At 70.5% G+C, this 57,671-nt stretch carries 44 protein-coding genes, 2 tRNA genes and 1 pseudogene (1 of these 47 running past the window's edge); 32 read left to right on the top strand and 15 right to left on the bottom strand.

Annotated elements, in window-relative coordinates; all coding sequences use genetic code 11:
- From MB828_RS12920 to MB828_RS12900, 5 genes are all read right to left on the bottom strand, one after another.
- A protein-coding gene (locus tag MB828_RS12920) for an LLM class flavin-dependent oxidoreductase (protein WP_301648255.1) crosses the window boundary here: on the bottom strand, positions 1-948 show its 5' portion. Its footprint begins 390 nt before the window's first position; the window shows 948 of its 1,338 coding nt (coding positions 1-948); it begins with the start codon at positions 946-948; its stop codon lies off the left edge, out of view.
- The gene (locus MB828_RS12915) at positions 945-1,658 is read right to left on the bottom strand and encodes an ABC transporter ATP-binding protein (protein ID WP_301648254.1); all 714 of its coding nucleotides are present in this window, start codon (positions 1,656-1,658) and stop codon (positions 945-947) included. Before MB828_RS12915 ends, MB828_RS12920 begins: the two co-directional genes overlap by 4 nt.
- The gene (locus MB828_RS12910; RefSeq protein WP_301648253.1) at positions 1,634-2,539 is read right to left on the bottom strand and encodes an ABC transporter permease; all 906 of its coding nucleotides are present in this window, start codon (positions 2,537-2,539) and stop codon (positions 1,634-1,636) included. The genes MB828_RS12915 and MB828_RS12910 overlap by 25 nt, the downstream gene beginning before the upstream one ends.
- Positions 2,536-3,603 carry an ABC transporter substrate-binding protein gene (locus MB828_RS12905; RefSeq protein ID WP_301648252.1) on the bottom strand — a complete coding sequence of 356 codons (1,068 nt, stop codon included), beginning with the start codon at positions 3,601-3,603 and terminating at the stop codon, positions 2,536-2,538. Before MB828_RS12905 ends, MB828_RS12910 begins: the two co-directional genes overlap by 4 nt.
- A gap of 216 nt (positions 3,604-3,819) precedes the next feature.
- Positions 3,820-5,004, bottom strand: coding sequence for an ROK family transcriptional regulator (locus MB828_RS12900; RefSeq protein WP_301648251.1), 1,185 nt, complete (start codon positions 5,002-5,004; stop codon positions 3,820-3,822).
- A 444-nt stretch (positions 5,005-5,448) separates the two neighbouring features.
- Between MB828_RS12900 and MB828_RS12895 the strand changes: the two genes are divergently transcribed.
- Positions 5,449-6,027, top strand: a complete 579-nt coding sequence (locus MB828_RS12895) for a biotin transporter BioY (protein WP_133021908.1) — start codon at positions 5,449-5,451, stop codon at positions 6,025-6,027.
- A gap of 71 nt (positions 6,028-6,098) precedes the next feature.
- Here the strand turns inward: MB828_RS12895 and MB828_RS12890 are convergent, their stop codons facing one another.
- Positions 6,099-6,818 (bottom strand): LPXTG cell wall anchor domain-containing protein, encoded by a 720-nt coding sequence (locus tag MB828_RS12890; protein ID WP_301648250.1) that lies wholly within the window; start codon positions 6,816-6,818, stop codon positions 6,099-6,101.
- A 296-nt stretch (positions 6,819-7,114) separates the two neighbouring features.
- Here MB828_RS12890 and MB828_RS12885 point away from each other — a divergent pair, with 296 nt between their 5' ends.
- From MB828_RS12885 to MB828_RS12875, 3 genes are all read left to right on the top strand, one after another.
- Positions 7,115-8,743, top strand: a complete 1,629-nt coding sequence (locus tag MB828_RS12885; RefSeq protein ID WP_430381368.1) for a protein kinase domain-containing protein — start codon at positions 7,115-7,117, stop codon at positions 8,741-8,743.
- A gap of 73 nt (positions 8,744-8,816) precedes the next feature.
- Entirely contained in the window at positions 8,817-9,302 is a 486-nt protein-coding gene (locus MB828_RS12880; RefSeq protein ID WP_133021910.1) for a ribose-5-phosphate isomerase, read from the top strand.
- A 91-nt stretch (positions 9,303-9,393) separates the two neighbouring features.
- Positions 9,394-10,197, top strand: a complete 804-nt coding sequence (locus tag MB828_RS12875; RefSeq protein WP_301648249.1) for an Fpg/Nei family DNA glycosylase — start codon at positions 9,394-9,396, stop codon at positions 10,195-10,197.
- Between the two features lie 51 nt (positions 10,198-10,248).
- On the opposite strand, the gene MB828_RS12870 is transcribed toward MB828_RS12875, so the two are convergent.
- On the bottom strand, positions 10,249-11,490 hold the full coding sequence (locus MB828_RS12870) for a GNAT family N-acetyltransferase (RefSeq protein ID WP_301648248.1): 1,242 nt from the start codon (positions 11,488-11,490) through the stop codon (positions 10,249-10,251).
- A gap of 174 nt (positions 11,491-11,664) precedes the next feature.
- Between MB828_RS12870 and MB828_RS12865 the strand changes: the two genes are divergently transcribed.
- Positions 11,665-12,828: a PP2C family protein-serine/threonine phosphatase gene (locus MB828_RS12865; RefSeq protein ID WP_133021913.1), complete on the top strand. Its 1,164-nt coding sequence runs from the start codon at positions 11,665-11,667 to the stop codon at positions 12,826-12,828.
- Positions 12,825-13,277: an HD domain-containing protein gene (locus tag MB828_RS12860; RefSeq protein WP_301648247.1), complete on the top strand. Its 453-nt coding sequence runs from the start codon at positions 12,825-12,827 to the stop codon at positions 13,275-13,277. Before MB828_RS12865 ends, MB828_RS12860 begins: the two co-directional genes overlap by 4 nt.
- A gap of 105 nt (positions 13,278-13,382) precedes the next feature.
- Here MB828_RS12860 and MB828_RS12855 read toward each other — a convergent pair whose 3' ends face one another.
- Complete coding sequence (locus tag MB828_RS12855; RefSeq protein ID WP_301648246.1) at positions 13,383-14,522, bottom strand: acyltransferase family protein; 1,140 nt, start codon at positions 14,520-14,522, stop codon at positions 13,383-13,385.
- Between the two features lie 462 nt (positions 14,523-14,984).
- Here MB828_RS12855 and MB828_RS12850 point away from each other — a divergent pair, with 462 nt between their 5' ends.
- A complete protein-coding gene (locus tag MB828_RS12850; RefSeq protein WP_046734331.1) occupies positions 14,985-15,179 on the top strand; it encodes a hypothetical protein in 195 nt (64 codons plus the stop codon).
- 84 nt (positions 15,180-15,263) lie between these two features.
- Here the strand turns inward: MB828_RS12850 and MB828_RS12845 are convergent.
- Positions 15,264-15,334: transfer RNA gene (locus tag MB828_RS12845), tRNA-Gly, on the bottom strand.
- Positions 15,335-15,496: 162 nt separating this feature from the next.
- Between MB828_RS12845 and MB828_RS12840 the strand changes: the two genes are divergently transcribed.
- The 5 genes from MB828_RS12840 (at position 15,497) to clpX (ending at position 20,325) form a co-directional block, all read left to right on the top strand.
- Positions 15,497-15,573, top strand: a tRNA-Pro gene (locus tag MB828_RS12840).
- 187 nt (positions 15,574-15,760) lie between these two features.
- The gene (tig, locus tag MB828_RS12835) at positions 15,761-17,149 is read left to right on the top strand and encodes a trigger factor (protein WP_301648245.1); all 1,389 of its coding nucleotides are present in this window, start codon (positions 15,761-15,763) and stop codon (positions 17,147-17,149) included.
- A 345-nt stretch (positions 17,150-17,494) separates the two neighbouring features.
- Positions 17,495-18,103, top strand: coding sequence for an ATP-dependent Clp protease proteolytic subunit (locus MB828_RS12830; protein ID WP_133022347.1), 609 nt, complete (start codon positions 17,495-17,497; stop codon positions 18,101-18,103).
- Positions 18,104-18,170: 67 nt separating this feature from the next.
- A complete protein-coding gene (locus MB828_RS12825) occupies positions 18,171-18,836 on the top strand; it encodes an ATP-dependent Clp protease proteolytic subunit (protein WP_133021915.1) in 666 nt (221 codons plus the stop codon).
- 202 nt (positions 18,837-19,038) lie between these two features.
- Positions 19,039-20,325, top strand: coding sequence for an ATP-dependent Clp protease ATP-binding subunit ClpX (clpX, locus tag MB828_RS12820; RefSeq protein ID WP_301648244.1), 1,287 nt, complete (start codon positions 19,039-19,041; stop codon positions 20,323-20,325).
- Between the two features lie 98 nt (positions 20,326-20,423).
- On the opposite strand, the gene MB828_RS12815 is transcribed toward clpX, so the two are convergent.
- Positions 20,424-20,690 (bottom strand): hypothetical protein, encoded by a 267-nt coding sequence (locus tag MB828_RS12815; protein ID WP_301648243.1) that lies wholly within the window; start codon positions 20,688-20,690, stop codon positions 20,424-20,426.
- Positions 20,691-21,248: 558 nt separating this feature from the next.
- Here MB828_RS12815 and MB828_RS12810 point away from each other — a divergent pair.
- The 13 genes from MB828_RS12810 to MB828_RS12750 all read left to right on the top strand — a co-directional run bounded on the left by MB828_RS12810 (position 21,249) and on the right by MB828_RS12750 (position 44,486).
- Positions 21,249-23,873, top strand: a complete 2,625-nt coding sequence (locus MB828_RS12810; RefSeq protein WP_301648242.1) for a valine--tRNA ligase — start codon at positions 21,249-21,251, stop codon at positions 23,871-23,873.
- Positions 23,874-24,047: 174 nt separating this feature from the next.
- Positions 24,048-26,522 (top strand): SpoIIE family protein phosphatase, encoded by a 2,475-nt coding sequence (locus tag MB828_RS12805; RefSeq protein WP_301648241.1) that lies wholly within the window; start codon positions 24,048-24,050, stop codon positions 26,520-26,522.
- Positions 26,515-28,026: a bifunctional tetrahydrofolate synthase/dihydrofolate synthase gene (gene folC / locus MB828_RS12800; protein ID WP_301648240.1), complete on the top strand. Its 1,512-nt coding sequence runs from the start codon at positions 26,515-26,517 to the stop codon at positions 28,024-28,026. The genes MB828_RS12805 and folC overlap by 8 nt, the downstream gene beginning before the upstream one ends.
- 2 nt (positions 28,027-28,028) lie before the next feature.
- Entirely contained in the window at positions 28,029-28,388 is a 360-nt protein-coding gene (locus MB828_RS12795; RefSeq protein ID WP_301648239.1) for a DUF4233 domain-containing protein, read from the top strand.
- 63 nt (positions 28,389-28,451) lie between these two features.
- Positions 28,452-28,865, top strand: coding sequence for a nucleoside-diphosphate kinase (gene ndk, locus MB828_RS12790; protein ID WP_132886821.1), 414 nt, complete (start codon positions 28,452-28,454; stop codon positions 28,863-28,865).
- Between the two features lie 350 nt (positions 28,866-29,215).
- Entirely contained in the window at positions 29,216-30,235 is a 1,020-nt protein-coding gene (locus tag MB828_RS12785) for a rod shape-determining protein (RefSeq protein WP_046734341.1), read from the top strand.
- Between the two features lie 157 nt (positions 30,236-30,392).
- Positions 30,393-31,346 carry a rod shape-determining protein MreC gene (gene mreC / locus MB828_RS12780; protein ID WP_046734342.1) on the top strand — a complete coding sequence of 318 codons (954 nt, stop codon included), beginning with the start codon at positions 30,393-30,395 and terminating at the stop codon, positions 31,344-31,346.
- 14 nt (positions 31,347-31,360) lie between these two features.
- Positions 31,361-32,038 (top strand): rod shape-determining protein MreD, encoded by a 678-nt coding sequence (gene mreD / locus MB828_RS12775; RefSeq protein WP_133021920.1) that lies wholly within the window; start codon positions 31,361-31,363, stop codon positions 32,036-32,038.
- An 85-nt stretch (positions 32,039-32,123) separates the two neighbouring features.
- Positions 32,124-34,373 (top strand): penicillin-binding protein 2, encoded by a 2,250-nt coding sequence (gene mrdA, locus MB828_RS12770; protein WP_301648238.1) that lies wholly within the window; start codon positions 32,124-32,126, stop codon positions 34,371-34,373.
- Positions 34,370-35,566 carry a rod shape-determining protein RodA gene (gene rodA / locus MB828_RS12765; RefSeq protein WP_301648237.1) on the top strand — a complete coding sequence of 399 codons (1,197 nt, stop codon included), beginning with the start codon at positions 34,370-34,372 and terminating at the stop codon, positions 35,564-35,566. Before mrdA ends, rodA begins: the two co-directional genes overlap by 4 nt.
- A 191-nt stretch (positions 35,567-35,757) precedes the next feature.
- Positions 35,758-37,260 (top strand): CYTH and CHAD domain-containing protein, encoded by a 1,503-nt coding sequence (locus MB828_RS12760; protein ID WP_301648236.1) that lies wholly within the window; start codon positions 35,758-35,760, stop codon positions 37,258-37,260.
- Between the two features lie 104 nt (positions 37,261-37,364).
- Positions 37,365-39,347, top strand: a complete 1,983-nt coding sequence (locus tag MB828_RS12755; protein WP_301648235.1) for a TIGR03960 family B12-binding radical SAM protein — start codon at positions 37,365-37,367, stop codon at positions 39,345-39,347.
- A gap of 885 nt (positions 39,348-40,232) precedes the next feature.
- Positions 40,233-44,486, top strand: coding sequence for a type IV secretion system DNA-binding domain-containing protein (locus tag MB828_RS12750; protein ID WP_301648234.1), 4,254 nt, complete (start codon positions 40,233-40,235; stop codon positions 44,484-44,486).
- A gap of 55 nt (positions 44,487-44,541) precedes the next feature.
- Here the strand turns inward: MB828_RS12750 and MB828_RS12745 are convergent, their stop codons facing one another.
- Entirely contained in the window at positions 44,542-44,982 is a 441-nt protein-coding gene (locus MB828_RS12745; protein ID WP_301648233.1) for a DUF4760 domain-containing protein, read from the bottom strand.
- Between the two features lie 308 nt (positions 44,983-45,290).
- On the bottom strand, positions 45,291-45,890 hold the full coding sequence (locus tag MB828_RS12740) for a TetR/AcrR family transcriptional regulator (RefSeq protein WP_301648232.1): 600 nt from the start codon (positions 45,888-45,890) through the stop codon (positions 45,291-45,293).
- A 146-nt stretch (positions 45,891-46,036) separates the two neighbouring features.
- On the opposite strand from MB828_RS12740, the gene MB828_RS12735 reads away from it, so the two are divergent.
- A complete protein-coding gene (locus MB828_RS12735) occupies positions 46,037-46,603 on the top strand; it encodes an ATP-binding protein (protein WP_301648231.1) in 567 nt (188 codons plus the stop codon).
- A gap of 35 nt (positions 46,604-46,638) precedes the next feature.
- On the opposite strand, the gene MB828_RS12730 is transcribed toward MB828_RS12735, so the two are convergent.
- The gene (locus tag MB828_RS12730; RefSeq protein WP_133021926.1) at positions 46,639-47,844 is read right to left on the bottom strand and encodes a cytochrome P450; all 1,206 of its coding nucleotides are present in this window, start codon (positions 47,842-47,844) and stop codon (positions 46,639-46,641) included.
- A gap of 316 nt (positions 47,845-48,160) precedes the next feature.
- On the opposite strand from MB828_RS12730, the gene MB828_RS12725 reads away from it, so the two are divergent.
- The 3 genes from MB828_RS12725 to MB828_RS12715 all read left to right on the top strand — a co-directional run bounded on the left by MB828_RS12725 (position 48,161) and on the right by MB828_RS12715 (position 52,385).
- Entirely contained in the window at positions 48,161-48,400 is a 240-nt protein-coding gene (locus tag MB828_RS12725; RefSeq protein ID WP_133021927.1) for a DUF6400 family protein, read from the top strand.
- A 200-nt stretch (positions 48,401-48,600) separates the two neighbouring features.
- The gene (locus tag MB828_RS12720; RefSeq protein ID WP_301648230.1) at positions 48,601-49,614 is read left to right on the top strand and encodes a polyphosphate kinase 2 family protein; all 1,014 of its coding nucleotides are present in this window, start codon (positions 48,601-48,603) and stop codon (positions 49,612-49,614) included.
- Positions 49,615-49,655: 41 nt separating this feature from the next.
- Positions 49,656-52,385: a cation-translocating P-type ATPase gene (locus tag MB828_RS12715; RefSeq protein ID WP_301648229.1), complete on the top strand. Its 2,730-nt coding sequence runs from the start codon at positions 49,656-49,658 to the stop codon at positions 52,383-52,385.
- 15 nt (positions 52,386-52,400) lie between these two features.
- Here MB828_RS12715 and MB828_RS12710 read toward each other — a convergent pair whose 3' ends face one another.
- Positions 52,401-53,822 (bottom strand): diacylglycerol/lipid kinase family protein, encoded by a 1,422-nt coding sequence (locus MB828_RS12710; RefSeq protein ID WP_301648228.1) that lies wholly within the window; start codon positions 53,820-53,822, stop codon positions 52,401-52,403.
- A 584-nt stretch (positions 53,823-54,406) separates the two neighbouring features.
- Here MB828_RS12710 and MB828_RS12705 point away from each other — a divergent pair.
- Entirely contained in the window at positions 54,407-54,871 is a 465-nt protein-coding gene (locus MB828_RS12705; protein ID WP_301648227.1) for a hypothetical protein, read from the top strand.
- An 81-nt stretch (positions 54,872-54,952) separates the two neighbouring features.
- On the opposite strand, the gene MB828_RS12700 is transcribed toward MB828_RS12705, so the two are convergent.
- Complete coding sequence (locus MB828_RS12700; protein ID WP_046734358.1) at positions 54,953-55,306, bottom strand: DUF805 domain-containing protein; 354 nt, start codon at positions 55,304-55,306, stop codon at positions 54,953-54,955.
- A gap of 393 nt (positions 55,307-55,699) precedes the next feature.
- Here MB828_RS12700 and MB828_RS12695 point away from each other — a divergent pair, with 393 nt between their 5' ends.
- Together MB828_RS12695 and MB828_RS12690 are read left to right on the top strand one after the other, a co-directional pair.
- Positions 55,700-56,464 (top strand): TIGR03936 family radical SAM-associated protein, encoded by a 765-nt coding sequence (locus MB828_RS12695; protein ID WP_301648226.1) that lies wholly within the window; start codon positions 55,700-55,702, stop codon positions 56,462-56,464.
- Between the two features lie 276 nt (positions 56,465-56,740).
- A pseudogene (locus tag MB828_RS12690) lies at positions 56,741-57,671 on the top strand (Rne/Rng family ribonuclease); the annotation flags it as partial.

Here is a 57,671-nt window from a genome sequence, read left to right as displayed (position 1 = left end):
CTGCCGGTCCAGCTCCAGGGTCCCGGCGGGCAGATGCAGCAGCCGCTCCAGGTTGGCCACCCCGTGCCGGTGCACGATGTGGTCCTCCAGGAGCTGTTCGAGGGCGCGCGCCTCGGCCTCCGTCGAGCCGATCACGGGGACGATGCCGGGCAGCACCTTGATGTGGTCGGGGTCGCGGCCGGCCGCGGCCGTACGCGCCTTGAGGTCGGCGTAGAAGGCACGGGCGTCCTCGATGGTCTGCTGCGCGGTGAACACCGCCTCCGCGTACCGGGCCGCGAACGCCCTGCCGTCCTCGCTTGAGCCGGCCTGCACGAGCAGCGGGTAACCCTGCGGGGAACGCGGCACGTTGAGAGCGCCCTCGACACTGAAGTACGGACCCTGGTGCCGGGGCGGATGGATCTTCGTGTCGTCACCCCAGACCCCGGACGCCTTGTCGGCGACGATCGCGTCGTCCTCCCAGCTGTCCCAGAGCTTCAGCGCCACGTCGAGGAACTCGGCGGCCCGCGCGTACCGTTCGGCGTGCGCAGGCTCCTCGGTGATGCCGAAGTTGCGGGCCGCCTCCGCGCCCGCCGTGGTCACGATGTTCCAGCCCGCCCGGCCGCCGCTGATGATGTCGAGGGAGGCGAACTTCCGGGCCAGGTTGTAGGGGGAGTTGTAGGACGTGGAGGCGGTGGCGATCAGCCCGATGTGCTCGGTGGCGGTCGCCAGCGCGGTGAGCAGGGTGAGTGGTTCCAGGGCCCCGGCGGGCCGCTGGGCGACGCTGCCCCACAGGTGCGGGCCGTCGGCGAGGAAGAGCGAGTCGAAGGTGCCGCGCTCGGCGGCCCGGGCCAGCCGCACGTAGTGCGCGAGGTCGACGTGCGCGTGGGGGTCGCTCTCCGGCAGCCGCCAGGAGGCCTCGTGGTGCCCGGTGTTCATGAGGAAGGCGTTGAGATGGAGCGTGCGGGTCATGCGGGGTCCTCCGTGACACCGAGGGCGGCGAGCAGTTGGGTGCGGTACTCGTCCCGGGAGTGGGTGTGGTCGATGGTCAGGTCCACGCCGACCCGGCCCTGTTCCAGGACCAGGACGCGGTCGGCCAGGACGATCGCCTCGTCGACGTCGTGGGTGACGAGCAGCACCGACGGGCGGTGCCGTTTCCACAGCTCCCGCAGCAGGTGGTGCATCTTGATCCGGGTGAGCGCGTCCAGCGCGCCGAACGGCTCGTCGGCGAGCAGCAGTTCGGGCTCCCGGACCAGGGAGCGGGCGAGTGCCGCGCGCTGCGCCTCACCGCCGGACAGCTCGCCCGGCCAGGCCCGTTCCCGTCCGCCGAGGCCGACCTCTTCGAGGGCGGCCCGTCCCCGGTCGTAGGCGTCCTTGCCGTCCAGCCCGAGGACCACGTTCTCCAGGACCCGGCGCCAGGGCAGCAGCCGGGAGTCCTGGAAGACCACCGACACCCGCTCCGGGGCGCTCAGTTCCCCGCTGCCGGCGACCCCCTGGTCGAGGCCGGCGACCGCCCGCAGCAGGGTGCTCTTGCCGGAGCCGCTGTGCCCCAGCAGGGCGGTGAACTGCCCGGCCGGCAGGTCCAGGTCGATCCCGTCGAGGACGGTCCGGCCGCCGAACGACCGGGTCAGACCCCGGAGCCGGACGGTGGGACGGGTCAGCTGCTCAGTGTGCGGCGCCATGACAGCACCCTCCGTTCGATGACGCGGACCACGGTGTCGGTGACGAGGCCGAAGACGCCGTAGATCAGCAGGCCGACGAGGATGATGTCGCTGCGCCCGTAGTTCTGGGCCTGGAACATCATGTAGCCGAGGCCGCTGGTGGCGTTGATCTGCTCCAGCACGACCAGGCCCAGCCAGGAGCCGGTGACGCCGAGCCGGAGTCCCACGAAGAATCCGGGCAGCGCGCCGGGGATCACGATCTGCCGGATGAACTGGAGCTTCGAGAGGTCCAGTACCTCGGCGAGTTCGACGTACCGGCTGTCGATGGCGGACAGCGCGGCGTGGGTGTTCAGGTAGACCGGGATGTAGACGACGATCGCGATGATGGCGACCTTGAAGGTCTCGCCGATGCCCAGCCAGAGGATGAACAGCGGGATCAGGCCGAGGGTGGGGATCGCCCGGTTGATCTGCACGGTCCCGTCGATCAGCGCCTCGCCGGTCCGGGTGAGCCCGGAGACCAGGGCCAGCAGCACCCCGGCGGTCAGTCCGATCGCGAAGCCGTACGCGGCCCGCTCCACCGAGGTCAGGATGTCGGTGCGCAGCGTCCCGCCGGTCCACAGGTGGACGGCGGTGTCCAGGACGGTCCACGGCGCCGGGATCGCGTTCGGGTCGAGCTGTCCGGCGGCGGAGGCGATCGCCCACGCGGCGAGGAACACCAGGGGTCCGGCGAGCCGGGCTGCGGGCAGGCGTTTGCCGGGGGAGAGCCGGCGGCGCGGGCGGACCCGGCGGGTCTTCTCGGCGACGGCGTCCGGCGCGGTGCCGGTGTCCGAGGCGGCCGAGGCGGCCGGGGTGGCCTGGGTGGCCGGGGTGGCCGAGGTGGTCGTGCTGGTCGCGGCGGTCATTTGCGGTACTCCTCCGGTACGGCCTTCGCGGCGATGCCCTCGAAGCGGTGGTCGAAGAGCGAGGTGACGTCGGTCTTCTTGACGAAGCCGCCCTCCGCCAGCAGGTCGGCGGTCTCCTGCTCCCACTTGACCGCCTCGTCCCAGCTCGGTGGGAACAGCGGCTTGTTGGCGAGCTTGGTGATGCCCTGGGCCTGGGCGAGGGTCAGGTTCTGGGTCTTGACGTAGAACTCCTCGTTCCAGACGTCCGGGTTCTCCCACTGCCAGACCAGACCCTTGGCCCACTCGGGGATGTACGCGGCGATCGCGGCCGCCTTCGCCCGGTCGTTGAGCACCGACTGCGGCGCCCACAGCAGGTTGAGCAGGTCGACGACGTCGGTCTTGATCGTGTGGGCACCCTTGGCGCCGTACTGCTGGAGGTACGCCGGCACCTGGGTGTTGGCCAGCGGGGCCACGTCCACCTGCCCGGACTGCAGGGCGGTGAGGAACTGGTTGCTGGTCAGCTGCACCAGCTTCACGTCGTCGTAGGAGAGCCCCGCCTTCTTCAGCGCCCGCAGGAGTACGACGCCCTGGGCCTGCCCCTGGGAGAACGCGAGCTTCTTGCCCTTGAATTCGGCGACCGAGTGGATGTCGCTGCCGGGCTTCGTGGCGAACAGGTAGTTCGGCTTACGCGTGATGTTGATCGCCACGATCTTCGCCGCGAAACCCTGGAACTGCGCCTGGATCGGCGGAATACCCGCGTTGTTCGCGAGGTCCAGGGACTTGGCGCGGAACGCGTTGATGACATCCGGGCCGGCCCCGATGTTCAGCCAGCTCGACACGGTGAAAGGCAGCTTGGGCAGCTTCGCCAGTTTGAACTGCAACTGCTGCTGGCCCAGATAGGAGGCGATCTTCAGACTGGTGCCGGACGGCACCTTGGCGGCCAGCGGTGCGGTGGACGCGCCCGCGGTGTCGGCTGCGGCACTGCCGCCCGCGCAGCCGCTCAGCCCGGCCACGGCCGCCGAGGCGCCGAGCAGTGAGGTGAGGAAGACCCGGCGGTCGATGCCGGAAGGGGAGGCAGAAGACATGGGAGTACTCCGGGAGGGGAAAGCGGCGGAAAATCAGCGGAGATGCGGCGGAGAGGCAGCATGAATTACCGGCGACGGTGGGCCGGAAACAGGGATCTCACGCGGGGAAACGCGCGCCTTGGGCGCGCCAAGACGTCAGCAACAAAGAGTGCGACAGGTCATGGGAAAGATGGTCCTTGTCGTACGCGACGACTGTCAATATTCCGAGTTTCTGAATTAAATAAGCTCTGGTGACGCGCTCAACGGGTCCCGGTACAGCACGTCGAGGACCACCGAACCGCCCGCGACCGCCAGCACGCCGTCCCCGAAGCTGGTCGGCGCCACGGGCGCCCGCTGCGGCCCGACCGCCTCCCGCAGCGCGGCCAGGCAGTCCTCCCGGTACAGCGCGCCCACCTCCGTGACGACCACGCTCTCCGGGTTCAGGACGTCGAGCAGCAGCGCCGCCGCCCGCCCGGTCAGCCGCGCCCGCTCCACCAGCAGCCGCACCGCCACCGGGTCGCCGCGGCGCGCCGCCGCGAGGACGTCCATCGGGTTGGCGCCGTCGATGACCCCGGCGGCCCGCGCCCGCCGCACCAGCGTCCGTTCGCTGAGCTCCACCTGGAGACAGCCGGTGCGCCCGCAGCCGCACGGCTCGGTGCCGCCCGGCACCGGGAGATGGGCGATCGTGCCCGCCTGGGAACGCGGGCCGTGGTGCACCTCGTCACCGGTGGCGAACGCCGCGTCGACCACGTTCCCGACGAACAGGTGCAGCACGCTGCGGCTGCCCCGGGCCCGCCCGAACAGCCGCTCACCGTTGACCAACGCCCGTGCGTGCCCGTCCACATGGACCGGCAGCCCGGTGCCCGCGCCGAGCAGCTCGCGCACCGGCACCTCGCGCCAGCCCAGCAACGGGTGCTCGACCACGGTCCCGGTGTCCCGGTCCACCCAGCCGCCGACGGCGACCCCGACGCCCAGCGGCCGGCTGCCGGGCACCTCGTCCAGGAGCGCGGCCAGCCCGGCGGCGGCCCGCGCCAGCAGGGCCCGCGGCTCGGTGCGGCCCGCGTGCTTCAGCTCCCGCCGTACGACGACCCGGCCGCGCAGGTCGAGCAGCGCGACCGTGGTGTACGGCACGGCCACGTGCACCCCGCCGACCACGAACCGGGAGTCGTCCAGGTCGACCGGGACGTGCGGCCGCCCCACCCCCTTGGCCTTCTGCGGCGCCTGCGTCTCCCGGATCAGGCCGAGTTCGGTGAACCGGGCGCAGTAGTCGGTGACGGAGGCCGGGGACAGCCCGGTCAGCCGGGCGATGGTGGAGCGGGCGACCGGCCCGTGCTCCAGCACCGACCGGAGCACCACACTGGCGCTGGTGCGCCGGCGGTCGCGGGGCGGGGAGGCAGGCGGAGGTAGCGCGGTACGGGGCATGGGAAACCGTCCTCGGGAACGGGGCCGACACGTCTCGGATGGTGAGGCGCGCCGGACCGGTCTCCCGCCCGCGGCCTCAGGCCGGACGGCGACAGGTGGCAGCCCCTTGCCGTCGCAGGTCGACGTAGCGACGCGACGTGAGGTTCCGGGACTGGGCTGCCATGTCCAGAAGCGTAGGGCAGGAGACCGGAATCCCACCAGACCACTAGGGTTCGATTGGTGGAACTCCACAGCCCTGTTCAACGCCGTTGACGTGACTGAAACATCGCTGCCTCAGTGATCGGCGTCACCCTGTACCGCGTGTAACCCGCATCCTTTGTGGGGAGCCCACCAAGCGTCGCTTCCGGCCTTTGTGGACGGCTGACGTGTTCGGCTCAGACGGGGCCGGGATAGCGTCACGGTGTCCCGTCCTGACCTTCGTCGTCCTCACCCCGCGGAGTCCCCATGAGCACCGCCGCCGCGTCCGCCCCTACCGGCACCGTCCTCGCCGACCTCCTGCCCGCGTCCCGGGTGCGCGACGCCGCCCTCGTGGTCGGCGGCGCCGCGCTGACCGGCCTCGCCGCCCAGATCGCCGTGCCGGTTCCCGGCTCCCCGGTCCCGGTGACCGGCCAGACCTTCGCGGCCCTGCTCGTCGGCACCGGCCTGGGCGCCCGCCGCGGTGTGGCCGCGCTCGCCCTGTACGCGGCCGCCGGTCTGGCGGGTGTGCCGTGGTTCGCGAGCGGCACCTCCGGTCTCTCCGTCTCCTTCGGCTACATCCTCGGCATGATCCTCGCCTCCGCCGTCGTGGGTGCCCTGGCCCGGCGCGGCGCCGACCGCGGTGTGCTGCGCATGGCGGGCACGATGGTGCTCGGCGAGGCGGTCATCTACGCGATCGGCGTGCCGTACCTGGCGTACGCCGCCGGTATCTCCGCGTCCGCGGCGATCGCGGCCGGTCTCACCCCGTTCCTGATCGGCGACGCCGTCAAGGCGGCCCTGGCGATGGGCGCGCTGCCCGCCGCGTGGAAGCTGGCCGACAAGCGCTGACCCGGTACGACCGCGGCGGGGCCCGGGGCGCACAGTCGCCCCCGGGCCCCGCCGCGCTGTCACGGCAGGTGTCACACCCCCTGCCGCGGCCGGCGCCGGGACCACCACATCCCCGCCGCCCCGGCCGCGAGCAGCGCGGCCCCGGCCGCGCCGAGCGGCAGCACCCCGCTCCCCGCACCGGTTTTTGGCAGCTGGTCGCCGGCCGGCCCCACCGGCTTGTTGTCGGTGCCGAGCAGCAGCGGGGTGGCCGGGGCGTTCGGTGACGGGTTCGTCGTACCGAACGGCACCGGTCCCTGCTGCCAGTACGTCTTCGTCCCGTCCGCGGTCCCCACGGGCAGACAGATCTTCCCGGTCTTCCCGAGGTCGAACGTGGCGTCGACCGCGTACGACTTCGTCCCGCCCGCGCCCAGTGCGCCCACCGGACAGCTGAACGCGCTGTTCGAACCGGCCGGCAGATCCTTCGCGGCGACGGCGTCACAGCCCCGCACGCCGTTGACCCTCAGACCGCCGAAACCGACCACCAGAAGCCTCACGGCACCGCTTTCGCTGGTCCCCTCGTTCTTCACGGTCGCGGTCAGCGCCGTTTTCTGCGAACTGTTGTCCACCGAGATCTTCTCGGGGAGCGTGGTCGTCAGTTTCACACCCGCCGGCGCCTGGTCGACCGCCTTTCCCCCCTTGCTGCTCGCCGGTCCCTGGTCGTCGGCGACGGCCGTGCACGACAGGATCACCACGGCCGAGAAAGATGCCGTGACCAGTGATCCCGTGACGACGGCCATACGACGAGAACTCATGTTCGTCCCCCTTGCGCCCCCTGGACCGCGCCTGAATTCGCGGTCACTTGAAGAGGTACCACAAGATTTCTCCGGACTATGCTGGTACGGCCGTAAGTGTGACCATTGTGTGCCGGCGGAGGCGGTCGTTGAGGGGGTGCGGCGAATTGCCGGAGAATTCAGGGGACTCAGGGAACACGGAGAATTCAGGGAACGCGGAGAATTCAGGGAATTCGGTGGGCGCGGGGCGCGGTGGTGTCCCGGGGCTGCTGGTGACCGGCCGCTACCGGCTGGCCGAGAGCATCGGGCAGGGGGGCATGGGGCGGGTGTGGCGGGCCGCCGACGAGGTGCTGGACCGGCAGGTCGCCGTCAAGGAGATGCGGATCGACGGCCTCGACGCGGAGGACGCCCGTACCCGCCGCGAACGCACCCTGCGCGAGGCCCGCGCCACCGCCCGGATCGACCACCCCAACGTCGTACGCGTCTACGACGTCGTCGACGAGGGCGAACGCCTGTGGATCGTCATGGAGTTGGTGGTCGGCCGGGCCCTGGAACGCATCATGGCCGAGGACGGCGCGCTCGGCCCCCGCGAGGCGGCCAGGATCGGCCTCGGCCTGGTCGCGGCCCTGCGCCAGGTGCACGCCGGGGGAGTGCTGCACCGCGACATCAAACCCGGGAACGTCCTGGTGGAGAACGCCGGCGCCCGGGTCGTCCTCACCGACTTCGGCATCGCCGCGATCCAGGACGCCAAGGCGCTCACCATGGTCGGCATGCTGGTGGGGTCCCCCGACTACATGGCACCCGAGCGGATCGCCGGCCGGCCGCAGGGCCCGCCGTCCGACGTCTGGTCCCTCGGCGCGACCCTCTGCGCGGCCCTCGCCGGCCGCTCCCCCTTCGCCCGCGACACCACTCTGGCCACCCTGCACGCCGTCCTCTACGAGGAGCCAGAACTCCCGTCCGGCGCAGGGCCGTTGCGCGACCTGCTGGCGGCGCTCCTGGAGAAGGAACCGACGGTCAGGCCGTCCCTGACGGAGGTGGAACAGGCCCTGCGCCCGGTGGCCCACCCACCCTGGACACCGACGGAGACCCACCCGGCTCCGACCACACTCCGAGAACACCCGACCCCGACCTACGTGGACCTGACGGGACTACGACGGCCCCCCGAGGACGAACGCCCGCAGCCGACGCGGACATCACCGTCGGTCAGCACGTCGACGGAGGCGGCCTCGGAGTGCTCCGAGCCCCCCTCGGAAACCCCGCGACTGCAGCGCCCCGAAAGGGGCGCGGGGAACTGCGCGACCAGCCACAACGCACCCGCGGCGACCCACCACCGCAGAGCCCCCCGCCCCACAACCCTCCTCGCCGCACTGGGAGTCGCAGCCGCAGCGACCACCATCGCAGTCCTCCTCACCACCACGCACCGCGACAACACCCCCCAGGCGACCGCCACCACCCCGGCCCCCTCCGCCGCCACCACCCCGGCCCCCTCCGCCACCGTGGCGGGCACCGCCCGCCCCCGCACCCTCCCGCCCGGCGCCCACGAGGAAGCCGGCGGCTTCGCCTGGGCACCCCCGGCCGGCTGGCGCCGGGACGTGAAGACCGGCGCCGAGGTGCACTACACCTCCCCGGACGGCGGCCAGGAACTCGTCGCCAAGTCCTCGCTCGCCCGCGGCGACCTCATGGACAGCTGGAGCGCCTCCGAACGCGGCGCCCACCAGGGCCGCGACTACGCGAAGATCCGGCTGGCGCGGACCACCTTCCGCGGCCACCCGGCGGTGGTCTGGGAGTACACCTTCACCCTCAGGGGCACCCCCTGGCACGCCCGGCTGCTGGGCTTCGACGCCGGCGGGAAGTCGTACCAGGTCAACACCTGGTACCAGCCCGCCGTCGAGGCCCAGGCGGTGCGCACGTACGAGCGGGTGAAGGAGAGCTTCACGCCGCTGTGACCGCCCGGCGCGGGCCGTCCGGGGCGGCGGCCCCCGCACTGCCGCGGGTTCACCGCCATGTCACACTCGTCCCATGCGCGTGTATCTCGGCTCCGACCATGCGGGCTTCGAACTCAAGAACCACCTCGTCGAGTGGCTGAAGGCGGCGGGCCACGACCCGGTCGACTGCGGCCCCCACATCTACGACGCCCAGGACGACTACCCGCCCTTCTGCCTCCGCGCGGCCGAGCGGACGGCGGCGGACCCGGCGTCCCTCGGCATCGTCATCGGCGGCTCCGGCAACGGCGAGCAGATCGCCGCGAACAAGGTCAAGGGCGTCCGCGCGGCCCTCGCCTGGAGCGAGGAGACCGCCTCGCTCGGCCGGCAGCACAACAACGCGAACGTCGTCGCGGTGGGCGCGCGCATGCACTCGGAGGACGAGGCGACGAAGTTCGTCGAGACGTTCCTGAACACGCCGTTCTCCGAGGACGGCCGGCACATCCGCCGCATCGACATGCTGACGGAGTACGAGACGACGGGCGACCTTCCGCCGATCCCGCCGCACCACCCCCAGCCGTAACGTCCCACCGGTCCGCCACCACCCACCGGACCCTCGACCTCGCCTCTCAGCTGACCGAGTCGGGTGGGTGGGCGGAAAGGAATGTCGGCCAGTGCCAGAAGGGCACACGATCCACCGACTGGCGCTGGACTACGGCCGCCTCACCGGCCCCGTCCGCGCCAGCAGCCCGCAGGGCAAGTTCTCCGACTCCGCGAGCCTCATCGACGGCGCCCACCTCACCCGTACCGAGGCCCACGGCAAGCACCTCTTCCTCGGCTTCCGCGACAGCGACTGGGTCCACATCCACCTCGGCCTCTTCGGCAAGGTCGGCTTCGGCGCCGTCCCCGCGCCGCCGGCCACCGACACCGTCCGGCTGCGGCTCGCCGACGCCACCTCGTACGTGGACCTGCGCGGCCCCACCACCTGCGCGCTGATCGGCGACGCGGAGAAGGCGGCCGTGCACGCCCGGCTCGGCCCGGACCCGCTGCGTGCCGACGCCGACCCGGCCGTCGCGTACCGCAAGATCTCCCGCAGCCGGAGCACGGTCGCCGCGCTGCTCATGGACCAGAAGGTCATCGCGGGCGTCGGCAACGTCTACCGCGCCGAGGTGCTGTTCCGGCACGGCATCGACCCCTACCGGGCCGGCAAGGACATCACCCCGGCGGAATGGGACGCCGTCTGGGGCGACCTCGTCGCCCTCATGCACGAAGGTGTCCGCCACAACCGCATCGACACCGTGCGCCCCGAGCACATGCCGGAGGCGATGGGACGGCCGCCGCGCGTCGACGACCACGGCGGCGAGGTGTACGTGTACCGCAGGGCCACCCTGCCCTGTCACGTCTGCGGCACCGAGGTCCGCACCGCCGACCTCGCCGCCCGCAACCTCTTCTGGTGCCCCCGCTGCCAGAAACGCTGACGACCCCGCGTCAGACCCGCCGGCCGGAGCCGGCCCGGTCGGCGGGAACGGTCAGAACCCGTGCGGCAGCCAGGGTACCGACGGTGACCCGAACGCCATCGACGCCTCCGCCAGCGACCCCGGCCGCAGCTCCCGCACCCGGCCGGCCCGCGCCAGCGACCGCAGCGAGACGCCACCCAGGTAGGCCGCCCCCAGCTCCCTCACGGAGAGCGCGAGTTCGGCCGTGTCGGTGGTGCGTTCGCAGGACGCCCCCTTGCTGTCCCCGGTCAGCCGCCAACGCCCGCTGTTCCAGGGACAGAAGGCGTCGTCCACCTCCAGCACCACGTCCACCGGCGCCTGGTACGTGCGCGCCGCGAGCGCCGCACCGACGTCGACGAGCCGCACGTACGCCGCGTCCCGTACCCGGGTCCGGCAGCGCCGGATGTCGGAGACCAGGTACTGCCAGGCGTCGTCCACCGGCCGCCGCCGTACCACCAGCGTCGTCATCAGGTCGATGCCGAACAGGAACCGCCACAGCGCGGCGTCCGTCGCCGGGTCGAGCGCGGCCAGGTCCTCCAGCGTCACCGTGCCGTCGTGCCCGCCGGTTCCCCAGCCCATCTTCGTACGGAACCGGGCGAACCCGGTGACCTCGCCGTCCCGCTCGGCGACCACGCACTGCAACGCCGACGCGCCGTCCCGCTCGCTCTCCGGGTCCAGCAGCTCCACCCGCTCCCAGCCGGGCTGCCGGGCCAGCATCCCGGGCCGCAGCGGCACCGTCCGCGCGTACACGGCCTCGCACGCGTCGAGCACCTCGGCCGGCCCGGCGTACCGCAGCCGTACCGCGTCGGTACCGGCCGGCACGTCCAGCGTGACCCGGCCCGTGTCGATCTCGGCGAGCAGCTGGTGGGTCGCGGCGCCGTACCCGAAGCGGCCGTAGATCGCCGGCTCGGAGGCGGTGAGGGCGGCCAGCGGCTCGCCCCACTCCCGTACGTCGTCCAGCTGGCGGCGCATCATCGAGGTCAGCACCCCGCGCCGCCGGTGCGTCGCGGACACGCTCACCATGGTGACGCCCGCGGTGGGCAGCACGGCACCGCCCGGCACGGTCATCCGGAACCGGAACGCCCCGCTCGTACCGACGAGTTGGGGGCCGTCCCAGACGGCGAGCGCCCGCTCGGGCTCGATGAGGGACCGGTCCAGCTCGCGTTCCTCGGCCGACGCCGGACCGGCGCCGAAGGCCCGCACCAGGTGGTCCCACCACCCGTCGAACTCCTCGGCGCGCAGCACCTTCACCTCGGTCGGGCGTTCGGTCGTCATGCTCCATGCCTACCAGGGCGTTACCTGGCGAGCCAGCGAATTTCTCCCGGACGGCGACGGGAGGCCTTCCGGTGAAGTTCACTGTGAAGTCGCACCTGAAGTTGAGTCTCGGACGGGGGACAAGTGGGACCTCCCGTGCCAAGCAGCTGGTCCGATGGATAGGGTCCCGAACTGATGGCAGCAGACGGAGAGCGGCGCGGGAAGGCCGAGACGCTGACGGCCCGGTGGAAGATGCAGTGGCACCGGGCCCGCGTCGGCCTGCGCAGAAGCGCCGTGGACTACTTCCGCGGCGACGGCTCCGACTGGATCGCGCTGGCCGGACTGCTCCTGACCATCCCGGTCCTCGCGGCCATGACCCTCGCCAACTCGGTGTGGTTCTCCCCGGCCGCGCTGGTCCTGCCGATCATCGCGGGCGGCCTGCTGCTGCGCCCGGCGAGCCTGCTCGGCCTGTACGCGGCGGCGGCGACGGCCCTGATCGTGGAGTCGGTACGGCTGGGCCCGTACACGGAGGGCCCGTCCCGGGTCACCCCGGGCGTCGTGCTCGTCGTGGCCGCCTGCGGTTTCTTCGGACTGCTCACCGCCCAGTTCCGCAGCCGGGTCGGCGTGCCCTGGCGGCGCGGCGGCACCATGCTCTTCGACCTGCGCGAGCGCATCCGGGTGCAGAGCAAGCTGCCGAAGCTGCCGCCGGGCTGGCACCGCGAGATGGCGCTGCGGCCGGCCGGCGGACAGTCCTTCTCCGGGGACTTCGTGGTCGCGGCCCGTACCAACAACGGCCGCACCATGGAGGTCGTCCTCACGGACGTCTCCGGCAAGGGCATGGACGCCGCGTCCCGGGCGCTCCTGCTCTCCGGGGCGTTCGGCGGCCTGCTGGGCTCGCTGCCCCCGCACGCCTTCCTCACCGCCGCCAACGGCTACCTGCTGCGCCAGGACTGGGACGAGGGCTTCGCGACCTCCATCCACCTGGTCCTCGACCTCGACTCCGGCGACTACGAGCTGTACTCCGCGGGCCACCCGCCGGGCCTCCAGCTCAGCGCGGGCAGCGGCCGCTGGGAGGAGAAGGCCGCGGAGGGCCCGCTCCTCGGCGTGTACGACGGCGCGCAGTTCGACTCCGTCAAGGGCTCCCTGCGCCCCGGGGACGTCCTGATGCTCTTCACGGACGGCCTGGTGGAGACGTCGGACCGGGACATCGTCGAGGGCATAGACCGGCTGACGGGCGAGGCGGACCGCTATGTGGCCGGCGGCTTCCACGGCGCGGCCTGGCACCTGATCGAGGCGGTCGCCAAGGACGTGAACGACGACCGGGCCCTGCTGCTGATCTGCCGGGAGGCGGCGAGGTGACCGCGCCGCGCCTCTCCCTCCCCGAGGTCGAGAGGATCGCCCGGGCCGCCCACGCCGGCCAGACCGACAAGGCGGGGCGGCCCTACGCCGAGCACCTCGCCGCCGTCGCCGAAGGGGTGCGGGCCCGTGGTGGGGACGACGACCAGCTCGCCGCCGCCTGGCTGCACGACTCCGTCGAGGACCACGCCCTGACCGGCGAGTGGCTGGCGGCCGCGCCGCTGAGCGACCGTACGAAAGCCATCGTGCTGGCCCTCACCAGACACCCGGGCGAACCGCCGGAGTCGTACGCCCGCCGGATCCTCGGCACCCCGGGCGCGCGGCTCGTCAAGGAGGCCGACCTCGCCCACAACGCCGACCCGGGGCGGCTCGCCGTCCTGGACGAGGACACCCGGAAACGGCTGACCGAGAAGTACGCCCGGATGCGCGCCCTCCTCGGTCCACCGTCGTAGCCGGAGTCAGCCGAGGCCAGGTCAGCCGGGGCCAGGGTCCCGCCGTGGCTTGGGTCGGTCGTGACCAGGGTCGGTCGCGGCTTGGGTCGGTCGTGGCGTCCGCGGTCAGGCGTTGGCCGGCTCCCGGCGCTCCTGGGCCTGCCGCTCCCGCTCCCGCCCTCGCTCCCGTGCCTGTTCCACCGCGTCGCGCCGGAACGCCCAGTCCATCCTCGGTTCCATGGCGAACCGGAACACCCGCCGGACGGGCCCGGTGCACAGCAGCGTCACCACGGCCCCCGCGAGCGCCGTGACGAGGATCTCGCCGAGCGGCCGGTGCAGCCACCCGGGATCGAACCAGCCCTCGTAGACGGCGAGCTTCACGACGAACCCGTGCAGCAGATAGCCGTACAGCGTGCCCGCGCCCAGGGCCGTGAACCACATCCGCCGGCCCGGCACCCAGGACAGGAAGCAGGCCGTCAGCAGCAGCGAGCAGCCGAACAGGGCGAGCACCATCACCGGCCCGCACCACCACGGCGCCCCCAGCTCCTGCGCCGAGTCACGGTGGTAGAACCACCCGGTGTTCATGCGCGGCACAGACCACCAGGAGAACACCAGCGCCCCGGCGAACACCGGCAGCGCGGCGATCCGCACCGGCCACCGCCGTACCAGCCGGAAGTGCTCGGGCCGCAGGCACAGGCCGAGCACGAAGTAGGGAAGGAACTGCAGGACCCGCTGGAGGTCCAGGTCGTCGCCGATGCTCGGGGCCACGGACGCCAGCATCGCGACGGCGAACGCGACCGGCAGCGGATGGCGGACGGCCTTCCAGATCGGCGTGGTCAGCCGCCAGACGAACAACGCGCACAGGAACCAGGTCAGGTACCAGGGGTCGAGCAGGCTGATGTCCTGGCCGGGGGAGCCGCCGACGGACCGTTCGAAGAGCGAGTAGGCCGTCTCGAACAGGACGTACGGCACGACGACCCCGGTGACCAGCCGCTTCAGCCGGTCCGGGCGCATGTCGAAGGAACGGGAGAAGTAGCCGGAGATGATGATGAACGCCGGCATGTGGAACGCGTAGACGACGGAGTACAGCGCCTCCAGGACGCGGCTGTCGCCCTTCAGCGGCTCCCAGGAGTGACCCATCGCGACCAGGGCGATCGCCAGGTACTTGGCGTTGTCGAAGAACGCGTCGCGTGGTCTGTCGGCCGGCGGTCGGGCCGGGGGACGGGGTGTTCGGTTCTGGCCGGGGGACGTGGCGGCGTCGGACATCTGAGGCACCTTAGCGGCGCCTGTGCGATTACGTAAAACCGCCGAGGCGAATACCGCACAAGGCCCGTGACGACCCCTGAATCACCGGATGATTCACGGAAGTCGACGTCGTCGTTCATCCGGTTCCATCCGGCACTTCCGCCGGTGATGTCCTTGTTCATCCCGACTAAATGGTGCATAACGGCGGGATGTGGAGCCGTTTTGTGGTGCCTGTGACAACAATTCGAATGAGCTGCGCGCACGTTGTGTGGACACCGAAACCAAAGTCGTCAATTGCCTTGGCTCCAGGCCCGGATGGGCCCTCGAATTACTGTGCGGGGGGTTGTCGGTGGGGGGCGGGTTGTCCACGTTGTGTCACGAGCCGCATAGTGCGGCCGGGTTGGTGGCACGATGGATCTGGCGGGGGTGCGGGGGCCGTACCCCTAGGCCGGGAGAGCGGACCGACCGAGGGTGTGATCAGTTGTGGCCATTTCACTGTCTGTGGTGTTGCTGTTGGCGATCGTCCTGGTGGTGCTCATGAGAGGGGGGAGCATCAAGGCGGGCCCCGCCATCGTCGCCGTGCTCTTCGGCTTCTTCCTCGCCTCCACCGGGATGGCCCCGTCCATCCAGCGCTTCCTGGACTCGCTGGCCCAGACCATAAACTCGATCAACTTCTGACCCCGTGGGACGGCGCGCTCCCTGGGTACGACGAAGGCCCAGGAAGAGAGGATCAAACCTCTCACCTGGGCCTCAGCCGTACAGAGCGGGCGACGGGAATCGAACCCGCGTAGCTAGTTTGGAAGACTAGGGCTCTACCATTGAGCTACGCCCGCACGCACGCGCCGCAGGTCGGTGACCGCGGCACATGAGGCATCGTAGCGGGTCGCCCGCCGTCTGGGCCAACGTGTCGGGCTGCGCGGATGCCGGCCCCGCGCGGGTGAACAAAGCGGCCGACGCGGACGGCCCGGGCATGTACCCTACGTGTCGCACGGAAACGGGGTGTGGCGCAGCTTGGTAGCGCGTCCGCTTTGGGAGCGGAAGGCCGTGGGTTCAAATCCCGCCACCCCGACCACCACCTGACGGCGTCCGTCTTGATCGCCTTTTGGGGCGCTGAGCGGCTGCGGTTACTATGCAAGCTGCGCGCCCGTGTGTCCCGGCCCGCCAGACGGCGGCCTACGAACTCCTCCGGGCGGCGAAACTCCGCCGGGCCCCTCTGGCACCGGCAGAACCCAAGAAGTCAGCCACAAGGAGACCGAACCGTGAAGAGCGCCGTGGAGACCCTGAACCCGACCCGGGTTCGGCTCACTGTCGAGGTGCCCTTCGAGGAGCTCAAGGACAGCCTCGACGCGGCGTACCAGAAGATCAACCAGCAGGTCACGGTGAAGGGCTTCCGCAAGGGCAAGATCCCGGCCCGGGTCATCGACCAGCGGTTCGGTCGCGGTGCGGTGCTCGAGGAGGCCGTCAACGACGCGCTCCCGAAGTTCTACACCGAGGCGGTCAACGAGGCCGAGCTCAGCCCGCTCGGCCAGCCCGACGTCGACATCACCGAGCTGAAGGACGGCGAGACGCTGAACTTCACCGCCGAGGTCGACGTCCGTCCCGCCCTGGAGATCCCGGACTACACGGGCATCGAGGTCGAGGTCGACGCCGTCGAGGTCAGCGACGAGGACGTCGAGAAGTCGGTCGAGCAGCTCCGTGAGCGCTTCGCCTCCACCTCCCCGGTCGAGCGCGCCGCCGAGGACGGCGACGTCGTCACCATCGACCTGGAGGCCAAGGTCGACGGCGAGGTGCTGGAGGACGGCATCGCGAACGGCGTCTCGTACACCATCGGCTCCGGCGAGCTGCTGGACGGCATCGACGACGCCGTCAAGGGCAAGTCGGCCGGCGAGGAGGCCACCTTCGCCTCCGAGCTCAAGGGCGGCTCCGCGGCCGGCAAGGAGGCCGAGGTCACCGTCAAGGTCACCCAGGTCGCCGCGCGTGAACTGCCCGAGCTGGACGACGAGTTCGCGCAGCTCGCCTCCGAGTTCGACACCCTGGACGAGCTGAAGGCCGACAGCCGCAAGCGGCTCGCCAACATGAAGACGTACGACCAGGCCACCCAGGCCCAGGAGCGCGTCCTCGAGAAGCTCCTGGAGCTCGTCGAGGTGCCCGTCCCCGAGAAGCTCCTCGAGGACGAGATCAACACCCGCAAGCACAACCTGGAGCACCACCAGCTCGGCCAGATGGGTCTCGACCTCGAGAAGTACCTGGAGATCCAGGGCAAGACCGCCGAGGAGTTCGAGACCGAGACCCGCGAGGCCGCGGTCAAGGGCATCAAGACCCAGTTCGTCCTCGACGAGCTGGTCAAGAAGGAGAACCTCAACGTCAACCAGGAGGAGCTCACCGAGCACCTCATGCGGCGCGCGGCCTCCTCCGGCATGTCCCCCGACCAGTTCGCCCAGGCCGTCGTCGAGGGCGGCCAGGTCCCGCTCCTGGTCGGCGAGGTCGCCCGCGGCAAGGCCCTGGCCGTCGTGGTCGAGGCCGCCACGGTGAAGGACACCAACGGCGAGATCGTCGACCTGGACGACGAGGACGAGGACGAGACGGAGGCCCCTGAGGCCGCCACCGAGGCCACGGACGACGCTGCCGAGGAGAAGACCGAGGGCTGACCCCCACGGCGCCCATAACGGCGTGCAAGGGGGCTCCTGGGCACTGTCCCGGGGGCCCCTTTGTCATACGCGCCAGGGGTAGCGCCCCTTTAGGGGCGCGGGGAACTGCGCGACAAGCCACGGCGCACCCGTACGCGCCCACGCACCGACGCAACCACGGCGCGTAGCCATCGGCCCACCGGCGTTGCCGCTACGCCCCCGGCGAACAGCCCTCTTACCGGGATTCCCCGAAGGGACCATCGCGTTAGGGTCCATGAGTACGAGGGCAGCCAAGCCCCCGGCTACGGAAACGTGAGACGGCCCGGCGCCGTCGTAAGACGAGCAGGTGGATACGTGACGAATCTGATGCCCTCCGCCGCCGGCGAGCCTTCCTTCGGTGGTGGCCTCGGCGACCAGGTCTACAACCGGCTGCTCGGCGAGCGGATCATCTTCCTGGGCCAGCAGGTCGACGACGACATCGCGAACAAGATCACCGCGCAGCTGCTGCTGCTTGCGGCCGAGCCCAACAAGGACATCTACCTCTACATCAACAGCCCCGGCGGCTCGGTGACGGCCGGCATGGCGATCTACGACACCATGCAGTACATCCCGAACGACGTGGTCACCATCGGCATGGGCATGGCGGCCTCGATGGGCCAGTTCCTGCTCACCGGCGGTACCTCCGGCAAGCGCTTCGCCCTGCCGCACACGGACATCATGATGCACCAGGGCTCCGCCGGCCTGGGCGGTACGGTCTCGGACATCAAGATCCAGGCCCAGTACCTGCTGCGCACCAAGAAGACCATGTCCGAGCTGACCGCCCTGCACTCCGGCCAGACCGTCGAGACGATCATCCGCGACGGCGACCGCGACCGCTGGTTCACCCCGGAGGAGGCCAAGGAGTACGGTCTCATCGACGAGATCATCACGCATGCCTCCGGTGTTCCGGGAGGCGGCGGCACCGGCGCCTCCTGAGCCCGGCCACGCCACGCTCCGCCGAGACTCCAGCCCCCCGAACGCCACCAGGACGGTGAACACCCTCATGAGCAACTTCCACGGCGCCGCCGACGCCCGTTACGACGGTCCCCGGCCCGACGCCCGCTATGTCATCCCGCGCTTCGTGGAGCGCACCTCCCAGGGCATCCGCGAGTACGACCCGTACGCGAAGCTCTTCGAGGAGCGCGTGATCTTCCTCGGCGTCCAGATCGACGACGCCTCCGCCAACGACGTCATGGCGCAGCTGCTGTGCCTGGAGTCGATGGACCCCGACCGGGACATCTCGATCTACATCAACAGCCCGGGCGGCGACATGACCGCCCTCACGGCGATCTACGACACGATGCAGTTCGTGAAGCCCGACATCCAGACGGTCTGCATGGGCCAGGCGGCCTCCGCCGCGGCCATCCTGCTGGCCGCCGGCACGCCCGGCAAGCGCATGGCGCTGCCGAACTCGCGTGTGCTGATCCACCAGCCGGCCGGTTCCACCGGCCGTGGCCAGCTCTCCGACCTGGAGATCATCGCCAACGAGTTCACGCGGATGCGTGAGCAGCTGGAGGACATGCTGGCCAAGCACTCCAACCGGCCGATCGAGAAGGTCCGCGAGGACATCGAGCGCGACAAGATCCTCACGGCCGAGGAAGCGCTGGAGTACGGCATCGTGGACCAGATCATCTCCACCCGGAAGATGAACAACTCGTCCGTCCGCTGACGGAGGCCGCTGACAGAGGATGTATTCTCTGCCGCCCTTGGCACGGTTTGACCGCGTGCTCGGCAAGGTGCACGTCAAAGTGAACCGTGCCAAGGGGGGCCCGTACGAGGGGCCCGGCAAGGTACCGTCGACATAAGGCAGCACCAGGAGCCGCTGGACTCGGAAGGGTCCAGGCGTCTCCCAGGCGAAGGGGAAGCACACCGTGGCACGCATCGGTGACGGCGGCGATCTGCTCAAGTGCTCGTTCTGCGGCAAGAGCCAGAAGCAGGTCAAGAAGCTCATCGCAGGGCCCGGTGTGTACATCTGCGACGAGTGCATCGATCTCTGCAACGAGATCATCGAGGAGGAGCTCGCCGAGACGAGCGAGGTGCGCTGGGAGGAACTGCCCAAGCCCCGCGAGATCTACGAGTTCCTCGAGGGCTACGTGGTCGGCCAGGAAGCCGCCAAGAAGGCCCTGTCGGTCGCGGTGTACAACCACTACAAGCGCGTCCAGGCCGGTGAGAACGGCGGCGCCCAAGGCCGCGACGACGCCATCGAGTTGGCGAAGTCCAACATCCTGCTGCTGGGCCCCACGGGCTCCGGCAAGACGCTGCTGGCGCAGACCCTGGCCCGCATGCTGAACGTCCCGTTCGCGATCGCCGACGCGACCGCGCTGACGGAGGCGGGCTACGTGGGCGAGGACGTCGAGAACATCCTCCTCAAGCTGATCCAGGCCGCCGACTACGACGTCAAGAAGGCCGAGACCGGGATCATCTACATCGACGAGATCGACAAGGTCGCGCGGAAGAGTGAAAACCCCTCGATCACCCGGGACGTCTCCGGCGAGGGTGTCCAGCAGGCGCTGCTGAAGATCCTCGAGGGCACCACGGCCTCGGTCCCGCCGCAGGGCGGCCGCAAGCACCCGCACCAGGAGTTCATCCAGATCGACACGACGAACGTGCTGTTCATCGTGGGCGGTGCCTTCGCCGGCCTGGAGAAGATCATCGAGTCCCGGGCGGGCGCCAAGGGCATCGGCTTCGGCGCGACCATCCGCTCCAAGCGCGAGCTGGAGGCCAAGGACCAGTTCGAGGACGTCATGCCCGAGGACCTGGTCAAGTTCGGCATGATCCCCGAGTTCATCGGCCGCCTGCCCGTCATCACGAGCGTCCACAACCTCGACCGGGAAGCCCTGCTCCAGATCCTGGTCGAGCCGCGCAACGCGCTCGTCAAGCAGTACCAGCGCCTGTTCGAACTGGACGGCGTGGAGCTGGACTTCGAGCGTGAGGCCCTGGAGGCCATCGCCGACCAGGCCATCCTCCGCCAGACCGGCGCCCGCGGCCTGCGCGCCATCATGGAGGAGGTCCTGATGTCGGTGATGTACGAGGTGCCCTCCCGCAAGGACGTGGCCCGTGTCGTCATCACCGCCGACGTCGTCCACTCCAACGTCAACCCGACCCTGATCCCGCGCGACGCGCGAGGCCGCGGCTCGGGCGAGCAGAAGTCGGCGTAGCCGTGAGCCAGAGGACCCCGGCCGACCGGCCGGGGTCCTCTGGCTCACTAAGTCGCGTCGGCGACGCTTGCGCAGCGCGTCAATTGGTCAAGTGTGGGTTACGCGAAAGGGTTAGTGCTCATGCCGGTGGTACAGGAAGCGAGGAGGTCGCTTCCCTCGAACACGCCGACTTCCACGCCAGCCTTTGCTATGCCGTTGTCGTCAAGCGCGGACGAGAGGAACCCTCTGGTGGTGCCATTCCCGTCGTAGTTCCTGTGCCAAGTCCAGTTGTGCACGGTGCCATCGAACCTTTGGGTACGTAGGCGCACTCCCACGGAGTGTCCGTCGGCGTTGGTGTCAGAGACTACAAGGTCGACGTTGCTCATTGAGTACCCGTCCCGCCAGTCAAAGCTCATGTAACCGGTGGCTCTGACTGTGAAGTTGATGAACGCCTGGCAGGGTACCTGAGTTGTGGCTGAGGCGGAAGCCGAAGACAGCGGTATCGCGAACGCGGCTGCTGCAGTGGCAATGGCAACGGTTGTTCGGCGGCGCAATGGTCCTCCAGTGCAATTTGCGTGAGCCTGACAATTGCATACTGTACTTGTCGGGAGGCTTCTCGGATGTCCGGCGTACCGACTGAGCCCGCTCGGCTGGTGTGTGTTGATGGATGCCACGTGGTGCGGATCCGATCCAATGTTTTCGCGGATGCCGTGCGATAGTCGTATCGCTCGAGTGCGGTGAACAGCACGCACCGGCCATGCCCGGCTGCCACGCCCCGTACCTGCATCGGGCGCACGCGTGAACCCCTGAACCCTTCGTCCACGGCGACCCAGCCTTCGTCGGATGCCAAGAGCTACAAGGAATCCCGGCAGGTCACTGCTGGGAGGACGCCAAAGAACAAACGCGTTTCGGGACTGCCCCGGGACACCTCTAAACTGAGCCCCGTGACCGAGAACGCTCATCAGCAGCCCACAGCGCCCAGCACCGAACTGCCGACCCAGTACGCGCCGGCCGACGTAGAGGGGCCGCTGTACGAGCGCTGGGTAGAGCGCGGTTACTTCGCGGCCGACGCCAAGAGCGACAAGCCCGCGTACACCATCGTCATCCCCCCGCCGAACGTCACCGGCTCGCTGCACCTGGGCCACGCCTTCCAGCACACGCTGATGGACGCGCTGACCCGCCGCAAGCGCATGCAGGGCTTCGAGGCGCTGTGGCTGCCCGGCATGGACCACGCCGGCATCGCCACCCAGAACAAGGTCGAGCAGCAGCTCGCCGAGGAGGGCAAGTCCCGCCAGGACCTGGGCCGCGAGGAGTTCGTCGAGCGGGTCTGGCAGTGGAAGGAGGAGTACGGCGGCAGGATCCTCGGCCAGATGCGCCGGCTCGGCGACGGCGTCGACTGGGACCGCGAGCGCTTCACCATGGACGAGGGCCTGTCCAAGGCCGTCCAGACCATCTTCAAGAAGCTCTACGACGACGAGCTGATCTACCGCGCCGAGCGCATCATCAACTGGTGCCCGCGCTGCCTGACGGCCATCTCGGACATCGAGGTGGAGTACCAGGAGGACGACGGCGAGCTGGTCTCCATCAAGTACGGCGAGGGGGAGGAGACGCTGGTCGTCGCCACCACCCGTGCGGAGACGATGCTCGGTGACACGGCGGTCGCCGTCCACCCCGACGACGAGCGGTACCGGCACCTGGTCGGCAAGCGCATCAAGCTGCCGCTGACCGACCGCACCATCCCCGTCGTCGCGGACACCCACGTCGACCCGGAGTTCGGCACGGGCGCCGTCAAGGTCACCCCGGCCCACGACCCGAACGACTTCGCGATCGGCCAGCGCCACGACCTGGAGTCCATCACCGTGATGGACGAGCGGGCGGTCATCACCGTCCACGGCCCCTTCCAGGGCCTGGACCGGTTCGAGGCGCGCTCCGCGATCGTCGCGGCGCTGCGCTCGCAGGGCCGGATCGTCGCCGAGAAGCGGCCCTACGTCCACAGCGTCGGCCACTGCTCGCGCTGCAGGACCACCATCGAGCCGCGGCTGTCCATGCAGTGGTGGGTCAAGGTCGGCCCGCTCGCCAAGGCCGCCGGTGACGCGGTCCGCGACGGCCGGGTGAGGATCCACCCCGAGGACATGTCGAAGCGGTACTTCGACTGGGTCGACAACATGCACGACTGGTGCATCTCGCGCCAGCTGTGGTGGGGCCACCGCATCCCGGTCTGGTACGGCCCGGCGGGCGAGGTCGTCTGCGTCGGCCCCGACGAGCAGCCGCCCACCGGTGAGGGCTGGCGCCAGGACACCGACGTCCTCGACACCTGGTTCTCCTCCGGCCTGTGGCCCTTCTCCACCCTCGGCTGGCCCGAACAGACCGCGGACCTGCGGAAGTTCTACCCGACCGACGTCCTGCTGACCGGTCACGACATCATCTTCTTCTGGGTCGCCCGGATGATGATGTTCGGCCTCTACGCCATGGACGGCGAGGTCCCCTTCAAAACCATCGCGCTGACCGGCCTGGTCCGTGACGAACGCGGCAAGAAGATGTCGAAGTCCTTCGGCAACGTCGTCGACCCGCTGGACTGGATGGACAAGTACGGCTCCGACGCCGTCCGCTTCACCCTGGCCCGCGGCGCCAACCCCGGCACCGACGTGCCGATCGGCGAGGACTGGGTCCAGGCGTCCCGGAACTTCGCCAACAAGATCTGGAACGCGACCCGGTTCGCCCTGATGAACGGCGCGACCGTCGAGGGCCCGCTCCCGGACCCGGCCGAGATGTCGGCGACGGACCGCTGGATCCTCTCCCGTCTCAACAAGACGGTCGCCGAAGTCGACGCGTTCTACGACGACTTCCAGTTCGCCAAGCTGTCGGACTCCCTCTACCACTTCGCGTGGGACGAGGTCTTCGACTGGTACGTCGAGCTGTCCAAGACCACCTTCCAGGCGGGCGGCCGGGGCGCCGAGGTCTCCCGGCGCGTCCTCGGCGAGGTCCTCGACGTCACCCTGAAGCTGCTCCACCCGGTCGTCCCGTTCGTCACGGACACTCTGTGGACCACGCTGACCGGCGGCGAGTCGGTCGTGATCGCCGACTGGCCGGCCGACAGCGGCTTCCGCGACGACACGGCGGAGAAGGAGATCGAGACCCTCCAGTCCGTCATCACCGAGGTCCGCCGTTTCCGCGCCGACCAGGGCCTGCAGCCCGGCCAGCGGGTCCCGGCCCGTCTCACCCTGGACGGCACGGCCCTCGCCCCGCACGAGGCCGCCATCCGCCAGTTGCTGCGCCTCCAGCCGGAGGGCGACGCCTTCGCTGCCACCGCCACCCTCCCGGTCGCCGGCGCCACCGTCGCCCTCGACCTCTCGGGCACGATCGACGTCGCCGCCGAGCGCAAGCGCCTGGCCAAGGACCTCGCCGCCGCCGAGAAGGAGAAGGCACAGGCGACGGCCAAACTGGGCAACGAGGCGTTCCTCGCGAAGGCCCCGGACAACGTCGTGGACAAGATCCGAGGCCGGCTGGCCAAGGCGGACGAGGACATCGCCCGTATCCAGGCCCAGCTGGACCGCCTGCCGCAGGCGTAGCACCGAGCGTCCCCACGGGCGCCCGGCAGCCCCTCTGGTCAGGGGCCGCCGGGCGCCCGCTGCCGTCCCCAGGCACCGACAGCTCCCCGTTCCTACAATCCAAAGGTAGGAACACGACCGGAATGCGACCCCGACATCCGAGGTTGGGTGCTTTGCGGCGGAGGGAACGCCCGGATGCAGCGCCGAACGAAGACACCGCCGCACGGGGGACTCGTCCCCCTGACGGCCGTCGCGGGCGCCCTGCTCGCCGTCCTCATGGTCCTGGTCTTCGTGATGCTGGTCTGGGCGATCCAGGACGCGCGCGGCTCGCTGCTCTCCGCACGCAGCGGCAGACCGGCCCTCGACCAGGTCGGGGTGGTCGAGAAGACCGTCCTCGACGTGGAGGCCTCGCAGGAGAGCTACGTCTTCACCCAGCAGGACGAGTTCCTCAGACGGTGGCAGGCCGCACGGACGGCGTTCCCGGCCCGGTCGCAGCGCCTCGTCGACGTCAGCACGTCCACCGCCCAGCAGCGGCTCGCCGGCGAGATCCGGCAGGCCGGGCAGTCCTTCCTCGACGACTACTCGGTCCCGCTGGTCGACGCGGTCCGGCGCGGCGCCCCCGCCGCCCGCGGCGCGGCGCGGACGCTGGAGGGCGAGCGGCGCGTCCAGGCGCTCCGGGACCGGCTCTCCCGCTACCTCACCGCCGAACGGACCGCCATCGACCGGCGCGAACGCGCTCTGGAAGCCCGCATGCACACGCTGACGGTGGTGGCGTCCCTCGGAGTGGCGGGCGCGACCCTGCTGATCATCGGTTACGGCGCCTACGTGACACGGGTGATCGTCTGGCCGGTGCGCAGGATGGCCGCCACCGCGACCAGGCTCGCCGCCGGCGACCTGAGCGCCCGGGTGCCGCCCTCCGGCCGGCGGGAGATCGGCCAGCTGGAGTCGGCGTTCAACACCATGGCCGGCTCCCTGGAAAAGAGCCACCGCAGGCTCCGGCTGCTCTACGACGCCGGTACGTCCGTCGGCACCACCCTCGACGTGCGGCGGACCGCCGGCGAACTGGTCCGGGTGGCCGTACCCCGGTTCGCCGACTTCGTCACCGTCGACCTGGCACCCTCCGTGCTGACCGGCGGGGACCCGGCGGACGACGGCGACGGGACCCTGCGACGGGTCGCCCGGGGCGGTGTCCGCGACGACCCCCCGCTGGACCCGGTCGACGCCCCGGCCGGCCCGCCCCGGCCCGCCTCCGGCAGCGGCGCGGCCCTCCTGCCCGACCTGCGCACCGACCCGGCGGCCTGGGCCGGCGACGAGCAGCGGGCGGCACCCCTCCTCGCGTACGGCATGGCTTCGCTGATCACCGCGCCGCTGTCGGCGCAGGGCGTGCCGCAGGGTACCGTCGCCTTCTGGCGCACCAGGGACTCCCCGCCGTTCGAACCGGACGACCTCTCCGACGCCGAGGAACTGGCCGCGAAGACCGCCGCCGCCCTCGACAACGCGCGCCGCTACACCCGGGAGCGCGAGACCGCGCTGGCGCTCCAGCGCAGTCTGCTGCCGCACGGCCTGCCCGAGCGGCCCACCCTCGACTTCGCCTACCGCTACCTCCCCGCCGGCACCCGGGCCGGCGTCGGCGGCGACTGGCTCGACGTGATCCCGCTGTCGGGCACCCGGGTGGCCCTGGTCGTCGGAGACGTCGTCGGCCACGGCATCCACGCCTCCGCGGCCATGGGCCGGCTGCGCACCGCCGTCCGAACCCTCGCGGACGTCGACCTGCCGCCCGACGAACTCCTCACCCACCTCGACGACCTGGTCATCCACCTCGACGACGGCGCCGGGGACCCCACCGGAGAAGTCGGCTCGACCTGTCTGTACGCCGTGTACGACCCGGTCTCCCGGCACTGCTCCCTGGCCAGCGCCGGCCATCCGCTGCCCTTCGTGATCACCCCCCAGGGGGCCGTGGAGTCCGTCCCGGGCGAGGCCGGACCGCCGCTGGGGCTCGGCGGGCTGCCGTTCGAGACCACCGAACTGGACCTGCCCACCGGCAGCACGCTCGCCCTGTTCAGCAACGGCCTGGTGCACTCCCGGCACCTGGACCTCGGCCACGGCCTCGACCGGCTGCGCCGCGCCCTGGGCTCCGGCGGGCAGTCGCTGGAGGCGACCTGCGACCGGGTGGTGGCGGCGCTGCGCAGCGGCGAGCCCGCCGACGACGTGACCCTGCTGCTCGCCCGCACCCACGCCCTGCCCGCCGACCAGGTGGCCACCTGGGAGGTCCGGGCGGACCCCGAGCACGTCGCGACGGCCCGGTCGCTCACCACCGGCCAGCTCGACGCCTGGCAGCTCGAGGAGCTGTCGTTCACCACCGAACTGGTCGTCAGCGAACTCGTCACCAACGCCATCCGCTACGGCGACTCCCCGATCCAGCTCCGCCTCATCCGGGACACCGCCATGCTGATCTGCGAGGTCTCCGACGGCAGCAGCACCGCCCCGCACGCGCGCCGGGCCCGGATCCTCGACGAGGGCGGCCGGGGCCTGCTGCTGGTCGCCCAGCTCACCCTGCGCTGGGGCACCCGGCAGACCGCCGCCGGGAAGACGATCTGGTGCGAGCAGCCCCTGCCGACGGCCGAGGCGTACGCGGGCCGGCGCGGCTCCGTAGACTGGTCCCGTGAGTGATCTGCCCCCGCGCGACCCCAACGAGAGCTTCGACGACTTCGACGAGATCATCGAGGCCGAGACGGACCGCGACCCCGATCTCGCGGTGATCGAGGCCGGCAGCCGGACCCTGCGTACCCAGGGCGGCCCGCAGCAGGCCGACGTCCCGGCCCGCCCCGAGGACCCGGAGACCGACCGGGCCCTGCGCGAGGTGGAGGCGGACCTCGCCACCCGCTGGGGCGAGACCAAGCTGGAGCCCTCGGTCGCCCGCATCGCCGCCCTCATGGACGTGCTGGGCGAGCCGCAGCGGTCGTACCCCTCCATCCACATCACCGGCACCAACGGCAAGACCTCCACCGCCCGCATGATCGAGGCCCTGCTCGGCGCCTTCGACCTGCGCACCGGCCGCTACACCAGCCCCCACGTGCAGTCGGTCACCGAGCGCATCAGCCTCGACGGCGCCCCGGTCTCCGCCGAGCGGTTCATCGAGACGTACCGGGACATCAAGCCGTACGTCGAGATGGTCGACTCCCGGCAGGAGTACCGGCTGTCCTTCTTCGAGGTGCTCACCGGCATGGCGTACGCGGCCTTCGCGGACGCCCCCGTGGACGTCGCCGTCGTCGAGGTCGGCATGGGCGGCTCCTGGGACGCCACCAACGTCATCGACGGCGACGTCGCCGTCGTCACCCCCATCGACCTCGACCACACCGACCGGCTCGGCGGGACCACCGCGGAGATCGCCGGCGAGAAGGCCGGGATCATCAAGCAGGACGCCACGGTCATCCTGGCGCAGCAGCCCGTGGACGCGGCCCAGGTGCTGCTGAAGAAGGCCGTCGAGGTCGACGCCACCGTGGCCCGCGAGGGCCTGGAGTTCGGTGTCGTCGCCCGCCAGGTCGCCGTCGGCGGCCAGCTGCTCACCCTGCGCGGCCTCGGCGGCGAGTACGGCGAGGTCTACCTCCCGCTGCACGGCCCCTACCAGGCCCACAACGCGGCCGTCGCGCTCGCCGCGGTCGAGGCGTTCTTCGGCGTCGGCTCCCAGCGCCCCGAACCCCTCGACATCGACACGGTCCGCAAGGCGTTCGCCGCGGTCTCCTCGCCGGGCCGCCTCGAGGTCGTACGCCGCTCGCCGACCGTCGTCCTGGACGCCGCGCACAACCCGGCCGGCGCCCGCGCCACCGCCGAGGCCGTCGGCGAGGCCTTCGACTTCAGCCGGCTGATCGGCGTGGTCGGGGCGAGCGCCGACAAGAACGTCCGGGGCCTGCTGGAGGCCTTCGAACCGGTCTTCGCCGAGGTCGTGATCACCCAGAACTCCAGCCACCGCGCGATGGACGCGGACGAGCTGGCCGCGATCGCCGTCGAGGTGTTCGGCGAGGACCGCGTCCAGGTCGAACCGCGGCTGCCGGACGCCCTGGAGGCCGCCGTCACCCTGGCCGAGGAGGAGGGCGAGTTCGCGGGCGGCGGTGTGCTCGTCACCGGCTCCGTCATCACCGTGGGCGAGGCCCGACTGCTCCTCGGGAGGGGCTGACCATGCGTACGCTCTGTTCGTCCACCCTGATCGGCGAGTTCTTCGTGATCGGCTTCGCCGCCCTGGTCGCCATGAAGGACCCCGACCTGACCGCCGGCACGGTGTGGCTGGTCAGCGGCATCGCGATGGTCCTGTGCGTGGCCCTGTGCGGAGTGCTCACCCGGCCCGGCGGCACGGCCCTCGGCTGGGCCCTGCAGCTCGCCCTGGTCGCCTCCGGCGTCTTCGTCCCGACGATGTACTTCCTCGGCGCGGTCTTCGCGGGACTGTGGTGGGCGTCGGTGCACTACGGCCGGAAGATCGACGAGGCGAAGGCACGGTTCGCGGCGCAGGCCGAGGCCTCCTCCGCACCTGACGCTGCGTAACAGGTCCCTGGGGACGCCCTGTAGCCTCTCCTCACCGCACACGTCAGTACCGAAGGAGCCTCCGTGACCCAGCGCACCCTCGTCCTGCTCAAGCCCGACGCCGTCCGTCGCGGCCTGACCGGCGAGATCATCGGCCGTATCGAGCGCAAGGCCGGCTGGCAGATCACCGCGCTGGAACTGCGCACCCTGGACCGGGCCACCCTGGAGCAGCACTACGGCGAGCACGTCGGCAAGCCGTTCTACGAGCCGCTGGTCGAGTTCATGTCGTCCGGTCCCGTCGTCGCCCTGATCGTCGAGGGCGAGCGGGTCATCGAGGGCATCCGCGCCCTCGCCGGCCCCACCGACCCGATCGCCGCCGCCCCCGGCTCGATCCGCGGCGACTTCGGTGTGATCGTCCGCGAGAACCTGATCCACGCCTCCGACTCCGAGGAGTCCGCCGAACGCGAGGTGAAGATCTTCTTCCCGGGCCGCGCCTAGGTCCCGCGGGCCCGGACGGGCCCCGGATGGGCCCCGTACGGGACCGGTACGGAGTTTTCGTGGAAGTTTTTGACGCGCTGTCAGTCCGTCGATCCCCGTGACCTGGGACGGCCGAACGATTTCGGCCGTCCCTCGGCATATGCGTGCCGATCGGGGGAACGAGTGGCCCCGTCGGACCGTCTCCAGAAGCGAGGCGGCCCCGTACGTGCTGACAATGGCGAAGACCCTCGCGCAGTGTTCGTGCAGGCGCGTCTACGATGGAAGCCTTCACGTCACAGCACCCACTCCGCCGACCTGAAACGCCCTCAAAAGCTCCCGGGAAGGCCAGACGAATCCTGATGGGGAACTCAATGTCGTTCATCGGCCGTGACATGGCTGTCGACCTCGGGACCGCCAACACGCTGGTGTACGTCAGGGGTCGCGGGATCGTACTCAACGAGCCGTCAGTCGTCGCGATCAACACGAACACCGGTGGAATTCTCGCGGTCGGCGCGGAGGCGAAGAAGATGATCGGGCGCACGCCCGGCAACATCGTCGCCGTCCGGCCGCTGAAGGACGGCGTGATCGCCGACTTCGAGATCACCGAGCGGATGCTCCGTTACTTCATCCTGAAGATCCACAAGCGGCGCTACCTCGCGCGCCCGCGCGTGGTCGTGTGCGTGCCGTCCGGCATCACCGGCGTCGAGCGCCGCGCGGTCATCGAGGCCTCGTCGCAGGCCGGTGCCCGCCAGGTGCACATCATCGAGGAGCCCATGGCCGCCGCCATCGGCTCCGGCCTGCCGGTCCACGAGGCCACCGGCAACATGGTGGTCGACATCGGCGGCGGCACCACGGAGGTCGCGGTCATCTCGCTCGGCGGCATCGTCACCGCCCAGTCCATCCGCGTCGCCGGCGACGAACTGGACAACGCGATCATCCAGCACATCAAGAAGGAGTACAGCCTCCTCCTCGGTGAGCGGACCGCCGAACAGATCAAGATCACGATCGGTTCCGCGTACGAACTCGACTCCGACGAACACACCGAGATCCGCGGCCGCGACCTGGTGTCCGGGCTGCCGAAGACCGTGGTCATCTCCGCCGCGGAGGTCCGCAAGGCGATCGAGGAACCGGTCAACGCGATCGTCGACGCCGTCAAGACCACCCTCGACAAGTGCCCGCCGGAGCTGTCCGGCGACATCATGGACAGGGGAATCGTGCTGACCGGCGGCGGAGCCCTGCTGCGCGGTCTGGACGAGCGGCTGCGCCGCGAGACCGGCATGCCGATCCACATCGCCGAGGACCCGCTGGACAGCGTGGCGCTCGGTTCCGGCAAGTGTGTCGAGGAGTTCGAGGCCCTCCAGCAGGTCCTCGACGCCCAGCCGCGCAGATGAGGCAACTCTTCGATTCCGCCGTACGAGATGATCTCCTCTCGTGCGGCGGATCGTTGATATAGAGGCATAAGCTCACACAAAACGAGCGCTGCTTCCCCAACACCCCATACGACGAAGCTCCCCCAAGTTCCTATCGAGGAAGGCACGGCCGCCGCACGTGAGGGACACGAAAGAGAGCCGGCTGCTCCTGGTCCTGCTGATCGCCATCGCGTTCGCGCTGATCACGGTGGACATCCGAGGAGGCCGGAACTCCCCGGTCGACGGCGCCCGGCAGGCCGCCGCCGCGGTCTTCGGCCCGATCGAGAACGGCATGTCGACGGTGGTGGACCCGGTGGGCAACGCCGTCTCCGCCATCCGTGACTCCGGCGACCGGCACGACCGCCTCGCCCGGCTGGAGAACCAGAACGCGGCCCTCAAGGCGAAACTCGGCAGCGACGACCGCAACCGCAGCCGCCTGGCACAGCTCGACAAGATGCTGAACATCGCCGCCGAGGGCCAGTACGGCATCAAGGGCGCCCAGGTCATCGCCATAGGGTCGGCACAGGGCTTCTCCTGGACCATCACCATCGACGTCGGCTACAACGACGGCATCAAACGGGACATGACCGTCCTCAACGGCAGCGGTCTCGTCGGCCGCGTCACCACCGTCGGCCCGGACGCCTCCACCGTGCTCCTCGCCAACGACCCCGACTTCACCGTCGGCACCCGCATGGAGGGCAGCGACGAACTCGGCTTCGCCTCCGGACAGGGCGACCGCCCGCTGCGCGTCGAACTCCTCAACGGCAAGGCCGAGGTGAAGAAGGGCGACCGGCTCGTCACCTTCGGCTCCCAGGCCGACAAGCCCTTCGTGCCCGGCGTCCCGGTCGGCACCGTCACGAGCGTCGACCCCTCCAACGGCGGCCTCACCCGCACCCTGTACGTCACGCCGTTCGTGTCGTTCACCAAGCTCGACGTCGTCGGCGTGGTCGTCCAGGCACCCAAGAAGGACCCACGCGACGAAGTGCTCCCGGCCAAACCGAAACCCACCCCGACCCCTACGGTGACCGTCACGGTCACCCCGTCCGCGTCCGCTGACGCGAACGGGACCGACACCAACGGCGAGCAGCAGTAGGAGCTGAATCCCCCATGCGCGTCAACCGGATCCTGCTCTCCTCCGCCCTCGTCGTCGTCGCCCTGGTGATCCAGGTGAGCGTCCTCGCCCGCCTGCACCTGCCGGGCGCCGTCCCCGACCTGATGCTCCTCACCGTCCTCGGCCTCGCCATGGTCTACGGCCATGTGGGCGGCGCCCTCGTCGGCTTCGGCGCCGGACTGCTCGCCGACCTCGCCCCGCCCGCCGACCACGCGGCCGGCCGCTACGCCCTGGTGCTGTGCGTCGTCGGCTACTTCGCGGGCCTCATCAAGCCCGAGAACGGCCGCCTGAAGTCCGCGACCGGCCCGATGCTCGTCGTGGTCGCCGCCGCCATCGGCTCCACGCTGCTGTACGCGGGCGTCGGCGCCCTCGTCGGCGACACCGCCGCCCGGCACGTCGGCATGACGAGCCTGCTGGTCACGGCCGCCCTGTACGACCTGCTGCTCGCCCCGTTCGTGGTCCCCGGCGTCATGGCACTGGCCCGCCGCGCCGACAACGACCCCCTCACGGAGGCCAACTCCGGTACCAAGGGCGGGAACGTCTCCGCGGGCTGGATCTCCTCCGGCACCGGACTGCGCATCGGCGGCCAGCGCGGCGGCCTCGGCTCCCTGAAGGCCAGGGCCCGCACCCGCACCGTCCGGGTCGGCCGCATCAAGGGGGTCAAGCGCCTGTGAGCACGGCGGAGTTGGGCGGCGGAGCCATTCACAGCTCCGTCGTATATGACACGTACACACACCGCTGAGAGGGGGAGGCAGCCCAGTGACCAACATTCCCGAGACCGGCCGGACCCCACGGGTCCAGATCCGGCTCGTCGTCATCCAGATCCTCGTCCTCTCGCTGCTCGGCACCCTCGGCGGCCGCCTGTGGTACCTGCAGATCCGTGAGGGCTCCGCGTACCAGAAGGAGGCCTCCGGCAACCACGTCCAGCAGGTCGTCGACCCCGCCGTGCGCGGCTCGATCCTGGACGCCCGCGGAGTGCCCCTCGCCGACAACGAGACCCGCCTCGTGGTCTCCGCCTCCCGTACCGACCTGCTCAAGCAGAAGGACGACGGCAAGGCGGTCCTCACCAAACTCGCGGGCGTCCTCGGCATGAAGCCCGAGGAGGTCGTGCAGAAGGTCCGCCTCTGCGACGCCAAGACCCCCCAGCCCTGCTGGAACGGTTCGCCGTACCAGCCGATCCCGATCACCGACGAGGCCACCGCCAAGCAGGCCCTGCAGATCCGCGAGCGCTCCGAGGACTTCCCCGGCATCACCGCCGAGCCCGAGGCCGTGCGCCGCTACCCGGCCCCCGGCAAGGCCCACACCGCCCAGGTCCTCGGCTACCTCTCCCCGGTCACCGACGACGAGATCCAGCAGGCCAAGGACACCTCCTCGCCCTACCTGCGCTCCGACATGGTCGGCCGCTCGGGTCTCGAGCGCGAGTACGACAAGGAACTGCGCGGCAAGGCCGGCGTCACCCGCTACGAGGTCGACAACCTCGGCCGCGTCATCGGCAAGGCCAAGTCCGACGCCGCCGAACCCGGCGCCAACCTGGTCACCAGCATCGACTCCCGCGTCCAGCGGGTCGCCGAGTACGAGCTGGACAAGGCGATGAAGGTCGCCCGCCAGCAGTACGACAAGATCACCCAGGAGAACTACAAGGCGGACTCCGGTGCCGTCGTCGTCATGGAGGCCAAGACCGGCCGGATCGTCGCCATGGCCTCCGCGCCGGACTACGACCCCAACGTCTGGGTCGGCGGCATCTCCGGCAAGGACTACAAGGCCCTCACCGGCAAGAACTCCGACTACCCGCTGCTCAACCGGGCCATACAGGGTCAGGCAGCGCCCGGTTCGACGTTCAAGGTGGTCTCCACCGCGGCCGCCGTCCAGGCCGGCTACGTGTGGGACGGCGGCTACCCCTGCACCAGCTCCTACTCCGTCGGCGGCCAGGTCTTCAAGAACTTCGAGGGCGAGAACTTCGGCCCGATCTCGCTCGGCCGGGCCCTCGAGGTCTCCTGCGACACCGTCTTCTACGGCCTCGCCGACCGCGAGTGGAAGAAGGACGGCGGCATCAACCCGAAGAAGGGCGAGCCGAAGGACTGGTTCTTCAAGACCGCCCACCAGTTCGGCCTCGGCAAGGAGACCGGCGTCGACCTGCCCAACGAGGTCACCGGCCGGGTCCCCGACCGCCAGTGGAAGCTCGACTACTGGAAGGCCAACAAGGACGCCTGGTGCAAGTCCGGCAAGAAGGACGGCACCTACGTCGAGAAGATCGAGTACGAGAACTGCCTCGAAGGCAACAAGATGCGCGAGGGCGACGAGATCAACTACTCCATCGGCCAGGGCGACACCCTCGTCACGCCGATCCAGGAGGCCATGATCTACGGCGCCGTGGCCAACGGCGGCACCGAGTACCAGCCGACCATCGGCAAGGCCGTCATCAGTGCCGACGGCAAGACCGTCCAGGAGATCAAGCCCAAGGCGGTCCGCAAGCTGCCCGTCAGCCAGGCCACCCTCAAGGGCATGGACGACGCCTTCGCCGGCGTCATCACCCGCGGTACCGCCGCCTGGAAGTTCGGCGGCTGGCCGCAGGACAAGATCGCCCTGCACGGCAAGACCGGTACCGCCGAGGTCTACGGCAAGCAGACCACGTCCTGGCTGGCCACCTACAGCAAGGACTACACGGTCATCATGACCATCGCCCAGGCCGGTACCGGTTCCGGTGCCTCCGGTGAGGCGGTCCGCAACATCTACAGCGCGCTGTACGGCGTCGGCGCCGACGGCTCCATCGACAAGAACAAGGCGCTGCTCTACACCCCGCAGAAGGGCCTGCCAAAGGTCCGCACGGACGGCACCATCGCCTCACCGAAGATCTCCAAGGACCCGGTCAAGGACTTCCAGGCCTCGCAGCAGGGCGACAAGCAGGACGACGGCCAGACTCCGGCCGCCACCACGGCCTCACCGTCGACGGGCAACCGCAACACCCGCAGGCGACCGCGCAGGCGGGGAAGCCGGAGGATGCTCACATGACCGGCAACAGCTTCTCCGTCTCCGGATACGGCCCGGCGCGGGCCGGCTGGACCCGGGTCTTCGCCCGGGACTCGCTGGCCCGCCGCCTGGACTGGCCGATGCTGCTGGCGGCGATCGCCCTGTCCCTGCTGGGCTCGCTGCTGGTCTACTCGGCGACCCGCAACCGCACCGAGATCAACCAGGGCGACCAGTACTACTTCCTGCTGCGGCACCTCATGAACACCGGTATCGGGCTCGCCCTGATGATCGGCACCATCTGGGTCGGCCACCGCCAGCTGCGCAACGCCGTACCGATCCTCTACGGCCTCTCGCTGGTCGGCATCCTCGCGGTGCTCACCCCGCTGGGCGCCACCATCAACGGCAGCCGCAACTGGATCGTCTTCGGCGGCGGCTTCTCGCTCCAGCCCGCCGAGTTCGTGAAGATCACGATCATCCTGGGCATGGCGATGATACTGGCGGCGCGGGTCGACGCCGGTGACAAGAAGTACCCCGACCACCGCACCGTCCTGCAAGCCCTGGGCCTGGCCGCGGTGCCGATCCTGATCGTGCTGCTCATGCCCGACCTCGGCACCGTCCTCGTCATGGTGACGATCATCCTCGGCGTGCTGCTCGCCTCCGGCGCCTCCAACCGCTGGGTCTTCGGCCTGCTCACCGCCGGTGTGATCGGCTGCGTCGCGATCTGGCAGCTGCACATCCTGGACGAGTACCAGATCGCCCGCTTCGCCGCCTTCGCCAACCCGAGCCTCGACCCGGCCGGCGTCGGCTACAACACCAACCAGGCCCGGATCGCCATCGGCTCCGGCGGCCTGACCGGCGCGGGCCTCTTCCACGGCTCCCAGACCACCGGCCAGTTCGTGCCCGAGCAGCAGACCGACTTCGTCTTCACGGTCGCGGGGGAGGAGCTCGGCTTCGTCGGCGCGGGCCTGATCATCCTGCTCCTCGGGGTCATCCTGTGGCGCGCCTGCCGTATCGCCCGCGAGGCGACCGAGCTGTACGGCACGATCGTCGCGGCCGGGATCGTGGCCTGGTTCGCGTTCCAGGCGTTCGAGAACATCGGCATGACCCTCGGGATCATGCCGGTCACCGGCCTCCCGCTGCCGTTCGTCTCGTACGGCGGCTCGTCGATGTTCGCGGTCTGGGTGGCGGTGGGGCTGCTCCAGTCGATCAGGTCCCAGCGGCCCATGTCGGCATAGGAGAAGCGGTTCGGGGAACCCGGCAGGGTGAGGGCGTCCTTCGAGGCGTGTCCGGGGCGTGTGCGCCCCAGATGCTTGGCGAGTTCACTCCAGCCGCTTGGCGTGTTCACCCCAGCCGCACTCTCGGTCTCCCTCTGATTCACCCACTGTGACCTCTGCCCTCGCGGCGGCCGGACGATTAGATTCAGTTCATGGCGGATACGAAGCGTGAAATCGAGCGCAAGTACGAGTCCGACGACAGCGGCCTGCCCGACCTGACCGGGGTCGCCGGTGTGGCCGGCGTCCTCGACAAGGGCACCACGGAACTAGACGCGACCTACCACGACACCTCGGACCTCCGGCTGGCCACGGCCGGCATCACCCTGCGCCGCCGCAAGGGCGGCAGCGACGCCGGCTGGCACCTGAAACTCCCCGTCGCCCCCGGCGTCCGGGACGAGATCCACTCCCCCCTCGCGGACACCGTCCCCGACGAACTCGCCGCCCTGGCCCGCTCCCGGGTCCGCGAGGGCCAGCTGATTCCCGTGATCCGCCTGCGCACCACACGCGACGTACAGAACCTCGTCGACGCCAAGGGGCATCTCCTCGCCGAGGTGAGCGTGGACCGGGTCCGCGCCGACCGGCTCTTCGGCGGCAAGGGCACCGCCCAGTGGACCGAGATCGAGGTCGAACTCGCCGACGGCGGCGACCCGGCCTTCCTCGACAAGGCGGAGAAACGGCTGCGCAAGGCGGGCGTACGACGCTCCGACTCCCCGTCGAAGCTCGCCCGGGCCCTCGCCGAGACCCAGGGCGGCAAACCGCACCCCGAGCCGGCCCCCGGCAAGCCCGTCACCGCCGGCGACCACGTCCTCGCCTACGTGCGCGCCCAGCGCGACGCCATCGTCGCCCTCGACCCGGCCGTCCGCCTGGACACCGAGGAGGGCGTGCACGACATGCGGGTCGCCACCCGCCGGCTGCGCAGCACGTTCCGCTCCTTCGGCAAGGTGCTCGACCGGAAGATCACCGACCCGGTCGCCGCCGAGCTGAAATGGCTGGCCGGCGAACTGGGCGTGGGCCGCGACCTGGAGGTCCTCGCCGAACGCCTCACCGCCGCCCTCGCCGACGTACCCCCCGCCCTGGTCTCAGGACCCGTCCACGACCGCCTGCGGGCCTGGGCCGACGCCGCCGAGCGCGGCTCCCGGCACCGGCTGCTCGGCGTCCTGAACTCCCGCCGCTACCTCAACCTCCTCGACACCCTCGACACCCTGGTCGTCGACCCGCCCCTGCTGAAGGCGGCGGCGAGGAAACCCGCGAAGGTGCTCACCAAGGCCGTACGCAAGGACTTCGACAAGGTCACCCACCTGATCGAGACCGCCATGGCCGAGCCCCGCGGCCGCGACCGCGACCTGGGCCTGCACGAGGCCCGCAAGAAGGCCAAGCGCACCCGCTACGCCGCCGAAGCGGCCCGCCCCGCCCTCGGCAAACCAGCGAAGGACCTGGTCAAGTCCATGAAGTCGCTCCAGTCCCGGCTCGGCGAACACCAGGACAGCGTGATGGCCCGCGAAACCGTCCGGGAACTGTCCGCGGTCGCGCACGCGGCCGGCGAGAGCGCGTTCACCTACGGACTCCTCTACGGCCGCGAGGAACAGCGGGCCGCCGACACGGAGGCCGGGATCCCGCACGCCTGGAAGAAGACCAGGAAAGCGGCGCACGTCTGAGCGGACGTACGGGGGACACCGCCGGGCACGTTAGGCTAGATGGTCACCCTCCCCCCAGCCCCACGGCCGGGGGTGCCCCCAGTCAGCTCACAAAGGTCCGCGAGATGCCTGCCGAAGCCGCAGCCCACGTCGCCGAGTCCGTGTTCCCGCAGCTGGAAGCTCTGCTCCCGCACGTGCAGAAGCCGATCCAGTACGTCGGCGGAGAACTCAACTCCACGGTCAAGCCATGGGAGTCCTGCGACGTCCGCTGGGCGCTCATGTACCCGGACGCCTACGAGGTCGGCCTGCCCAACCAGGGCGTCATGATCCTCTACGAGGTCCTCAACGAGCAGGAGGGCGTCCTCGCCGAGCGCACCTACAGCGTGTGGCCGGACCTGGAGGCGCTGATGCGCGAGCACCGCGTCCCGCAGTTCACGGTGGACAGCCACCGCCCGGTGAAGGCCTTCGACGTGTTCGGCCTGTCCTTCTCCACCGAGCTGGGCTACACCAACATGCTCACGGCCCTGGACCTCGCGGGCATCCCCCTGGAGTCCAAGGACCGCACCCTCGACGACCCGATCGTCCTCGCGGGCGGCCACGCCGCCTTCAACCCCGAACCGATCGCGGACTTCATCGACGCGGCCGTCATCGGCGACGGCGAGCAGGCTGTCCTCGACATGACGAGGATCATCCGCGAGTGGAAGGCGGAGGGCCGCCCCGGCGGCCGCGAGGAGGTCCTCTTCCGCCTCGCCAAGACCGGCAGCGTCTACATCCCGGCCTTCTACGACGTCGAGTACCTCCCCGACGGCCGTATCGCCCGCGTGGTCCCCAACAAGTCGGGCGTCCCGTGGCGCGTGTCGAAGCACACCGTCATGGACCTCGACGAGTGGCCCTACCCCAAGCAGCCGCTGGTCCCCCTGGCCGAGACGGTCCACGAGCGGATGTCCGTGGAGATCTTCCGCGGCTGCACCCGCGGCTGCCGCTTCTGCCAGGCCGGCATGATCACCCGCCCGGTCCGCGAGCGCTCCATCACCGGCATCGGCGAGATGGTCGACAAGGGCCTCAAGGCGACCGGCTTCGAGGAGGTCGGCCTCCTGTCCCTCTCCTCCGCCGACCACTCCGAGATCGGCGACATCGCCAAGGGCCTGGCCGACCGCTACACCGAGGACAAGATCGGCCTCTCCCTGCCCTCCACCCGCGTCGACGCCTTCAACATCGACCTGGCCAACGAACTCACCCGCAACGGCCGCCGCTCCGGCCTGACCTTCGCCCCCGAAGGCGGCTCGGAACGCATCCGCAAGGTCATCAACAAGATGGTCTCCGAGGACGACCTCATCCGCACGGTCTCGACGGCCTACGGCAACGGCTGGCGCCAGGTCAAGCTCTACTTCATGTGTGGCCTGCCCACCGAGACCGACGACGACGTCCTCCAGATCGCCGACATGGCGACGAAGGTCATCGCCAAGGGCCGCGAGGTCTCCCGCTCCAACGACATCCGCTGCACGGTGTCGATCGGCGGCTTCGTCCCGAAACCCCACACCCCCTTCCAGTGGGCCCCGCAGCTCTCCGCCGAGGAGACCGACGCCCGCCTGGAGAAACTGCGCGACAAGATCCGCGGCGACAAGAAGTACGGCCGCTCGATCGGCTTCCGGTACCACGACGGCAAGCCCGGCATCGTCGAGGGCCTGCTCTCCCGCGGCGACCGCCGCATCGGCGCGGTCATCCGCGCGGTCTACGAGGACGGCGGCCGCTTCGACGGCTGGCGCGAACACTTCTCCTACGACCGCTGGATGGCCTGCGCCGACAAGGCCCTCGCCCCCTTCGGCGTGGACGTCGACTGGTACACCACCCGCGAGCGCACCTACGAGGAGGTCCTCCCCTGGGACCACCTCGACTCGGGCCTCGACAAGGACTGGCTCTGGGAGGACTGGCAGGACGCCCTCGACGAGACGGAGGTCGAGGACTGCCGCTGGACCCCCTGCTTCGACTGCGGGGTGTGCCCGCAGATGGACACCAGCATCCAGATCGGCCCGACCGGCAAGAAACTCCTGCCGCTGACGGTCAAGAACGCGGACCCGACACCGGCTCCGAGCGGTCACACGCACTGAGGTGGGCGAGACCGCCGATCGGGTGGTTGAGGTGCTGGCGGGGGGTGAGTGAGGAGCAAGCGGCTGCGCTGATGGCCAGGTCGGGTGCTCGGCGTCCGCGTCCGCAAGCGGCCTTCGGACTGCTCTCGTACGCCTGTGCCTGTGCCGGGGAGCAGTGCAGCCATTCAGTCCGAGGTGGAGTGGGTTCAGCGATCTCAAGCGGCTTCGTCATGGTGAGGTCCTGTCCGGCACGGTGGCGGCCATCGAGCGGATGGGCATTTCGCGGCATTGGATTCAGGTCCCGAGCATCCGGTGTGTCCCGGCGTCGGTTTCATCACGTATCCCGAGCTGTCGTGGCGTCGTTTCCAGGCGGCGTCCGACGCCGTTGAGGTCGGGCAGCGGGTGTCGTGCGAGTCCTTGCAGTTCGACACGTGGAACGGAGTGGCTCGGTTGTCCCTGCGTGCGATGGAGCCGGACCCGCTCCGGGTGTTCGCCGAAGGCACCGAGGGCCTGGTGTATCTCTCCGAGCTCGGTGCCTTTGGCGGCGCCAGAGGACGTCGTACAGGTGGGAAAACCAGGCGTCGGTCGTCGTCACGAACGTTGACCGCGAGCGTCGCCGGCTGTCGCTCTCTCGGACTTCACGCACGCGAGCGCAACCGGGCCTCCTGAAATTGCTCGGACGGGATCGCACCACCGGACTGCCGAGGGACCTTGGCTTCTGCACCGCTCCCCGGCGCACTCAACCGATCACGAGCCCTTTTCGATCAGACAAGCTTGTTGATCGGTGAGCGGATGGCGCCCGAGACACCCGAGGGCACGGAGGCGCCGGTGTGGCCCGACGCAGTACCGTGGGATGTACGCAAGCGCCGTGCGCTCCGCGTCGGTTGGCAACAGCAGGGGGCACCATTGGCTGACGAGCCGAGTTCCGCGACCCGCACCAGCGACCATGTTCTGCGCCTCGCCGCGGTCCAGTTGGCCTACGTGCCGAACGTCCGCAAGCTACAGGGCAATTATTGGCTGCCCGACGAACCGCTGCTCGGCCTTCCGCTCGCGTCCGCCGATACGGACGGGGAGATCGCCCTCGCGGGACTCGACCTCAGCGAAGAAGTCGAGTCGAGGACCGACGATGCCCTGGACGCCGCACGGCGCGAACGGATGCGTTCAACCGAGCTCAAGATCAAGCAGGTTCTTGAGTTCTGTGTGGCGCACCATGTCGACCTCGTCGTCTTCCCCGAGTGCTCGATCCCCGCGGAACTGGTGCCCGTTCTCGTCGGATACCGCAACCGGCTGGGCATCTACGCGGGCATCGGTCATCTGCGTGCTCCGGACGCGAGCACACTCGTGCAACACGGCTTCCCCGAGGCCGAGGACGCCGTCGAGTGCAACACCGCTGTCTTCGTAAGCCAGGACGAACTGTGCCTCGTCACCAAGCAGGACCCCGCACACGGTGAGAGCATCGCCCGAGGGCAGGGTCCCAAACGGGTGAAAATCACCAAGGGTGATCGCTCCTACGAGCTGGGGCTCGCCATCTGCATGGATTACGTCAACCTCCGGCGGGACTTCGACGGCGGGGAGAGACCGCCGGACGTGGTGCTGGTCACCGCGCTGTCCAACCCCACCGATGACTTCCTCAAACTCCCGCGTAACTTCGCCACTGTGTTCGCGAACCATGCCGAACTCGGCGGCAGCGCCATCCTCGCACCGGACGTGGCCGGACTCTTCGTCAGCCGCGAGCTGGGCACGGAACCCCTCCCCGCGGGCGAAGCGATCGTCTCCGCCGACTTCGCGGGCTTCGCCACTCGGCCCAGTTCGACCAAGCCCCCGCAGAACCGCATCCACCTGCGGGCCGCCCTGCTCTACGAGGACGACGGCACCGATACCTCCGCGACCGCGGGGGCACTGGCACGCCCGATGCCGACATGGTCCCTAGACCAATACGCCGACGGCCGGTACACCGGTTTCCTGGCCGCCGCCGAGAAGAGTCTCGTCGAAGAGAACCCAGTCCTGCTCACGGCGGTCAAGGCGCTGCGCAGAGGGCAGAAGAGACGGCAGTTACTGGGCGCCACGGATTTCGTCACCCTGAAGACGCATCTCGTTCTCACCCAGGTGCAGTCGGAACCCGAACTCCGCTATGCGGCCCTGAACAAGCTCCACGAGCACTGGCACCCCCTCCTGGAGGATCCGAGCGTCGACGGACTCGGCGAGTTGATCGACACGGTCAACCGGGCCCGTCGGCGACTCGGTCCGCTGATCCGCCTCAGGTACCAGCGCATCACGCCGTCGGCTCTGGCGCCGGACGACGGCAGCGGCCCGAAGGAGTTCACGCTCTTCTACTCGGCGCGCCTCGGCCAGTACAGCGGAGAGAGCGCGGTCCGTAGTCTGCCGCGCCAACTCGGCGTGCTGCGCACGCTCTCCTTGGTCGACGACACCAGCGTCCGGCTGCTGTACCGCGTCATCACGGTCCGCCAGACCAGCGGGAACCTGGCGCCGTTCTTCGACGTCCTGGCGTTCACCGAGAGCAGCGACCCGGCGGTGGCGGAGGATCTGGCCGAAGGCATCGGGCAGCAACTCGGTGTGGCCTTCAGCGGTGGCTGGGACCTCTCCCCAACGGCCGGTCAGGCCGATCTGGAGGCGCCGTTCCTGGTGGAGCTACGCCCCCGGGAAGCAACCGTGCCACCGGTGCAAGAGGACTGGGGCGGCCTCATCGACTATCTGCGCGCCCTCAAGCCGCAGGTGACCGTGCAGATGACCTGCCGCCGCCTACCGGAGGGAGAGCCGTCGGCCGAACGGGCCACCGTGTGGCCCGGGGAAGCCGGGCTCTTCGGCGACGAGGAACGGGACGCGGCGGCCTTCTTCATTCGCGCCGGCCAGGAATCCGCGGACGTGCGCAACCTCGGTCTCCAGATCCACGTCGCCTCCGACGAACGGCTCGGCGACTCCGTGTTGCGCAGCATCGGACTGTGGCTGTTCCGGGGGGTGCCGTTCGACATCGTCTCGGACGGGTCGGCGTCCAACACGCTGGCCCCCGGCGGGCCCGCGCCACAGGGAGCCATCCGGCTGAGTCCTGCCGAGACGCTGCGCGTCTTCCACCCCCCCTACGGCAGGATCGAAGGGCGCGGCCTGCTGCACCGACGCCCCCGGTCCCTCTCCCTGCCGAGCATCACACTTCCCATCGACGGCATCGGTCTGGGCACCGCGCACCTGGCCCACGGCCGCGAGGACCAGCGCGTGGAAGTGCGCTTGGACGCGAAGGCCAGGCTGCGCCACACCTACATCGTTGGCCGCACGGGGTCCGGCAAGACGAACATGCTCAAGCACATGGCCCGGCAGGACATCCAGGCCGACAGATCGGTGGTCGTCATCGACCCGCACGGCGACCTGGTCGACTACCTGCTGGGCCACACCGCGGGCCGGGAGGAGGAGGTGCTCCTGCTGGACCTCGGAGATCCCGAGTTCCTGCCCGTGCTCAACCCGCTCGATCTGGACGTGCGCGGCAAAGCGGAAGCGGAGCTCGCCATCGAGGAGTTCATCCGCCTGCTGGTGCGGCAGTCCTATCACGAGTTCTACGGGCCGCGCTTCGAGGAGATCGTGCGGCTGGCCCTGGAATCCATCACCCACGACGACTACCCGTTCAAACCCCCCGGCGTGATCGACCTCGTCCGTGTGCTGCGCAGCAGCGAAAGGCGCCGCTGGATCAGGGATCTGCTCACCGACTCCGACCTGAAGGAACGCTGGGAGATATTCGAGCAGCAGCGGAACGACCAGATCGCAGAGGTGCTGCACTGGGTGCTGTCCAAGTTCAGCGAGTTGCAACAGGACGGTGCCCTGGGGAAGGTACTGGCGGGAGGCACCTCGACCGTCTCCATCGAGGGCGTGATCAGCCGCGGCGGAGTCCTGCTGGTCAAGCTCCCCGAGTGGGAGATGAGCCGGTCGGCCGCCGCGCTGCTGGGCACCTTCGTCCAGGAACGGGTCCGCAAGGCCGTGTACGCCCGATGGCGGCGACTCGGTGACAAGGCGGACCCCGTCTACATGTACGTCGACGAGTTCCAGGCGTTCGCCGTCACCGGCTTCGACGAACTGGTTGCGGAAGCCAGGAAGTTCGGTCTGAGCCTGGTGCTTGCCCACCAGAACCTGCACCAGCTCAACGCGTTCTCCCGGTTCACCGGGTCCACCTCCGACAACGTACTCTCGGCGATCCTCGGGAACGTCGCCAACCGCATCGTGTTCGGCGTCTCGAACCGCGACGCGAAGCAGCTGGCCGAGGAACTCGACGTGTCGGCCGACATCCTGCGCACCCCCGGGAACCACCGGGGCGTCGCGCAGATGCTGTACGCGGGCGAGTCCCATACGTTCACCCTCCAACCGCCCGGCGCCGACTCCGACCTCGGACTGCCCGCGGCCCGGGACAGCGTGCGCGCCCGCATGATCGAACAAGGGCTGTGGCGCTCCCGGAACGAACTTCGGGCCGACGACGAGGAACGGGAGAGCCGCACCCAGGCGGCGGTACGCGGCTACCTGGACCGCACCCGGCGGCGCCGTCCGGCCCAGGGAGACCACGCGCGGTCCCCCGGCACGGCAGAGTCATCGAGCTTCTTGGACGAGTGGCTCGCGAAGCGGCAGGGCGCCCGTTCCGGTATCGAGGAGTCCGGCACCGACGGCAGCGCCCGCAGACGGGAACTTCTCCGCGTGGCCGCGGTCCTGCGCGCTCCGCTGCTACGCACGGCCGCCGCCCAGCGAGCAGTCGTGCGACGCCGCCGGGAGCCGTCTTCGAGGCGGGCACCGGACGGACCGGATGGGAAAACGGAAGCCGACACCCCAGCCGCAGACGAACCGGACCCCCGGACGAGCCGGCACCACCTTGTGGAGGACTTGGTCCTGACCCATCTGTCCGACGACGACCTCGCATCTTTCGACCGTGCCTACCAGGACACACTGGAGCTGCGTGTCGGTACCACGCTGACCGATCAGCTCAGTGACGACCAAGTGGACGAGTTCGAGCGTATCTACCACGGTCCCGACAGCGCCGCGGTGGCCCGGGCCTGGCTCTCGGCGCACCTGCCCCACTACAAGGCCGTGGTCAGCCGCGAGCGGTCCGCGCTCCTGTGGGAGACCCGTGTGGCCTTGCACAGGATCAGGGAAGGCACCGACCCGGCAGCATGACGAGAACCCGCCGGACACCGAAGCCGAAGGCCTCTCCACGCCCCGACAGGCCTTCTCAGGTCCGCTGCCGCAGACTCTGCGCGAAGCGTTCGGCGAAGGGGTACGGCCGGAATCCGCGCAGTTGTTCGACATGGTCGATGTAGGGTACGGCCGCCGCCATCGCGCTGGCGTAGGAACGGCCCATGCTGCGGGCGACCATGTCCGTGTCGACGTACCTGCCCTCGCAGGCGATCGCTATCGAGTTCATCACCGCGAGGGCGTGCCCGATGCGACTGGCCACTTCCTCGGGCAGCGTTGCCATTTCGTGACTCTCCCGCCCCGCGACCGTCCGGTGCAACAGGCGCCGCCCCGCGCGTACCTCTGCGTCCAGGTAGCGCTCCTGCACTTCGAAGAACGCGCGCAGCCGGTCGGCTTCGGAGGTACGTCTGAAACTCCAGACCGTAAGGCAGACGGCGACGATGGGTGAACTCAGCGCCACCCACAATTCGGCAGACATCGATGCGCCCCCTCCGGCCCGGCTGCTTGGGCCGCCCAGCCCCACCCCGAGCCCTTTACCCCGTCGGCCGCGAACCGAACCGGCCTGCAGTCCTCGTACGGCACCATGGCGGCCAGGTAATGAGAGCAGCTCGTGCCACGTACAACAGCCGTCTGCATCGTCGCGGAGTTCGTGGTTGTCCGTCGAAACCAGACCTTGTTCAGATAGCCGACCGGCAAGAAACTGCTGCCGCTGATGTTGAAAGACGCAGCACCGGCGCCGAGCGGTCACGCTCGCTGAGAGTGATCCGTCGAGGCGCGCCGCGGACGTCAGGCCGTGGTGTGCCAGCCGGGCTCCAGGCTGTCGAGGAGGGCGTGGAACGCCTCCTGGGCCTGGTCCCACTGGCCGTTCGCCAGGGGGGTGATCAGGAGGCCGAGGGTGGCGCCGGTCAGCAGGGTGGCCTGGGACCGCGCACGGTCCGGAGTCATGCCGAGGTCGCGGAAGACGGAGGTGAGCAGGGCCGTCCACTGCGAGACGACGCTGTGCATGACGGGCCCGTAGCGGTCCGGGTGCAGCACGCTGGCGCTCATGATCTCCAGGTGGAGCGGGAGTGCCGCCCGCACCTCGGGGTCGCCGAACTGGCGCCACACCTGCTCCATGAAGCGACGCAGGCCCGCCGGGTCCGTGGGCTGGCCCGTGGTCTCGAGCAGCTCGCGGGTGCGCCGCAGGGGCAGGCGCTCGTAGACGCCGAGCGCCTCCGCGACCATCCGTTCCTTGCTGCCGAAGTAGTACAGGAGCATGCGGTCGCTGGTCCCGAGGGCTCTGGCCAACGGGCGCAGGGACAGGTCCGCCAGGCCGTTGCGCATGACGTACTCACGGATCTGCTCCAGGAGATCGCGTCGCTTGGCCGGATCGGGTCGACGGGGCATGGAAGCTCCCAGACGTGCGCGGACCAGGAGGCTCTGCGGGCGCCGGTAATGAGAGGGTTTATGGTGTTTTTACTGTAGCAGTGGTTACATCTTTACGGGATGTAGCGACTGCTACGTGCCGGCCGCCACAGGAGGGACTGATCGTCATGGCCACCCGGGCCATCGGCTGCCGCATCGGCTACCGCGTCGGCTTCCAGCGGGCAGGGCAGCAGCCCGCCGCCGACGCACCCTCGCGGCTCGCCCGGCAGTGGGCGCTGTGGTCCCGGATGCTCGCGCCGCTGCGACCGCTGGACGCACCGCGCGGCCGCGTCACGGACCGGGACGCCTCCTGGCCGCTGCGGCGGGAACCGACCTCCGCGCGCCGGGCCCGCCGACTGGTGACCGCGCGACTCGGCGAGTGGGGCGCTCACGAACTCACCGACACCGCCGAGCTGCTGGTCAGCGAACTGGTCACCAACGCGCTGCGGCACACCCGCGGTGCGCTCAGGCTCAACCTGCAGCTGCACGACTCCCGCCTGCTGTGCGAGGTCGAGGACACGGAGACCGCCTCCCCGGTCCGCGCCGTCGCCGACGCGGACGCGGAGAGCGGCCGGGGCATCGAACTCCTCGACCTGCTCGCGGACTCCTGGGGCAGCGTCCGTACCCCCACCGGCAAGACCATGTGGTTCGAGCTGCGAGCCGACGACGGCCCCGGCGCGGTCCGAGAGCCGTGAGGACGGCGACGGCGGCGGCCTGAGGGCCCCCGCGGCTACCAGGTCACCGGCAGCTCCAGCGGGAACCGCCTGATCGTCTCCGTGTCCCACCGCAGCCGCTCCGGCGGCACCGCGAGCCGCAGACCGGGGAACCGCTCCACCAGGCGTCCGACGGCCACTTCGAGTTCCGCCATGGCCAACGGCATCGCGATGCACCGGTGGCCGCCCCAGCCGAAGGTCATGTGCGGGGCGCTGGGCCGGTCGAGGTCGATGACGTGCGGGTCCGGATACCGTTCCGGGTCGCGGTTGGCCGTCAGGTACGACACGTGCACGAAGTCGCCCGCCTTGATCCGCGCGCCGTCCAGCTCCACGTCCTCGAGCGCCACGCGGGGGATGCCCACGCCCTTGCGGAACGGGATGCAGCGGAGCAGTTCGTGCACGACGTCGGTCAGGGTCTCCGGCCGCTCGGCGAGGTGCCGCATCAGCTCGGGGCGGGTCAGGAGCAGGTAGACGATGTTGCTGATCTGGCAGGTCGCCGTGTCCTGCCCGCTCAGTGCCAGCGTCAGCGTCATGACGGCCAGTTCCCTGTCGTCGAGCTGTTCCTCACCCTCCCGCGCCGCGGCCATCACACTGACGAGGTCGGTGCCGGGGGAGTCGCGGCGCAGCCGGACGAGGTCGGCGAAGTAGTCCGTCAGCTCGGCCTTCGCCGTCGCCGCCGCCTCCTTGTTGCCCGCGCCGACGACGAGCAGCCGGTGCACGGACTCCTCGATCCGCGGCCACTCCTCCCTCTCGATACCGAGGAGGTCCAGCACGGCGTGCTGGGGGAGCTTGTTGGACAGGTGCGTGACCACGTCCGCCGGTGGTCCCTCCCGCTCCATGTCGTCCAGCAGGCGATCCGCGAGCCGGACGATCCGGTGCCGCATGCCGTCGACCTGCTGCTGCGTGAAGGCCTGCGAGGCCAGGTGGCGGACCCGGCTGCTGTGCGGCGGGTCCATCACGTTGATCGACTCCGGCGAGACGATGGGCTCCGGCGTCATCCGCGGGTAGTCGTGGCCGATGATGCCCGCCCTGCTGAACCTCGGGTCGGTGGTCACCTGCTTGACGGAGTCGAAACCGGTGATCAGCCAGGCGTCCGCGGCGCCGTAGGGGAGCCGGATGCGCGCCGGGGCACGGCGGCCCATCAGATCCGCGAGCGCCGGGTCGAAGTCGAGCGCTTCGCTGAAGTCGAACGGGCAGATGTCTGTCTCGTTGTCCGCGGCCATCAGCCGGTTCCTCCAGGCATGGGTACGACGGTGGTGGTGTCCGGGCGGGGTGAGTCGGGGAGGTGGTTGCGTCGGGGAGGGTGGTTGCGTCGGCGTTGCAGGGGCTCCTCGCAGGATGCAAGCACGCGCGACGCCGTGCACCGCTGACCGGCACAGTTGCACCCGGCCAGGTGGGCTAACACCGGGAGTGGTCCGGCACGCGGGGCCGGCTCGGGGCCGGCCCGGAGTCGGCTGAGGGGGCGGGCGGAGCGTGGACGGCTGTGATGTCTCCCACGAGGTCTTGTCGCGGCCGGACGGACTACCTAAATTCGGTCATATGTCCGCCCAAGATTCCGCCCTTCCCACTGAGCCGGTCGAGTTCTCCGTCGATCTCACCGGGCACGAGCTGACCCGGCGCGCCCACGTCATGAACGCGCTCGGCGCCGAGTGGGACCCCGTCGAAGTGATGCGGGGCGAGGAGGAGGCGTACGACATGCTGTACTCCGGACTCGACGAGGAGCAGCAGCGGCTGTACGACTCGCTGGTCGAGGCCGGCGTACTGCCTCGGCGCAGCTGAGCGTCGGCCTGTCCCGGGCTCGACGTGCCGGTGCGGTGTTCGCGCAGGCGACGGGTGATGGCCACCGTGGACGGGTGATCCTCGTTCCGGACTGACCGCCGTCGGAACCACCCGGCAAGGGTGAGGCGGCTCGTGCCGCCCCGCCGGATGCTGCTGGGGAGCGGACCACGCGACCGGGCGGACGAAGGGACGAACCGACGATGGGCGACGGAGCCGAACGCGACGAGCGGGCGGAGCGCATAGCGGAGTTCATCGAGCCGCTGCTGGTCGAGCCCGGGACCAAGGTCCGGCTGGCCGAGGACTTCGACCCCGCTTACAAGGGGGGCATCCGCAAGAAGAAGGACGGCGTCGAACTCCTCCGCAGCGGCACCGAACTGCTCGCCGACTACCAGCGGCGGCTGGCCGCCCAGGACACCTACGGGGTGCTGTTGTGCCTGCAGGCGCTGGACGCCGGCGGCAAGGACGGCACCATCCGCCACGTCATGAGCGGAGTGAACCCGCAGGGCGTGCGCGTCTCCAGCTTCAAGGTGCCCTCGGACGAGGAACTCGACCACGACTACCTGTGGCGCTACTCCCGCGATCTGCCCCGGCGCGGCGAGATCGGCATCTTCAACCGTTCCCACTACGAGGAAGTGCTCGTGGTGCGGGTCCACCCGGAGAACCTGCGCCGCCAGAAGCTGCCCGACGCGGCATGCGGCAAGGACGTCTGGGAGCGGCGGTACCGGGAGATCAACGACTGGGAGCGCTACCTCAGCGACAACGGCTTCAGGATCGTGAAACTGTTCCTGAATCTGTCGAAGGAAGAACAGCGCACCCGTTTCCTGAAACGTATCGACGTTCCCGAACGGAACTGGAAGTTCTCGTCCGCCGACGTACGCGAACGGGCCCGGTGGGACGACTACCAGCGGGCGTTCTCCAAGATGCTGTCCGCGACCAGCACGCCATGGGCGCCGTGGTACGTCGTTCCTGCCGACCACAAGTGGTTCGCCCGGGTCTGCGCGGCAGCCGTGCTCGCGCACACCCTCATCGACATCGACCCCCAGTACCCGCAAGTCAGCGCCGAGACCAGGCGTGAACTGGCCGACGTCAGGCGTGAACTGGAGGCGGAGGCACCCGACGAAAACAAGAAGAACAGCAGGAACAACAACAAGAAGAGCAACAAAAAGAAGAGCAACAAAGAGAAGAAGGCCGGCAGCAAGAAGCACGGCAGTTAGTGGGAGTGCGAGGGACGGGGGCCGGGAACGGAGGCACCTACATGACCGCGCAGACAGACGCCTCGCAGGACCGGGAGGCCGACGACCGGACGTGGTACACGCGTCCGCCGGAGGAGGTGGCCGCGGCCTTCCAGGTCGATCCGGCCGCCGGACTGTCCACCGCCCGAGCCGCGGAGCTGCTCCGTACGCACGGCCCCAACGCACTGCCCGAGGAGAAGCCGCTCCCCGGCTGGCGCCGCTACCTCGCCCAGTACCGCAGTTACATGCAGCTGGTCCTGGTGAGTGCCGCCGTCGTCTCGCTCGTCATCAAGGAGTGGAGCACCGGAGTCCTGCTGCTCGTCCTGACCGTCGTCAACGCGGTCGCCGGGATGCGCCAGGAAGGCAAGGCCGACAGCGCCATGAACGCGCTGAAGTCGATGATGAAGGCGTCCGCGCGGGTGCGCAGGGACGGCACCGAGTCGAAGGTCCCGGCCGAGGAGGTCGTCCCCGGTGACGTGGTGCTGCTCGCCGCCGGCGACGAGGTGCCGGCGGACGGCCGTATCGTCACGGCGAACGCCCTGCAGATCGACGAGTCCGCGCTGACCGGCGAGAGCGTGCCGGCCGCGAAGGAGTCGGGCCCGCTCACCGGCGCCGATCTGCCGCCCGGCGAACGCCACAACATGGCGTTCATGAACACGCCCGTCACCCACGGCAGCGCCACCGTGATCGTCACGGCCACCGGCGTCGACACCGAACTCGGCCGGATCTCCGGCATGTTGTCGAGCACGCCGCGGGAGGCCTCGCCGCTGACCCGGGAGATGGACCGGCTCACCCTGTGGATCACGGCGACCGCCGGGGTGACGATGATCCTGATGTTCGTGCTCGGCCGCAGCCGGGGCACGGCGTGGGACGCGCTGTTCGTCAGCGCCGTGTCGCTGGCGATCGCCGCCATCCCCGAAGCCCTGCCGACGGTCTCCCAGACGATCCTGTCCATCGGAGCGATCGACCTGTCCCGGCGGCAGGCGATCGTGAAGGACCTGCCGTCGGTGGAGGCGCTGGGGTTCACGTCGGCGATCAACTCCGACAAGACCGGCACGCTCACCATGAACCAGATGACCGCGGTCGAGGTCATCGACCCCGGTGACCGCTACACCGTCTCCGGCACCGGCTACGCCCTGGAGGGCAGGATCCAGCACCCGGTCGGCAGCGCCCCGGACATGACGGACGCGATCCTGCCCTACCTGGTCGCCAACGACGCCCGCCTGGTGGACGGCAAGGTCGTCGGCGACCCCACGGAGGGCGCCCTGCTGGTCCTCGGCCACAAGGCGGGCCTGGACGTCGACGCCACCCGGGAACGGCTGCCGCGGCTGGCCGTGCTGCCCTTCGACCCGTCCTACAAACTGATGGCCACCTTCAACAGGGCCACCGACGACGACGGCCGCCCGGTCGTGCGCTGCTTCGTGAAGGGCGCGGCACCCGCCATGATGGCCCGCGCGGCGACGGCCCTGCGGCAGGGCACGTCCGTCCCCTGGGACGACACGCTGCGGCAACGCGCGCAGGAGCATGTCGAACGGATGGGCGGCGAGGGCCTGAGGGTGATGGCCGCCGCCCGCCGCGACCTCGACCCAGCGCTCTTCGACCCGGACGGCGACCTGCTCGCTCATGTCACCGACCTGCAGATGACCAGCCTGGTCGGGATGGTCGACCCGCCGCGCGCCGAGTCGAAGGCCGCCGTCGCCGACGCGCAGGCCGCGCACATCAGGGTCCGCATGGTCACCGGCGACGACGTCGTCACCGGCGCCGCCATCGCCCGGCAGCTCGGCATCGAGGGCGAGGCCGTGCTCGGCGCGGACTTCGCCGCCCTCCCGGAGAGCGAACGGCTGGCCAGGATCGACGGCATCGGCGTCGTCGGCCGGGTCGCCCCCGAGCACAAGGTGCTGCTCGCCGAGACCCTGAAGAAGAAGGGCCGCGTGGTGGCCATGACCGGCGACGGCGTCAACGACGCGCCCGCCATCAAGGCCGCCGACGTCGGCATCGCCATGGGCTCCGGCACCGAGGTCGCCAAGAACGCCGGCCGCATGGTGCTCGCCGACGACAACTTCGCCACGATCGTCTTCGCCGTCGAGCAGGGCCGCAAGATCTACGACAACCTCACCAAGTACATCCGGTTCGTGCTCGTCCTGCTCGTGGTGTTCGTGCTGACGTTCCTCGGCGCGACCCTGTTCGACATCGCCGCGGGGGAGCCGTTCACCCCGGCGCAGGTGCTGTGGATCCACTTCTTCGTCAACGCGGCGTTCGGCTTCGCCCTCGGCTTCGACCGGCAGAGCCCCGGCCTGATGGCCCGCCGGCCGCGTCCGCGCGGCGCGCACGTGCTGTCCCGGGGAGTGCTGCTCACCGTCGGACTGTCCGGTCTCGCGATCACCATCGGGCTGCTCTGTCTGATCGAACTCGGCAGGTCCCGCTACGGCAGTGTCCCGATCGGCCAGTCGATGGCGTTCACGTCCTTCGCGCTCTGTCTGATCGTGGCCGCGCTGGAGTGCCGCAGCGAGCGGGCCACCGTGTTCACCACCGCCAGCTTCGACAGCAAGCAGATGAACCGGGCGATGCTGATCGAGTTCGTCCTCGCGGTCCTGGTCACCCAGATGGACGCCTTCCGCCGGCTGCTGGGGACGACCGAGCTGGACCTGGCCCAGTTCGCCTGGACGCTCGTCCCGGCGCTCGCGCTGCTGGCGCTGTGGGAGCTCGGCAAGTTCCTCGCCCGCTGGAACGGCCGGCCCACCGCGAACACGTGACGTGCGTTCCGCGGGTCAGGCACGGGGGCCGAGGCCGCCGGCGCGCCGCCGACGGCGCGTGATCGCCAGACGCAGCACCCGCCGCCAGTCGGCCGGAGGCCGGTTCGGCGGAGTGCCCGGCCGGTGCCGGGGGACCCGGACCCGCAGCGCGCCGGGGGAGATCCGGCACACCACCGGAGCGGGCAGCACGACGGACTCGCCGTCGATCCCGGCCGGCACGACCCCCGCACCACCGCCCGCGCCGGGGCGCGCGTCGCCGTTCGCGCCCGGGGCCACACCGCTGCCCGCGCCCGGGGTCGCGTCGGTGTCCGTGTCGACGACGACCTCGTGCGTGGTCAGGCGGGTCAGGGCCGGCGGCCTGCGGGTCAGCAGCCGGGCCGCCCGGGCGGAGCTGTCGACACACACGCCGAGGACGCCCAGCCACCCGGAGTCCAGGCACTCCCGCAACCCGGGACGGACCGGGTCACCGAGGCGCCGGTAGGGGTTGTTGCTGACCAGCACGGCCTGGAGCCCGCGGGCGCGCCGGCGCCCGGCGCGCATCCTCAGACGGGGCGCGTCGGGGCCGGTGAGCAGGGCGGGCAGCGCCCGCAGCACGGTCTGCAGTTTCGCGTCCCGGTAGCCGGGCTCGGCGACCACGGCCGCGTACGTGCCGAAGGACGCGTTGTTGACGAACACCCGCCCCGCGGCGAACCCGAGGTCCACCCGGAACTCGACGGCGTCGGTGAACGCCTCCAGGGCGGCCGCCGGGTCGTCGCGGTCGAGACCCAGGTCGAGGGCGAAGTGGTTGCGGGTGCCGGCCGGGATCACCACGAACGGCACGTCGTGCCTGGCCGCGACCTCGGCGACCAGCGCCTGGGTGCCGTCCCCGCCCGCCACCGCCAGCAGGTCGGCGCCGTCCGCCACCGCGCGCCGGGCCAGCTCCGCCACGTCCTGGTGGTGCGCGGGATCCAGCAGGACCACCTGGGCGCCCGCCGCCCGCGCCTTCTCGGCGAGTCCGAAGCGCGCCACCTTGCCCCCGCCGGAGCGCGGGTTCATCACCACCCACGGCCGGCTGGCCGGTGGCACCGCGACGGGTTCGCGGCCGCGCCCGCCGGACCCGGCCGCCGGGGTCGTCGCGATCCGCGCCGCCGTCAGCGCCAGCAGCCACAGGCCGAGGGCCAGACAGGCGGGCACCAGCATGCCGTGGCCGACGAACAGGGCCAGGGCGGTGACCGGCGCGGCGGCCGCCAGCAGAGCCCCGGCGGCACGCAGCGGCCCGGGGTGCGCCAGGGTCCACCACAGGCCGACGCCGGCCAGGGCCACCGAGGCGATGGCGACCAGCACCCACAGCAGGCTGCGCAGACCGGCGGCGACGAGCAGCACGAGCAGGCTGCCGAGCAGGGCGATCACCGCCACCCGCGCCCAGGAGAAGGCCGTCAGCCGCTCAGCCCGCCGCATGGCCGCCGCTCAGGACCGGCCGCCCGGCACGGGAAACCCCTCCCCGGCCGGCGCCACACGCGCGCGAGTCGACGCGGCAGTACGCGCGCGGGTCGACGGGGCCGCACGCGCGCGGGCCGACGGCACCACGCGCGCGCGGGTCAACGGGGCGGTACGCGCGCGGGTCGACGGGGCGGTACGCGCGCGGGTCGACGGGGCGGTACGCGCGCCGGTCGACGGGGCCGCACGCGCGCGGGGCGTGGACCTTCGCGGCCGGATCGCCGACGCCGCCCCAGCCAGGGCCGGTCGGGAACGCGCGGCCCTTCCGGAACACGCCGTTGGATGGGCGGTCGTACGGCTGACGGGGCTGCGGGTTCATGGGCGTCCCTCCGACACGGCTCCCCGATGCCGGAATCCTGCCGTGTCGAGGATGCGGCGGGCCGGGACGACACGCCTCACCCGGGGCGGGTGAGACCGGGGACGCCCGCCGGGGGGAGCCTTCGGGGCGCTGCGAAACCGTGACAGGGCCGCCATGGAAGCCGTACCGCCTCGCCCGCACAATTCTTGGCAACCGAGTCGGACGAGCGGCGGGGGAGCCGGCGGTCATGGAACTGGAACTGAGCTACGACTGGCTGGGCGGCAGACTCCGTGCCATCGGGGACGTCCCGCTCACCTACGGACGGTGGGGCGGCCGGCCGCTGGCGCTCGGCCCGCATCCCCTGGAGTACGACATGCTCGGCAGCCGGCTGCGTCGGATCGGCGACACGGAGATCGGCTACGGACGGCTGGGCAGCGTCCCGAGGACGTTCGGCACCTGGGAGGTGGACTGCACGGCCTGGTCCGGGATCCCGCAGCGCGTCGGACCGTACTCCGTGGACCATCCCAGGTTCAGCGGACGGGTGCGCGCGATCGGACCGCTGTCCGTCTCGTACGACTTCCTGGGCAACCGGCCCCGCCACCTCGAACTGCCCGGCGGCTGGCAGGAACTGCCGGACGATCTGCTGCGCGTCGTCTTCCTGGTCCTGCACCTCCAGACCGAACGCGGGCGCAGCTCGTCGGCCGCCGGATAGCACCCGAAAACGGCCCGTAACAGCCCGGAACAGCCCGAGGGCCCGCCGGACGGATCCGGCGGGCCCTCGGGTGATGCCAGGTCAGACGGCGCCCGCGTACTTCGGGTTGGGGCCGTACTGGTTCTCCTCCGGCTTGCCCTCGGAGGCGAGCCAGACGAGCACGATGATCCAGCCGACCAGCGGGATGATGCCGATCAGGATCAGCCAGCCGGAACGGCCGGTGTCGTGCAGCCGGCGGACCGCGACGCCCAGACCGGGCAGCAGGACCGCGAGCGCGTAGATCGAGCTGAGGGCGGCGAACCCGATGAGCCGCCCGACGACCGCCAGCACGATGCTGATGATCAGGTTGAACAGGAAGAACATCCAGTATTCCTGCCGGCGCGCACGGCCGCTGAACACCGCGTACTTCTTGAGTACGTCCACGTACCAGTTCATTACTCGTCCCCCCGGGGATCAAGGCTTGATTGGCTCTCAGCAAATCAAGCCGGGATGGCCGGTTCCATTCAGATTGGCGTGAGCGGGTCAACCGTTACCGTGTCGCTGCCATTCGGTGATCAACCGGATCCGAACCGATCGCGTCCCACCTTCAGGTGGATTTTCGTGGCGCCCACACGCACCCGGGGCCGCCGTCCGCCGTCCTCGCGCCGGACGGCGGTCGCCGACCGAACGGGAACCCCCGGGCCGCGACACACGTACTCTGGATGGAAGCAGTGCACAGGGGTACGGCCGGCAGCGGTACGGCCACTGTGGCGACAACCTCACGAGAACCACGAAGGACTGACGACACTGGGCAAGCGACAGCCCGAAGGCCCGCCGCCCGCACCCGCGGTGCAGCGCATCCGACTGCGCTACACCAAGCGCGGCCGCCTCCGGTTCACCAGCCACCGTGACTTCCAGCGCGCCTTCGAGCGTGCGCTGCGCCGCGCCGAGGTGCCGATGGCCTACTCGGCGGGGTTCACACCGCACCCGAAGGTGTCGTACGCCAATGCCGCACCCACCGGCACGGGCAGCGAGGCGGAGTACCTGGAGATCGCGCTCGCCGCACCCCGCGACCCGGAGCGGCTGCGCGCCCTCCTCGACGAGTCCCTGCCCACCGGGCTCGACATCGTCGACGCGGTCGAGGCACGCACGTCAGGACTGGCCGACCGGCTCACCGCCTCCGTGTGGGAGCTCCGGCTGCCCGGCGTGGACCCGGCCAGGGCCGAACAGGCCGTCGCCGCGTTCAACACCGCCGAGACCGTCGAGGTCCAGCGCATGACCAAGAACGGCGTCCGCACCTTCGACGCCCGCCCCGCCGTCGTACAACTTGAAACACGGAGTGAAACGGCTGATAGGCCGACCGACCAGGCCTGTGCGATACTGCGGCTGGTTGTTCGGCACGTGACGCCTGCCGTACGACCCGACGACGTCCTGTCCGGTCTCCGCGCCGTGGCCGACCTGACGCCGCCGGTCCCCGCAGCGGTGACCAGGCTGGCGCAGGGGCTGCTCGATGAAGAGACCGGCACGGTGACCGACCCGCTCGCGCCCGACCGCGAGGCAGTGGAGGCCCTCTCGAAGGCCGAACCCACTGCCACCGCGACGGCGCCGGCGTAAGGAAGGTCCCGCGAAGGACGGACGTCGTAGCGCAGCCCTCGGACTCGGGAGCCACCTGGGTCGGGCAGCGCACCGACCAGAAGACTTTCGCCAGGCCGTCCGCGACAAGGCGTACGGAACCGGCGAGACAGGACACAGAGAGCTCCTGTGCGGCGCCCGCGCCCCACACGGCGGCACCGCGCATCGCGCGAGCCGTGGACGTCACCGGTGGTCGCTCGAACAGATCGACGCCGGACCAGGCGCGGCGCCCGGGAGCCTGACGGGAGAAACGCCCGCATGCTCGAACCGACCGAGCCCATCGAGGGCTCCGAACCGAACACCCCGAGCGACACCCTGCCGCCGCGCAGGCGTCGCCGTGCCGCGTCCCGCCCCGCGGGACCGCCCGTCGGGGCCGAGGCCGTGACGGAGAACGAGGCCGAGACCACCGTTCCGGCCGTACCGGCCGCCCAGACCACCGAGGTCGCGGAGGCCGCCGAGACGGCCGCTGCCGTTGCCGAGGAGGCCGCTCCGGCCCCGCGTGCGCGCCGCCGAGCCACCCGCCGGGTCTCCGCACCCGCCGCGACCCCGGAGGCCGCCGAGGCCGCCGAGGCCGCCGAGACGGTGGTGCCCGCCACCGCCGCGGTCACCGAGCCCGCCGAGAGCCCGGCCGAGGCCGCCGCGCAGAGCGAGGAGGCCACCCCGCCCCGCACCCGCCGTCGTGCCACGCGCCGCGCCTCCGCGCCCGCCGGAGCACCGGCCGCCGCCACCGGGACCACGGGGGCCACCGAGGCTCCTGAGGCCGGCGCCGCCACCGGGTCCACCGCGGCCGCCGAAGCCGTGGAGCCCGTGGAGGCTGCCGAGGAGGCCGCTCCGGCCCCCCGTACGCGCCGCCGTGCCACCCGCCGGGTGACCGCGCCCGCCGCGGCCCCGGAGGCCACCGAGGCCGCGGACGAGACCGCCGCACCCGCCGTCGCCGCACGGACCGCCGAGACCGCTGAGGCGGACGAGACGGCCGAAACCCCTGAGGTCGACGAGGCCGGTGAGGCCGCGCAGGCCGCTGCCGCCGCCGAGGAGGCCGCTCCGGCCCCGCGTGCGCGCCGCCGTGCCACCCGCCGGGTGACCGCGCCCGCCGCGGCCCCGGAGGCCACCGAGGCCGACACCGCCGCCGAGGCTGTCGTGGAGACCCCGGCCGCCCCCGCTCCGGCCGCCGAGGCCGCGACCGCTCCGG

It is taken from the genome of Streptomyces arenae, from assembly GCF_022343545.1.
Taxonomy (GTDB): Bacteria; Actinomycetota; Actinomycetes; order Streptomycetales; family Streptomycetaceae; genus Streptomyces; species Streptomyces humi.
The sequence above is the reverse complement of the archived record's forward strand: the minus strand, read 5'-3'. Positions and strand labels throughout refer to the sequence as shown.

Bases quoted from the DNA above. Each gene is read 5' to 3' on its own strand.
- MB828_RS12915 (WP_301648254.1), bottom strand. From the start codon at position 1,658: ATGGCGCCGCACACTGAGCAGCTGACCCGTCCCACCGTCCGGCTCCGG.
- MB828_RS12910 (WP_301648253.1), bottom strand. From the start codon at position 2,539: ATGACCGCCGCGACCAGCACGACCACCTCGGCCACCCCGGCCACCCAG.
- MB828_RS12905 (WP_301648252.1), bottom strand. From the start codon at position 3,603: ATGTCTTCTGCCTCCCCTTCCGGCATCGACCGCCGGGTCTTCCTCACC.
- MB828_RS12900 (WP_301648251.1), bottom strand. From the start codon at position 5,004: ATGCCCCGTACCGCGCTACCTCCGCCTGCCTCCCCGCCCCGCGACCGC.
- MB828_RS12895 (WP_133021908.1), top strand. From the start codon at position 5,449: ATGAGCACCGCCGCCGCGTCCGCCCCTACCGGCACCGTCCTCGCCGAC.
- MB828_RS12890 (WP_301648250.1), bottom strand. From the start codon at position 6,818: ATGAGTTCTCGTCGTATGGCCGTCGTCACGGGATCACTGGTCACGGCA.
- MB828_RS12885 (WP_430381368.1), top strand. From the start codon at position 7,115: ATGGGGCGGGTGTGGCGGGCCGCCGACGAGGTGCTGGACCGGCAGGTC.
- MB828_RS12880 (WP_133021910.1), top strand. From the start codon at position 8,817: ATGCGCGTGTATCTCGGCTCCGACCATGCGGGCTTCGAACTCAAGAAC.
- MB828_RS12870 (WP_301648248.1), bottom strand. From the start codon at position 11,490: ATGACGACCGAACGCCCGACCGAGGTGAAGGTGCTGCGCGCCGAGGAG.
- MB828_RS12865 (WP_133021913.1), top strand. From the start codon at position 11,665: ATGGCAGCAGACGGAGAGCGGCGCGGGAAGGCCGAGACGCTGACGGCC.
- MB828_RS12855 (WP_301648246.1), bottom strand. From the start codon at position 14,522: ATGTCCGACGCCGCCACGTCCCCCGGCCAGAACCGAACACCCCGTCCC.
- MB828_RS12830 (WP_133022347.1), top strand. From the start codon at position 17,495: ATGCCCTCCGCCGCCGGCGAGCCTTCCTTCGGTGGTGGCCTCGGCGAC.
- MB828_RS12825 (WP_133021915.1), top strand. From the start codon at position 18,171: ATGAGCAACTTCCACGGCGCCGCCGACGCCCGTTACGACGGTCCCCGG.
- MB828_RS12815 (WP_301648243.1), bottom strand. From the start codon at position 20,690: ATGAGCAACGTCGACCTTGTAGTCTCTGACACCAACGCCGACGGACAC.
- MB828_RS12805 (WP_301648241.1), top strand. From the start codon at position 24,048: ATGCAGCGCCGAACGAAGACACCGCCGCACGGGGGACTCGTCCCCCTG.
- MB828_RS12795 (WP_301648239.1), top strand. From the start codon at position 28,029: ATGCGTACGCTCTGTTCGTCCACCCTGATCGGCGAGTTCTTCGTGATC.
- MB828_RS12785 (WP_046734341.1), top strand. From the start codon at position 29,216: ATGTCGTTCATCGGCCGTGACATGGCTGTCGACCTCGGGACCGCCAAC.
- mreD (WP_133021920.1), top strand. From the start codon at position 31,361: ATGCGCGTCAACCGGATCCTGCTCTCCTCCGCCCTCGTCGTCGTCGCC.
- rodA (WP_301648237.1), top strand. From the start codon at position 34,370: ATGACCGGCAACAGCTTCTCCGTCTCCGGATACGGCCCGGCGCGGGCC.
- MB828_RS12760 (WP_301648236.1), top strand. From the start codon at position 35,758: ATGGCGGATACGAAGCGTGAAATCGAGCGCAAGTACGAGTCCGACGAC.
- MB828_RS12755 (WP_301648235.1), top strand. From the start codon at position 37,365: ATGCCTGCCGAAGCCGCAGCCCACGTCGCCGAGTCCGTGTTCCCGCAG.
- MB828_RS12745 (WP_301648233.1), bottom strand. From the start codon at position 44,982: ATGTCTGCCGAATTGTGGGTGGCGCTGAGTTCACCCATCGTCGCCGTC.
- MB828_RS12740 (WP_301648232.1), bottom strand. From the start codon at position 45,890: ATGCCCCGTCGACCCGATCCGGCCAAGCGACGCGATCTCCTGGAGCAG.
- MB828_RS12735 (WP_301648231.1), top strand. From the start codon at position 46,037: ATGGCCACCCGGGCCATCGGCTGCCGCATCGGCTACCGCGTCGGCTTC.
- MB828_RS12730 (WP_133021926.1), bottom strand. From the start codon at position 47,844: ATGGCCGCGGACAACGAGACAGACATCTGCCCGTTCGACTTCAGCGAA.
- MB828_RS12725 (WP_133021927.1), top strand. From the start codon at position 48,161: ATGTCCGCCCAAGATTCCGCCCTTCCCACTGAGCCGGTCGAGTTCTCC.
- MB828_RS12720 (WP_301648230.1), top strand. From the start codon at position 48,601: ATGGGCGACGGAGCCGAACGCGACGAGCGGGCGGAGCGCATAGCGGAG.
- MB828_RS12715 (WP_301648229.1), top strand. From the start codon at position 49,656: ATGACCGCGCAGACAGACGCCTCGCAGGACCGGGAGGCCGACGACCGG.
- MB828_RS12710 (WP_301648228.1), bottom strand. From the start codon at position 53,822: ATGCGGCGGGCTGAGCGGCTGACGGCCTTCTCCTGGGCGCGGGTGGCG.
- MB828_RS12705 (WP_301648227.1), top strand. From the start codon at position 54,407: ATGGAACTGGAACTGAGCTACGACTGGCTGGGCGGCAGACTCCGTGCC.
- MB828_RS12700 (WP_046734358.1), bottom strand. From the start codon at position 55,306: ATGAACTGGTACGTGGACGTACTCAAGAAGTACGCGGTGTTCAGCGGC.